Annotated in this window: 60 protein-coding genes, 1 tRNA gene and 1 pseudogene; 15 read left to right on the top strand and 47 right to left on the bottom strand. The window is 35.3% G+C overall.

Annotated features, from left to right (window positions below; genetic code table 11):
- Positions 1-855: 855 nt before the first annotated feature.
- The 3 genes from AC0L3Q_RS05200 to AC0L3Q_RS05190 form a co-directional block, all read right to left on the bottom strand.
- The gene (locus tag AC0L3Q_RS05200; protein ID WP_473285608.1) at positions 856-2,229 is read right to left on the bottom strand and encodes a WD40/YVTN/BNR-like repeat-containing protein; all 1,374 of its coding nucleotides are present in this window, start codon (positions 2,227-2,229) and stop codon (positions 856-858) included.
- 422 nt (positions 2,230-2,651) lie between these two features.
- Complete coding sequence (locus tag AC0L3Q_RS05195; protein WP_473285607.1) at positions 2,652-3,461, bottom strand: alpha/beta hydrolase; 810 nt, start codon at positions 3,459-3,461, stop codon at positions 2,652-2,654.
- Between the two features lie 86 nt (positions 3,462-3,547).
- A complete protein-coding gene (locus tag AC0L3Q_RS05190) occupies positions 3,548-4,066 on the bottom strand; it encodes a DinB family protein (RefSeq protein ID WP_473285606.1) in 519 nt (172 codons plus the stop codon).
- A 549-nt stretch (positions 4,067-4,615) separates the two neighbouring features.
- On the opposite strand from AC0L3Q_RS05190, the gene AC0L3Q_RS05185 reads away from it, so the two are divergent.
- Complete coding sequence (locus tag AC0L3Q_RS05185) at positions 4,616-4,930, top strand: hypothetical protein (RefSeq protein WP_473285605.1); 315 nt, start codon at positions 4,616-4,618, stop codon at positions 4,928-4,930.
- Positions 4,822-6,183, top strand: a complete 1,362-nt coding sequence (locus AC0L3Q_RS05180) for an NADP-dependent isocitrate dehydrogenase (RefSeq protein WP_473286894.1) — start codon at positions 4,822-4,824, stop codon at positions 6,181-6,183. Before AC0L3Q_RS05185 ends, AC0L3Q_RS05180 begins: the two co-directional genes overlap by 109 nt.
- Positions 6,184-6,242: 59 nt before the next feature.
- Here AC0L3Q_RS05180 and AC0L3Q_RS05175 read toward each other — a convergent pair whose 3' ends face one another.
- From AC0L3Q_RS05175 to AC0L3Q_RS05140, 8 genes are all read right to left on the bottom strand, one after another.
- Positions 6,243-7,316: a 3-keto-alpha-glucoside-1,2-lyase-like domain-containing protein gene (locus AC0L3Q_RS05175; protein WP_473285604.1), complete on the bottom strand. Its 1,074-nt coding sequence runs from the start codon at positions 7,314-7,316 to the stop codon at positions 6,243-6,245.
- Positions 7,317-7,373: 57 nt separating this feature from the next.
- Positions 7,374-8,243, bottom strand: coding sequence for an AraC family transcriptional regulator (locus tag AC0L3Q_RS05170; RefSeq protein ID WP_473285603.1), 870 nt, complete (start codon positions 8,241-8,243; stop codon positions 7,374-7,376).
- A gap of 198 nt (positions 8,244-8,441) precedes the next feature.
- Positions 8,442-8,945, bottom strand: coding sequence for a hypothetical protein (locus tag AC0L3Q_RS05165; protein ID WP_473285602.1), 504 nt, complete (start codon positions 8,943-8,945; stop codon positions 8,442-8,444).
- 161 nt (positions 8,946-9,106) lie between these two features.
- Positions 9,107-9,487 (bottom strand): DUF1428 domain-containing protein, encoded by a 381-nt coding sequence (locus AC0L3Q_RS05160; RefSeq protein WP_473285601.1) that lies wholly within the window; start codon positions 9,485-9,487, stop codon positions 9,107-9,109.
- 32 nt (positions 9,488-9,519) lie between these two features.
- Positions 9,520-9,891 (bottom strand): iron chaperone, encoded by a 372-nt coding sequence (locus AC0L3Q_RS05155; protein ID WP_473285600.1) that lies wholly within the window; start codon positions 9,889-9,891, stop codon positions 9,520-9,522.
- A 23-nt stretch (positions 9,892-9,914) separates the two neighbouring features.
- Positions 9,915-10,364 carry a DUF4174 domain-containing protein gene (locus tag AC0L3Q_RS05150; protein ID WP_473285599.1) on the bottom strand — a complete coding sequence of 150 codons (450 nt, stop codon included), beginning with the start codon at positions 10,362-10,364 and terminating at the stop codon, positions 9,915-9,917.
- A gap of 435 nt (positions 10,365-10,799) precedes the next feature.
- On the bottom strand, positions 10,800-11,252 hold the full coding sequence (locus AC0L3Q_RS05145; protein ID WP_473285598.1) for a DoxX family protein: 453 nt from the start codon (positions 11,250-11,252) through the stop codon (positions 10,800-10,802).
- Between the two features lie 63 nt (positions 11,253-11,315).
- A complete protein-coding gene (locus AC0L3Q_RS05140) occupies positions 11,316-11,882 on the bottom strand; it encodes a Crp/Fnr family transcriptional regulator (protein WP_473286893.1) in 567 nt (188 codons plus the stop codon).
- A gap of 344 nt (positions 11,883-12,226) precedes the next feature.
- Here AC0L3Q_RS05140 and AC0L3Q_RS05135 point away from each other — a divergent pair, with 344 nt between their 5' ends.
- The 3 genes from AC0L3Q_RS05135 to AC0L3Q_RS05125 all read left to right on the top strand — a co-directional run bounded on the left by AC0L3Q_RS05135 (position 12,227) and on the right by AC0L3Q_RS05125 (position 15,802).
- Complete coding sequence (locus AC0L3Q_RS05135; RefSeq protein WP_473285597.1) at positions 12,227-13,456, top strand: DUF1214 domain-containing protein; 1,230 nt, start codon at positions 12,227-12,229, stop codon at positions 13,454-13,456.
- Between the two features lie 191 nt (positions 13,457-13,647).
- Positions 13,648-13,875 (top strand): hypothetical protein, encoded by a 228-nt coding sequence (locus tag AC0L3Q_RS05130; protein ID WP_473285596.1) that lies wholly within the window; start codon positions 13,648-13,650, stop codon positions 13,873-13,875.
- Between the two features lie 346 nt (positions 13,876-14,221).
- Positions 14,222-15,802 (top strand): IS1182 family transposase, encoded by a 1,581-nt coding sequence (locus tag AC0L3Q_RS05125; RefSeq protein WP_473286891.1) that lies wholly within the window; start codon positions 14,222-14,224, stop codon positions 15,800-15,802.
- Positions 15,803-16,085: 283 nt separating this feature from the next.
- On the opposite strand, the gene AC0L3Q_RS05120 is transcribed toward AC0L3Q_RS05125, so the two are convergent.
- The 14 genes from AC0L3Q_RS05120 to AC0L3Q_RS05055 all read right to left on the bottom strand — a co-directional run bounded on the left by AC0L3Q_RS05120 (position 16,086) and on the right by AC0L3Q_RS05055 (position 28,900).
- Positions 16,086-16,718, bottom strand: coding sequence for a hypothetical protein (locus AC0L3Q_RS05120; protein WP_473285595.1), 633 nt, complete (start codon positions 16,716-16,718; stop codon positions 16,086-16,088).
- Positions 16,696-17,184 carry an RNA polymerase sigma factor gene (locus AC0L3Q_RS05115; RefSeq protein WP_473285594.1) on the bottom strand — a complete coding sequence of 163 codons (489 nt, stop codon included), beginning with the start codon at positions 17,182-17,184 and terminating at the stop codon, positions 16,696-16,698. Before AC0L3Q_RS05115 ends, AC0L3Q_RS05120 begins: the two co-directional genes overlap by 23 nt.
- Positions 17,185-17,297: 113 nt before the next feature.
- On the bottom strand, positions 17,298-18,158 hold the full coding sequence (locus tag AC0L3Q_RS05110; RefSeq protein WP_473285593.1) for a TraB/GumN family protein: 861 nt from the start codon (positions 18,156-18,158) through the stop codon (positions 17,298-17,300).
- Between the two features lie 246 nt (positions 18,159-18,404).
- Positions 18,405-18,878: a YdeI/OmpD-associated family protein gene (locus AC0L3Q_RS05105; RefSeq protein ID WP_473285592.1), complete on the bottom strand. Its 474-nt coding sequence runs from the start codon at positions 18,876-18,878 to the stop codon at positions 18,405-18,407.
- Positions 18,878-19,411: an SRPBCC domain-containing protein gene (locus AC0L3Q_RS05100; RefSeq protein WP_473285591.1), complete on the bottom strand. Its 534-nt coding sequence runs from the start codon at positions 19,409-19,411 to the stop codon at positions 18,878-18,880. Before AC0L3Q_RS05100 ends, AC0L3Q_RS05105 begins: the two co-directional genes overlap by 1 nt.
- Positions 19,412-19,485: 74 nt before the next feature.
- The gene (locus tag AC0L3Q_RS05095; protein ID WP_473285590.1) at positions 19,486-20,049 is read right to left on the bottom strand and encodes a Crp/Fnr family transcriptional regulator; all 564 of its coding nucleotides are present in this window, start codon (positions 20,047-20,049) and stop codon (positions 19,486-19,488) included.
- A 353-nt stretch (positions 20,050-20,402) separates the two neighbouring features.
- Complete coding sequence (locus tag AC0L3Q_RS05090; protein WP_473286890.1) at positions 20,403-21,617, bottom strand: TolC family protein; 1,215 nt, start codon at positions 21,615-21,617, stop codon at positions 20,403-20,405.
- A gap of 81 nt (positions 21,618-21,698) precedes the next feature.
- The gene (locus AC0L3Q_RS05085) at positions 21,699-23,156 is read right to left on the bottom strand and encodes an efflux RND transporter permease subunit (RefSeq protein ID WP_473286888.1); all 1,458 of its coding nucleotides are present in this window, start codon (positions 23,154-23,156) and stop codon (positions 21,699-21,701) included.
- Positions 23,153-24,844 (bottom strand): efflux RND transporter permease subunit, encoded by a 1,692-nt coding sequence (locus tag AC0L3Q_RS05080; RefSeq protein WP_473285589.1) that lies wholly within the window; start codon positions 24,842-24,844, stop codon positions 23,153-23,155. Before AC0L3Q_RS05080 ends, AC0L3Q_RS05085 begins: the two co-directional genes overlap by 4 nt.
- A gap of 2 nt (positions 24,845-24,846) precedes the next feature.
- A complete protein-coding gene (locus AC0L3Q_RS05075; RefSeq protein WP_473285588.1) occupies positions 24,847-25,857 on the bottom strand; it encodes an efflux RND transporter periplasmic adaptor subunit in 1,011 nt (336 codons plus the stop codon).
- Positions 25,858-25,963: 106 nt separating this feature from the next.
- Complete coding sequence (locus AC0L3Q_RS05070; RefSeq protein WP_473285587.1) at positions 25,964-26,326, bottom strand: hypothetical protein; 363 nt, start codon at positions 26,324-26,326, stop codon at positions 25,964-25,966.
- Positions 26,327-26,338: 12 nt separating this feature from the next.
- The gene (locus AC0L3Q_RS05065; protein ID WP_473285586.1) at positions 26,339-26,782 is read right to left on the bottom strand and encodes a hypothetical protein; all 444 of its coding nucleotides are present in this window, start codon (positions 26,780-26,782) and stop codon (positions 26,339-26,341) included.
- Positions 26,783-27,099: 317 nt separating this feature from the next.
- The gene (locus tag AC0L3Q_RS05060) at positions 27,100-27,540 is read right to left on the bottom strand and encodes a hypothetical protein (RefSeq protein WP_473285585.1); all 441 of its coding nucleotides are present in this window, start codon (positions 27,538-27,540) and stop codon (positions 27,100-27,102) included.
- A gap of 37 nt (positions 27,541-27,577) precedes the next feature.
- A complete protein-coding gene (locus AC0L3Q_RS05055) occupies positions 27,578-28,900 on the bottom strand; it encodes a DUF4270 family protein (protein WP_473285584.1) in 1,323 nt (440 codons plus the stop codon).
- Between the two features lie 223 nt (positions 28,901-29,123).
- Between AC0L3Q_RS05055 and AC0L3Q_RS05050 the strand changes: the two genes are divergently transcribed.
- The 7 genes from AC0L3Q_RS05050 to AC0L3Q_RS05020 all read left to right on the top strand — a co-directional run bounded on the left by AC0L3Q_RS05050 (position 29,124) and on the right by AC0L3Q_RS05020 (position 33,242).
- A complete protein-coding gene (locus tag AC0L3Q_RS05050) occupies positions 29,124-29,696 on the top strand; it encodes a DUF6268 family outer membrane beta-barrel protein (RefSeq protein ID WP_473285583.1) in 573 nt (190 codons plus the stop codon).
- Positions 29,672-30,031, top strand: a complete 360-nt coding sequence (locus AC0L3Q_RS05045; RefSeq protein ID WP_473285582.1) for a hypothetical protein — start codon at positions 29,672-29,674, stop codon at positions 30,029-30,031. Before AC0L3Q_RS05050 ends, AC0L3Q_RS05045 begins: the two co-directional genes overlap by 25 nt.
- Positions 30,015-31,034, top strand: a complete 1,020-nt coding sequence (locus tag AC0L3Q_RS05040; RefSeq protein WP_473285581.1) for a Kelch repeat-containing protein — start codon at positions 30,015-30,017, stop codon at positions 31,032-31,034. Before AC0L3Q_RS05045 ends, AC0L3Q_RS05040 begins: the two co-directional genes overlap by 17 nt.
- A 129-nt stretch (positions 31,035-31,163) precedes the next feature.
- A complete protein-coding gene (locus tag AC0L3Q_RS05035) occupies positions 31,164-31,454 on the top strand; it encodes a DUF4907 domain-containing protein (RefSeq protein WP_473285580.1) in 291 nt (96 codons plus the stop codon).
- Between the two features lie 318 nt (positions 31,455-31,772).
- Complete coding sequence (locus AC0L3Q_RS05030; protein ID WP_473285579.1) at positions 31,773-32,246, top strand: sensor histidine kinase; 474 nt, start codon at positions 31,773-31,775, stop codon at positions 32,244-32,246.
- Positions 32,243-32,512, top strand: a complete 270-nt coding sequence (locus AC0L3Q_RS05025; RefSeq protein ID WP_473285578.1) for a hypothetical protein — start codon at positions 32,243-32,245, stop codon at positions 32,510-32,512. Before AC0L3Q_RS05030 ends, AC0L3Q_RS05025 begins: the two co-directional genes overlap by 4 nt.
- A gap of 1 nt (position 32,513) precedes the next feature.
- Entirely contained in the window at positions 32,514-33,242 is a 729-nt protein-coding gene (locus AC0L3Q_RS05020; protein WP_473285577.1) for a LytR/AlgR family response regulator transcription factor, read from the top strand.
- Positions 33,243-33,678: 436 nt separating this feature from the next.
- Here AC0L3Q_RS05020 and AC0L3Q_RS05015 read toward each other — a convergent pair whose 3' ends face one another.
- From AC0L3Q_RS05015 to mraZ, 19 genes and pseudogenes are all read right to left on the bottom strand, one after another.
- Positions 33,679-34,530 carry an acetolactate decarboxylase gene (locus AC0L3Q_RS05015; protein WP_473285576.1) on the bottom strand — a complete coding sequence of 284 codons (852 nt, stop codon included), beginning with the start codon at positions 34,528-34,530 and terminating at the stop codon, positions 33,679-33,681.
- 208 nt (positions 34,531-34,738) lie between these two features.
- On the bottom strand, positions 34,739-35,170 hold the full coding sequence (locus tag AC0L3Q_RS05010) for a DUF2141 domain-containing protein (RefSeq protein WP_473285575.1): 432 nt from the start codon (positions 35,168-35,170) through the stop codon (positions 34,739-34,741).
- A 59-nt stretch (positions 35,171-35,229) separates the two neighbouring features.
- The gene (locus tag AC0L3Q_RS05005) at positions 35,230-35,739 is read right to left on the bottom strand and encodes a Crp/Fnr family transcriptional regulator (RefSeq protein WP_473285574.1); all 510 of its coding nucleotides are present in this window, start codon (positions 35,737-35,739) and stop codon (positions 35,230-35,232) included.
- Positions 35,740-35,886: 147 nt separating this feature from the next.
- Positions 35,887-36,489: a hypothetical protein gene (locus AC0L3Q_RS05000; protein ID WP_473285573.1), complete on the bottom strand. Its 603-nt coding sequence runs from the start codon at positions 36,487-36,489 to the stop codon at positions 35,887-35,889.
- Positions 36,490-36,890: 401 nt separating this feature from the next.
- Positions 36,891-36,964, bottom strand: a tRNA-Arg gene (locus tag AC0L3Q_RS04995).
- A gap of 16 nt (positions 36,965-36,980) precedes the next feature.
- A complete protein-coding gene (locus AC0L3Q_RS04990) occupies positions 36,981-37,430 on the bottom strand; it encodes a GatB/YqeY domain-containing protein (protein ID WP_073315447.1) in 450 nt (149 codons plus the stop codon).
- A gap of 98 nt (positions 37,431-37,528) precedes the next feature.
- Entirely contained in the window at positions 37,529-39,502 is a 1,974-nt protein-coding gene (gene ftsZ, locus AC0L3Q_RS04985) for a cell division protein FtsZ (RefSeq protein ID WP_473285572.1), read from the bottom strand.
- Positions 39,503-39,577: 75 nt separating this feature from the next.
- A complete protein-coding gene (gene ftsA, locus AC0L3Q_RS04980) occupies positions 39,578-40,936 on the bottom strand; it encodes a cell division protein FtsA (protein ID WP_473285571.1) in 1,359 nt (452 codons plus the stop codon).
- Positions 40,937-40,943: 7 nt separating this feature from the next.
- On the bottom strand, positions 40,944-41,660 hold the full coding sequence (locus AC0L3Q_RS04975; RefSeq protein WP_473285570.1) for a cell division protein FtsQ/DivIB: 717 nt from the start codon (positions 41,658-41,660) through the stop codon (positions 40,944-40,946).
- Positions 41,657-43,003 carry a UDP-N-acetylmuramate--L-alanine ligase gene (gene murC / locus AC0L3Q_RS04970; RefSeq protein WP_473285569.1) on the bottom strand — a complete coding sequence of 449 codons (1,347 nt, stop codon included), beginning with the start codon at positions 43,001-43,003 and terminating at the stop codon, positions 41,657-41,659. Before murC ends, AC0L3Q_RS04975 begins: the two co-directional genes overlap by 4 nt.
- A 24-nt stretch (positions 43,004-43,027) precedes the next feature.
- Positions 43,028-44,122 carry an undecaprenyldiphospho-muramoylpentapeptide beta-N-acetylglucosaminyltransferase gene (gene murG, locus AC0L3Q_RS04965; protein ID WP_473285568.1) on the bottom strand — a complete coding sequence of 365 codons (1,095 nt, stop codon included), beginning with the start codon at positions 44,120-44,122 and terminating at the stop codon, positions 43,028-43,030.
- On the bottom strand, positions 44,119-45,321 hold the full coding sequence (locus AC0L3Q_RS04960) for an FtsW/RodA/SpoVE family cell cycle protein (protein WP_073315452.1): 1,203 nt from the start codon (positions 45,319-45,321) through the stop codon (positions 44,119-44,121). The genes murG and AC0L3Q_RS04960 overlap by 4 nt, the downstream gene beginning before the upstream one ends.
- A 17-nt stretch (positions 45,322-45,338) precedes the next feature.
- Positions 45,339-46,673, bottom strand: a complete 1,335-nt coding sequence (gene murD / locus AC0L3Q_RS04955) for a UDP-N-acetylmuramoyl-L-alanine--D-glutamate ligase (RefSeq protein WP_473285567.1) — start codon at positions 46,671-46,673, stop codon at positions 45,339-45,341.
- Entirely contained in the window at positions 46,674-47,903 is a 1,230-nt protein-coding gene (mraY, locus tag AC0L3Q_RS04950; RefSeq protein WP_473285566.1) for a phospho-N-acetylmuramoyl-pentapeptide-transferase, read from the bottom strand.
- Positions 47,904-47,940: 37 nt separating this feature from the next.
- Complete coding sequence (locus tag AC0L3Q_RS04945) at positions 47,941-49,407, bottom strand: UDP-N-acetylmuramoyl-L-alanyl-D-glutamate--2,6-diaminopimelate ligase (protein ID WP_473285565.1); 1,467 nt, start codon at positions 49,405-49,407, stop codon at positions 47,941-47,943.
- The gene (locus AC0L3Q_RS04940) at positions 49,404-51,398 is read right to left on the bottom strand and encodes a penicillin-binding protein (RefSeq protein ID WP_473285564.1); all 1,995 of its coding nucleotides are present in this window, start codon (positions 51,396-51,398) and stop codon (positions 49,404-49,406) included. The genes AC0L3Q_RS04945 and AC0L3Q_RS04940 overlap by 4 nt, the downstream gene beginning before the upstream one ends.
- 3 nt (positions 51,399-51,401) lie before the next feature.
- Positions 51,402-51,701 carry an FtsL-like putative cell division protein gene (locus AC0L3Q_RS04935; RefSeq protein WP_342039423.1) on the bottom strand — a complete coding sequence of 100 codons (300 nt, stop codon included), beginning with the start codon at positions 51,699-51,701 and terminating at the stop codon, positions 51,402-51,404.
- Between the two features lie 24 nt (positions 51,702-51,725).
- Positions 51,726-52,631, bottom strand: a complete 906-nt coding sequence (rsmH, locus tag AC0L3Q_RS04930; protein WP_473285563.1) for a 16S rRNA (cytosine(1402)-N(4))-methyltransferase RsmH — start codon at positions 52,629-52,631, stop codon at positions 51,726-51,728.
- 56 nt (positions 52,632-52,687) lie between these two features.
- Positions 52,688-53,151 (bottom strand): annotated as a pseudogene (mraZ, locus tag AC0L3Q_RS04925) (division/cell wall cluster transcriptional repressor MraZ).
- A 302-nt stretch (positions 53,152-53,453) separates the two neighbouring features.
- On the opposite strand from mraZ, the gene AC0L3Q_RS04920 reads away from it, so the two are divergent.
- A complete protein-coding gene (locus AC0L3Q_RS04920) occupies positions 53,454-54,224 on the top strand; it encodes an alpha/beta fold hydrolase (RefSeq protein ID WP_073315460.1) in 771 nt (256 codons plus the stop codon).
- Between the two features lie 16 nt (positions 54,225-54,240).
- Positions 54,241-54,849, top strand: a complete 609-nt coding sequence (gene yihA, locus AC0L3Q_RS04915; protein ID WP_473285562.1) for a ribosome biogenesis GTP-binding protein YihA/YsxC — start codon at positions 54,241-54,243, stop codon at positions 54,847-54,849.
- Here yihA and AC0L3Q_RS04910 read toward each other — a convergent pair.
- Genes AC0L3Q_RS04910 through gldB form a run of 3 tightly spaced genes read right to left on the bottom strand, consistent with a single transcriptional unit; the run spans position 54,833 to position 56,558 of the window.
- A complete protein-coding gene (locus AC0L3Q_RS04910; RefSeq protein ID WP_473285561.1) occupies positions 54,833-55,207 on the bottom strand; it encodes a GTPase in 375 nt (124 codons plus the stop codon). The genes yihA and AC0L3Q_RS04910 overlap by 17 nt on opposite strands.
- Before the next feature lie 44 nt (positions 55,208-55,251).
- Positions 55,252-55,590 (bottom strand): gliding motility protein GldC, encoded by a 339-nt coding sequence (gldC, locus tag AC0L3Q_RS04905; RefSeq protein WP_473285560.1) that lies wholly within the window; start codon positions 55,588-55,590, stop codon positions 55,252-55,254.
- Positions 55,590-56,558, bottom strand: coding sequence for a gliding motility lipoprotein GldB (gene gldB / locus AC0L3Q_RS04900; protein ID WP_473285559.1), 969 nt, complete (start codon positions 56,556-56,558; stop codon positions 55,590-55,592). Before gldB ends, gldC begins: the two co-directional genes overlap by 1 nt.
- Positions 56,559-56,757: 199 nt before the next feature.
- On the opposite strand from gldB, the gene nadE reads away from it, so the two are divergent.
- Positions 56,758-57,546, top strand: coding sequence for an NAD(+) synthase (gene nadE / locus AC0L3Q_RS04895; protein WP_473285558.1), 789 nt, complete (start codon positions 56,758-56,760; stop codon positions 57,544-57,546).
- Positions 57,547-57,671 lie beyond the last annotated feature (125 nt).

The raw sequence follows: 57,671 nt of genomic DNA, 5'->3' as shown, positions 1-57,671 counted from the left end.
CACTTTTAGGATTTTGACCTTGGCCTACAGCTTTGGAAACGCCTCCAAAAATGCGATAACTAGCTTTTGGTTGAAATACTTGAACGGCTTTTTGTGCTGTAGTCATATTCTGAAGAACACCCAAGTCGTCTAATATCCAAAAACCACGTCCAGATGTCGCAGCCACCAGATCATTATCCTGAATGATGAGATCATTAATAGCAACTACTGGTAAATTTAATGTAAGGCGTTGCCAATGTGCTCCATCATCGTTGGAAACATACAAGCCAGTCTCTGTACCTGCATATAACAGTCCTTTTCGTTTTTTGTCTGCTCTGACCACTCTGGCAAATCCATTAGGGTCGTCCAACCCATTTACGATTTTTACCCAGGTTTTTCCATAATCACTTGTTTTAAAAATATAAGAATTGAGGTCTAATGATTTGTAGCGCATCACTACTACATAAGCTACCGCAGGATCATGTTCAGAAATGTCTATGCTATTTATAATACCATCAGAAATACCTGTAGGTGTTATATTTTCCCAACTCTCACCTCCATTTTTGGTGATGTGCAATAAACCATCATCACTACCGGCATAGATCACACCTACCTGATGCTGAGACTCTACCAATGCAGTAAGGGTATTGTAGTTTTCTCCACCAGCAGCTTCATTAGTATAAGGTCCTCCACCAGGACCATGTTTCTCTTTTTCGTTTTTTGTCAAATCAGGACTGATTGTGGTCCAACTTAGACCTCCATCTGTTGTTTTAAATACGACATTTCCTGCATGATAAATCGTTTTTCTATTATGAGGAGATGAAATAATTGGCGCATTCCAGTTATAACGATATCTCGAATCTTCTGGGGCTATGCTCAATCCCAATTCTGGATATTCCTTGATCGCTTTCTGTTCTCTTGATGATTTAGTCCATTTACTAATATTACCTTGATACGTTCCGCCATACACCGTCTCTGGATTATCTGGATCAAATGCAATAAAAGCGCTTTCTCCCCCGCTACAGAATACCAATCCTTCCAATCAATTCCTTGGTCATTAGTACGACTCGCAATAGCAATTGCCGAATTATCTTGTTGCCCTCCGTAGACATTATAAGGGACCAAATTATCAGTGATCACTCGATAAAATTGAGATGTAGCCTGATTTTGTTGTGTGCTCCAACTCTTCCCTCCATTGAAAGAAATATTGGCTCCTCCATCATTAGAGTTGATTAGATTCTTGTTATCGTATGGATTGATCCATAGGTGATGATTATCCCCGTGAGGAACCGGGATATTAGAAAAACTCTTACCTCCATCTATTGATTTCATCACTGGAGCATTTAAAACATAGACTACATTTTCATTTTGCGGATCGGCAAAAATCTCCATGTAATACCAGGAGCGTGCTATGTTTACACGGTTTTTGTTTACTTGTTTCCATTTTTTACCAGCATCATCAGAGCGATACACTCCTCCTTTTTCACCTTCTGCTTCTATCACTGCAAAAACCCGCTCTGGATTTGCTCTGGAAACGGAAATCCCAGATTTACCAAATTCTGTTGGCAATCCCTCTTTCATTTTGGTCCAGGTATCACCTCCATCAGTAGATGTATACAAGTCAGAATGTTCCCCTCCAGATTCTATAAGCCAAGGGTAACGACGATGTTGCCACATGGACGCGTACAAAATACGTGGATTTGTCATATCCATTGATAATGAAGATGCTCCAGTATTTGTATTGATGAATAGTATTTGTTCCCAGCTTTTACCCCCGTCTATGCTTCTGTAAATTCCTCTTTCCTTGGTAGGTGCATATTGTGCTCCTTGTGCCGCTACATAAATGACATCTGGATTTGTGGGATGAATAATCACATCTGAGATATGACGAGTTTTCTCTAGTCCTATATGAGTCCATGTTTTTCCTGCATCCATCGATTTGTACACCCCATCACCCATAGAAGTCATCACACCTCGGGCTGCATGTTCTCCCATTCCTACGACTACAATATTGGTATCGCTTTCTGATACGGTGATTGCTCCAACAGATCCTGTTTTAAAAAATTTATCTGAAACATTTTTCCAGGTAATACCATCATCTGTAGTTTTGAAAACGCCACCTCCCGTAGATCCCATGTAATAGGTATGAGGTTTCCCGATAACTCCAGAAGATGCAACACTTCTACCTCCTCTAAACGGACCTATATTTCGCCATTTTAAACCATGAAACAAAGAATCGGTAAGCTTCAAAATAGATTCTTGAGTTTTCTTTTCCTTTTTTGTGCATGATGACTTACCGGTAGTAATAGCATGCAGATAAGAAGAAATTTTAGTGTTTTACTGAAGTTGTGTTTAGTTTGGGATGTAGATGAAAGTGTGAAAAATGTATTCATTGTTTATGGATTCATTATGATGAAGTACGATGTATGTGAGTATGATTAATTACTAAGCTCCAAAGGAAGATTCTGATAAGTGAACTAAGATAGCAAATCTGCAATGAATTCCATTACTTGGTCAGTTAAGGTATCCAGAGGTAATAAATTACATACATAACTATAGTTTTTTTAAATTCATTCTGTAACTATAAACTATAATTAATGAGGTCCGTATTGATTAACAACATTTTGCATAAATCACTGTTTTGATGGTCTTCATTTTTTGCAACTACCTTTTTAAATTTTTTCTATTATAAACTTTACCAAAGGACTGTCTTCTTGTCCCAATTTATGCACTATCTGGTAGTGATTCAGTTCTGGGTATTGGTAGTATTCTATTGGAGCCTCTGATCTATTTTTCGCATATAGATTTTTAGACTCCTCAATGAATAAATCAGTTTCATTTGCCCCCACACCGAGCAAAACAGGACATTTTAACGCAGATAAATCCTTATTTGAGACACTGTACAATACTACATCTTCTTCATTTAATTGTAACATCTGATTGAGATAACTGTTTTTTATTGGCGCTAAATCAAATATTCCACTAAGACTGCAAATTGCCTGGATAGCCGACCTCAGATTCTCATTCATTAAATAGGCCATTAGAGCCAGGTGTCCTCCTGCAGAATGTCCACAGACTATAAGCTTATTTGAATTACCATTGTAATCAGATGCATTTTTTTGAATCCAGCGTATAGAAGTTTCAATATCGTTGAGGGCCATCTTCATATCTACCGTTGGAATAAGACGGTAGTTCACTATACAAGTAGTACAATTATTGTTCACAAAAGGTTCCGCTACAAAGCTGTAACTCCTTTTATCCAATGCACGCCAATAACCTCCGTGTATAAATATTACAATTGGAGAATTAGGAATGTCTGAAGGGAATATGTCTAAGGTTTGTAGCGGAGCTTCTCCATATTTTTCATCCAAAGAACAACTATAACTTTCTCTTATTCTTTTGGATTCATTTTCGTTGATATCCAAAAAATACTGAAAATCAGGGTGCTGCGAACGTAAATCTAGTTGATGATCCGGAGTCATATTACTTTCTTAAAAATTGTTATAGCGCTTGGGCCTAGAATTAGTTCTGAAAAAGTACAAAAGCGCTTACATAAATTCAAATATTATTAATCTAACCTTAGATATCTATCTTCAATTACCCTAAAATGATGGATTTGATGCGCTGTTATGGTCAACCCAATCGTATACAAAGGCATTTCATATTCAAAAAACACACAATTGGTTTCGAGTATTTTCTTACTAAAAGATTCAAACAGCAGTATGGTGGATCGGCGTACAATACGAAGCTCATTTACCAATTGCTCTATGGAAAGTTCATCTGCATTAGAGTTTTTACCCATGATTTCCTGATCGTGCGCATCTGGGATGCTCCCTTCTGAACGAGCAAAAATCACAGCTCTAAAACACCAAATTCTTTCCCAATCAATGAGATGTTGCAGAATTTTATGAATGGTCCATTTCCCTTTTTCATAGGTTTTTAAACCAATTCTGTTGAATTGTTCAATATCAACCTCATTGAGCTCTTTCAAACTACGTTCGAGCGCTTCTATGAGTTCAATATCTCCATTGAGTTTTAAAACATATTCTAAAAATTCTGGATTCTTTTTAACTTTTTGATTTTTCATGAATACTTATATTTTTACTTAATTGATATAGTATTCATATGCAGGAACACCTAGTCTATAAGTGTCGATAACAAACATACGAATACATTGAAAAGAAAATTGGTTCGGAAGATTATCCGAACACAAAAAGATTAGCCTTGTAGTTTACTGGCTAATTATTAAGCTACTATAAGTTTCAGTGTTACCTTCAAAATATAAAATTATGGATGAGACCTAAATATATGGAATTTTATGTAAACGTTTTATAACCCAAATTGTACCCTAATTACAATAATCATATTACTTTAATTTCTTGCAATGCCTGAATAGCAATCGAATTAATTTCCATTGGATTAAAAAGCATCATACTCAATTAGTAATTAGAATTCTACTTTTTTTGCCCAATTTATATCTTGAAGTTCTACGACCAGTTTTTCCCGATTTGAATATCTTAAATATACTCTAATAGAGCAGCTACATTTTCTAAAAAAGGAACATAAGAGTTTATATGCAAAGCCAATATTCATATAAAAAATTTATGTTTTTCATTAAATATATAAATAAAAATAAATGATTAATTGTTCCGATATTTGTACTTATAAATTAAAACTTTATACCTATGAATTTAGATTTTGTAAAAGATATCGAGGAAAAAAACCTATTCGTATTCCATCAAAGACAAAAGTCGCCGTTGCAAAAGGAGATGGTATAGGCCCAGAAATAATGAATGCGACGCTACGCATTCTTGATGCAGCAGAGGCCAAGTTAGATTATGAATATATAGAGTTGGGAGAAAAAAATACCTACAAGGCAACACGGCAGGAATTGATAGCGATGAATGGGAAAAGATTCGGTCAAACAAAATCATTTTCAAGGCTCCTATAACTACTCCTCAAGGAAAAGGTTATAAAAGTTTGAATGTGACTTTACGAAAATCTCTCGGACTCTTTGCTAATGTAAGACCAGTAGAATCTTATACTCCTTATGTAAAAAGTCATTTTCCAGATATGGATGTTGTGATCATTAGAGAGAATGAAGAAGATTTATATGCAGGAATTGAACACAGACAAACACAAGATGTTTATCAATGCTTGAAATTAATTACTCGTCCGGGATCAGAAAGAATAATTCGCTACGCGTTTGAATACGCCCAGGCTAACGGAAGGAAGAAGGTTACCTGTATGGTCAAGGATAATATTATGAAAATTACAGATGGGCTATTTCACCAAATTTTTGAAGAAATTGCAAATGAATATCCCGAGATAAAAAGTGAAACTCAGATTATCGATATCGGGTCAGCACGCTTAGCGGCTGCACCAGAGAACTATGATGTAATTGTAACCGCGAATCTGTATGGGGATATTATTTCGGATATAGCAGCAGAGATTGGAGGTTCTGTAGGTATGTGTGGATCGGCAAATATAGGTAGGGATGTTGCGATGTTTGAAGCTATACATGGCTCTGCTCCAGATATCGCAGGACAAAACATAGCGAATCCTTCGGGTCTAATTAATGCAGCTGTTGCCATGTTAGGTCATATTGGGCAACCAAAAATAGCGAACAAAATCAAGAATGCATGGCTTGTAACCCTTGAGGAAGGTTATCATACGGCAGATATCTACCAAAAGGGTAAAAGCCTCAAAAAGGTTGGTACAAATGAGTTCGCCGAAAAAGTTATTTCCAACCTTGGCAAAAGTCCTAAAAAACTTAATAAAAATCTTTTAAATAGTAAGGGCGGAAAGATCCAAATACCAGAATACGTTCGCAAAGAAGAACACAAAGAACTTGTAGGAATAGATGTGTTTTTAGATTGGTCTGGAGATAACCCAAATATACTAGGTGATGCACTATCATCATTAAATACGAGCAAACTAAAGCTTAAAATGATCACCAACAGAGGTGTAAAAGTTTATCCAAACGGTTTAAAGGAGACTTATTGCACAGATCACTGGCGTTGTAGATTTGTAGGAAAAGATGCCAAAATAAAAAGCGAAGAACCTCAATATTTTCAAATTGAATTTGAACAAATATTAGCCCTCTTATCCACATTAAACACTTCAGGTTTTGATATAATCAAAACAGAGAATCTATATAAGTTTAATGAGAAACGTAGTTTTTCTTTAGGACAAGGAGAATAGAATTAATCTTTAATAAACCTTATCATGAAATTAAAAACCCATACGGATGGTATGGGTTTTTATTCTAATTTACCAATCAATCCCCATCCGTTTGCCTTGTCTATCACTACGCAGTGAATATTGTTTATCCCTTTTTCAAGTTCAAGATACAATTTGTTGGTATTGATATCCACATGTCCCGTATGTTGAATGCCTTTGGCCCTAAAAGCATTATTACCTTTGAAAATAAGTTTACCATTCAGGTATACCATTATTTTGTCACTATAATCAAATGAAAAGAGCCGAGTTTCATTGTTCTCCGATTCGATGGTTTTGGTTGCAACTATATAATCTTCCTTGTTTTGTTCAAAACTACCAGCAGAAGACTTTTTAACATATTTTGATATGGGCAATAAGCCTGACTCTTCTGTAGCTACTGAAGTATATTCCTCTTTGGCAAAAGACGAAAAATTGAGTTTTTCTTCTTCATAGGGAAAGGATGTAGTAATCTTCCAACGGGTGATGATGTTAGGCTCTCCTTTTGTTGCTTTGGCCAGGTCAGGTTTTTGATCGATATTCCTATGTGAGACCTTAAAGTTTGAAAACCGATTTCCAAACAAAGCCCAAAGCCCTACTCCTCCCTGGTATTGTTCTGTTTTCAGCTTGCCTACGGTCATTACCCTTGTATTATTTACAAAGATTTCAGCACTTTGATTACGCACCTCAACTCGCAGGGTATTCCATCCTGTATCCTTAAAAGGTACTTTTGCCTGGTGTTCTCTATACAATTGCCAATTTGACTCATTATTAAACATGGGAGTGTACTGCACGGCGTCTACCTGGTTTGATTTGTGCATTCGCATATACACCTCCTCTAGATGGTTGTTGTGTTCTCTGAAATTGATACCCGCAAAGCTTCTCTTGGGGTTAGCATATATATCTACCTCGATTGTCCCATTTGTAAAACTCAGATTTTTGACCGTAGCCCTCCCTTTTTTCAGGACAAGAGTTTCTCGATTGTCAAAATTTTCAAAAAGCGCATCTTTGGGAACATTCCATTTGGCAGGAATCATATCAATTTTTTGCAATGAACTTTGTCCAAAAGCTATTTGAAGGCTCAACAACAAAATAATAGAAAACAGGATTTTTGTCATGATTTTTTATTTACAAATATCAAGGATACCAGTCTTTGTGGTCATATCATTTCAATCCTAAAAACTATCATTTTGAGCACTTTTTCTGTAGGCAACAGGACTAACGCCTTCCATCTTTCTAAAAAATCTGGTCAAATTGTTGGGCTCACTAAAATTTAAATCATAGGCGATTTCGGCTATCGTTTTGGCAGAATACCGAAGTTCCCGCTTTACTTCTTGCAGTAGCCTGTTATTGATGATTTCTTTTGAAGAGTGCCCTGTATGTTCCTTTACCAACTTATTCAGTTTATGCCGGTTTAATTGCAGCATTTCACAATAGTTGTTCACTGAATGTGTTTTGCGAATATTCAACTCAAGTAGTTCTTTGAATTTGTGAATTCTGGTGTCAGATTGTGTATCTGGAGAAATATTATAAAAGGTGGAATAGAATCGATTAAGTTTTGATAAAGAAAAATACAACAATGAACGTATGATATGAGAACTATCATTATGATAATCGTTGATCTCGGCAATTATCTCTTTCAAAGCAAATCGGATGATATCATATTCTTCATCTTTCAGCAGTAGATATTGAGGTTGTTGGGAGTTATAAAAGTATTGTAATCGATATGCAAACAGTTTGTCGTCAAAAAAATCGGACAAGAAGTTATTTTGAAACACCAAATGAAACCCTTTGATATCCTCGAGAGGGATTTTACAGGACTTTTTTTGAAAGGGACAGATAAAAAATATACTGTTCTCAGCAACCTCTAATAGCTGTCCGTTCAAATCCATCGTTCCCGAAGCTTTTTCGAAAATCATAATCTCAAAAAAATCGCAGGTATGGGGATCCGACTCAAAGAACACATTAGGATTGTTCTCAAAAGTGTGTACATCCATCAACAGCTCAAAGCCGTATTTCCTTTTTTCAAGAAAGAATTTTCGCAAGGATACTTATATTTTGTTTTTAAATGCTTTATTACGTTGAGTCTATAGATCATTAAATCCCATTGAGGAATTTTCTAAGAGTTCCAAGGTAACAAAATTGTAATGAATGCATATGTGCTTAACCCATTATAATCAAGGAAAGTTGGTGGTAACAGAGAATTCAAATGCAAGACACTATAATTATGCTACATGCCTTTCTTACTTCACTCTCTTATAAACCGAATAATCGGCAACAATAACTCCCTCCGGACTTTTTACAAATGATGTTTCAGATTTAGAGTAATCATCATAGATCTTTAGTGTGTTGTTATTATTCGAAAAAGAAAAAGTATTGGTCTTATTAGAGTAATTACTTATATTTTTATCAGAGAACATAACTCTATAATCCATCTGATAAGTTTTGTCATTGACTTTTTTCCACTTTCCAGTCCAAAAATCCTTTGGTCTGTTAATACACTCCTCTAACTTTTCTCCTTCTGTTCTTTTAAAAATAAGACTCCCGTTTGATTTATATTCATATCTTCTATTTTTAAAGCATTCTGATGGATATTCGATCTCAGTATTACCATCTTTATACACATGAACAGTTTTTTCTATTCTCCAAACACCTACAATAGGATCCATCTTATCACTTTTCTTTTCAACAAACGATATGCAGATACTAAAGATTAAAATACCTGTTAGCAATTTTAGATTTTTCATGTTGTAACTGGATTAGATAGATTCATTTTTATAATAGTTCGTATATAATTTCTTAATCGAATTGTCTTTTAGAACGGTTTTTCACTTACTAAATATACAAAGATTGTTGAGAGCGAATGGATTGTTCATCCTGTTATAGGATGCTATTTTTCACTTCCAACTTATTCATTCGATTGCACAAGAGGCCTGAATCCTCCATAAATCATCCTACTGGCATCAAAAATCAATTTCTCTGGATGCATTAATGGCGAAACTAACGAAGCCATTCTTGGGTCGGTAGGTACTTTTTTGTTGGCAGTATCCCGTATTTCTTTTGAAGGAAAAACTACCCAGCCAAATACAATTTCTTCGTCCTCTTTTGCATCTACAGTTTTTACAAAAGATTTTGTGCCTTCTAAAAACAAATCATCTCCAACAAATTCGAAGTACGCTATTGCTCCGAACTCTTTCCAAACTTCAGCTACTTCTTCTGCTACCTTTTTGTATTCTTCCAAATAAATACGAGGTATTGGAAAAACGAAGCCATCTATATATTGTTCCATATTTTATATATGAATTGGTTAGTTTATTATCATTACTTCTGTTTTTTTAGAAGTTCTTCATGTCTAAATTTTACCATTTGACGAATTAGTTCTTCGGGCAGCGGTGTATTGAATGAAAATTTGACTGTTCCTTTCCCTACATCAAAACCCTTCAATTGTTTCGCAAAATGGTTTACTGTCGTTTCTGAGGGATAAAAACTCACGTATTTCGTATATGCCGCTATCATCAATTGCTGTTCGGGTTTTATCCCTTTGATAAGGGTGAAAGAAGGAACTTTATAATCAGTGATTTCTACAACTTCTGGAACAGCTTCTTTGATTAAACTTCTTAGTTCACGTAAAATGAATTGTGCTTCACTTGATTGATTGTCTATATAGTCATCTACCGTCTTGTAACTCGGCATTGCTCCTTTTTTTACCATATCTTTTAGTTTCTCATTTCACTTTTCCGCATTGGCATAGCATCTATAGTTGTAAATAGATCTTCTTTTGTTAACACTTCGGTCTGTTGAAGTTTTATTTGCCCATCCAGGCCAATTAAAATTACTTCAAAATCATCATGTTTATTCAAAACACTATCGGCAAGTTTTTTCGATACTTCTCCATAACTATTCAACGCACTGTTTTTATAATTTGTTAATGTAAAATCTCTCCCGGATATTTTGTAAAGTATCAACTTTCTTTTAATCATCTCGGCAAATACATTTTCAAATTCTTTTAATTGCATCTTATATTCTTTTGATGCAACACTTTGTGTCTTAACGATTAGTATTCTATTACTCCATCTATGCTGTTCTATATTCTGCCCATGACTGCTCCCAAACGCAAAGTTGAAGATCATCGCTACAATTATTTTGACTCTTAAAATCGCACTCATTTTTATGTTTTATATAAATGATTCGAGTATTTACATGACCATTTTGTATATATGTTGTTAACCACTAATAAATTATGGACATTAAATATTACAAACGATAGTGGTTTTCACTACTGCTTTTTTATTTTTCTCAAAAGATGTTACGCTTCAATATTATCATCTTCCATATGTAAAGCTTTTGTCAAATATTGGCTAGCCTTGTTATTTTCTTTTTAATAAGACTTTTAGCTAAAGTAATAACTTCTAGTTCTCTTCCCTGTCTACTTAACATTTTCATTGCATTTTCCAATTTTTGGCATTAAAAGTTTCTGGATTGATCATACCAGCCATTTCTGATGGTTCCGCAAAAAGTAAAACACAGAGAGGTTAGTTTCTCAGAAGAAATTCACCCACGATTAATTGTACACATAGTTACCTCTTGGTTTTTCCTTGAGATCACATTCGGATTGAACAAACATAAATCCAAGCTATAAAAAGTATTTGTAAAGGAATTCTAAACCACAAGTATGCCAGCCCGTTCCCGTCGAATGTCCCTTTTTGATAATTTATATTGTGTACTGCAGCATAAATATTCGCGGGCAACATTAATACTAGAAAGATAAGCAAAGCCCATCCGCTTATCACTTTCAATTTAGGAATAAGTAAGCCAATTGCTAAAAGAATTTCAAATACTCCTGTGAGATGAACAAAACCTTCTTTGTAAGGAATAAAGCTAGGAATCATCATCGACATTCCTTTGGTATATACAAAATGCCCAATAGCTGTAAATACGAGCATTATTGACATCGCAATTCTTGCAGATAAGGCAAAATCATATTCTTTTTTAATGATTTTAATTGCAAAAATAGAGATCGTAAAACTTAATAATAGTACAAGTAGTGGTTTCATGTTTTTCGGAATTATTGAGGTGTAAAGGTCAGGAAACACCCTGGTAAAAACAATGAACCCAGGTTAAGTAATGCGTCTTCTTATTCGGCTTAATGCCTGTGGAGTTACACCAATGTATGATGCAATATATTTTAGTGGAATTTGTTTTAACAATTTTGGTCTGTCTGAGAATAAATCTAAATATCGTTCTTCTGCAGTTTTACTCAATAAGGAAAGTTCTCTCTTTGATTTTATTAAAAACATATTTTCAGCCATTTTTCGTCCGATGATATTTCCACTGCTTGTTCTTTCATAGACTTGTTCTAAGTCTTTGCGCGAAATTTTCCATAAAATGGTATCTGTCAATGTTTCAGTTTGGTATTCTGAAGGGGTTTGAGTTAAAAATGAATCATAACCTGTCACAAATTCATTTTCGAATACAAAACCAAAAGTTAAATCGACTTCTTCTCCCGGAACATAAAATCTTACTATTCCCTTTGCTATAAAGTATAAATGATTCTCAACCTCCCCAAATTTCAATAAAACAGTATGTTTTTTAAGCGCTACTTCTTGCAATTTTGAGGAGAAAAATTGCCAATCAGAATCAGTCATTGGAGTAATATTTTCAATAAACTTTCTGATATCGTTCATTTGAGGATTTTTTGGTTTATGGCTGACGGTTTTGTGTGTTAGTAGTAGCAGATTTAGCGCTACAACTTTCATATTACAATATACTTTAATTTAGCAAACATTTCGGATCGTACATTAGTCTGTATGAACTAGAGCTTGTTTTATTTTTCAAATTTTAAACAAATTCAGAAATGACACACCATCCTTTTATCTGATTAGTGGTTAACGAACTGGTGATTAGCATCCTTAATTACCTGCTCACTACATGTCGGTATTGTTATAGTATTCCCCGGAATTCTTATAGTCAACCATTGTAAAAGCCTTTACTTTTATCCAAAACTATAAGAAATAACACGCATCTCATTATGAATGATTCACAAACAGAATTAACGGGTGCGCTTCAATTCGCACAAGCAATTGAGCAAGCACGAGAAATCATGTTAACAGCACCATGGTATGTTTTTAGTCCAACACCAGAACAAGAGCTTGCTGCGGCAGAAAAGCAACTTAAACACCAGATAGCCGCAGCGCTAGACGAAGGTTTTGTTGTTCATGATCCGCTTCATCCTGAATTTAGGGTTATGAGTCAGCATAATCAATATGGATTATACAATCCCGACAATAAGTATTTTGCTGCTACAATTTCGTCGGATGGCGTATATGTGATTCACGGTAAACGAGGGACAAGTGCATCTCTTGAAATACAAGTTGGTGCGGGTAATCCTGGTTACAATGAAAACTTAACGAGCCCTATCACCGTAGATCAAATTACAGGAGAAAAATTAAATATTAGGACAGACGGCACTTTTGAAATCATTATCAGCGATACAGAACCTGAAGGAGCCGAAAATTGGTTACAGAATTATAAAGGCAATCTTCAGGCAAACAGTATTCTGATCCGTGAAAGTTTTATGGATTGGGAAAAAGAAAAGGGCGGCACCTGGTATATTGAGCGTACCGACACAAGCGGTCAACCTAATTCCAACCCCAGCCCCAAAGTAGTAAATGCTCAATACGCAAGAGCCTCTGAATATTTGATTAACTCTACAAAAGGTTGGGTAAAATTTGTGGATCGCCTAAGAGCAAACCTAGCCAGTGGTAATCTAAGCCAACCGCGCCCCACACAAGATGGAAGTGGTTTACCTGGTCAATGGAATGCCGCTGGATTTTTTACTATAGCATCTGATGATGCTCTTATTATCACAGTATCTAATTCTAAAGCTAAGTATCAATCCATTCAAATAGGTGATTTTTGGTTTAATGCTCTTGATTTTTACCAACGTCAAACAAGTTTAACTGCAGCGCAAGCACAGAGTAATGACAAAGGAGAATATCGATTGGTGATTAGTGCCAAAGACCCTGGTATTGCAAATTGGCTTGACACATCAGGTACACAAAACATATTTGTTTTTATGCGATGGCAAGGGATGCCAGAATGCGAAGAGCCATCTGCTGTTCATACAAAAATGGTCAAGTTCAAAGAACTTCTTAAGTGTCTTTCTGATGAACCGTTTTTTGGTCCAAAGAAAAGACAAGCGCAGCTTGCAGCACGTAAAGTTTCAGCATTAACCAAACCTAGGGGTTTTAGGAAATAACAAAAAGTATACTACATAAGGCAACAAGTCTATTATTCTAAACTTGTTGGCTTAAGTTCTTGAGTTTAGAGTGGTTTGGCATTATGTTTTATCTGTTTTTAATTTATTTCTATATTATCAATTCCATTTTGTTTAACATAATTTAAGGGTGCTTTTCATTAAATTGTTATCCAACTTAAAATCTTAACATTATGAAAAAAATAGTCTTTCTATTAGCTTTAATGGTTTCATTACTAAGCTGTGAAAAAGAAGATATTATGGATGAATCGACAGAAATTGGAATGGACCAAAATAGTGATAGTAAAATACAAAAAGAACCCACTTCAGATCAGTTCTTAAATTCAAAAACCAAGAAACGATCAGATGTAAGAACCAGTTCAAGTGTTGAATCTGGAAAAGGTTTAGCTGCAAAAAGATAACCCATTACAGAACAATAAAAATTAGTTATCTCATTAACTTACAACAAATTGAAATTACTAATTATTCGAAATTCTAAAGAGGTATGCCAACAAAGGTCATACCTCTTTTTACTTATACGTATTCTTTCTAATATAATTATTAAATCATCAGCAATGTTTTGTTTATCAGCAGTAACGGATTTTATGCGACTACTTTTCGGTAAGTAATATACTGAAATAAAAATAATAACGGTTCAAGTTTACACTTAAACCGCTATTGCTTATACACGTTGTGCCTGTTGCACAAGTTAACAAAAATGTAAGATAGATTTGTTATTGATTTTGGATTGGTATGTTATCTTTAGTTATGCAAGGCAAGAAAATATACCAAGAAAAGCTCTTCAATCAATTTCAGCTTAGTGATCGTGTTCCATTACATAATTTTTACAGACGTCTCAAGGATTTTTTGGATCTTCAGTTTTTATACGGATTAACTCAAGAGTATTATGGATCTAGCGGTCAAAAAAGTATTGATCCCGTTGTATTCTTTAAACTATGTTTAGTGGGGTATTTAGAAAATATCATCAGTGATCGTAAACTTATGGATCATTGTAGTATGCGATTGGATATTTTATATTTTATCGGCTATGATATAGATGAAGAGCTTCCTTGGCATTCTACTATTAGCCGAACACGACAACTATTTCCGGAATCAGTTTTTGAACAGGTATTTACTCATATTTTCGAGATGTGTGTTAGTAAAGGTATGGTAAAAGGCAATACTCAAGCCATTGACTCAGCTCCGATAAAGGCAAATGCAAGCATGGATACTTTGGAGTTAAAAGTTCCAGAGCAGGATCTAACAGCTCATCTAGCGGATATTCGTCATATTAGCAACCGTGATAAAGATACTTTTCGCAAAGCCAAAGAAAACAAAGCGAGTAAGGAACAGCGGGGTATTACTGCCAGCGATAAAGAGCTTAAAGAGATAGAGAGCCGCACTGGCAACTGGAGTACGCATCAAAATCATCGGCCTGGAGCTGGTAATAAAGGTAGTCGTTACACCAGTAACAAAACACATTATAGTCCGACCGATCCTGATGCGCGTATAAGCGTAAAACCTGGTAAGGCTAGAAAACTTAATTACTGTAGCCAACTAAGTGTAGATACGGCTAACCATGTGATCACTGACATCAAGGCTTATCATGCCGATGGGAAAGACAATCAATATCTACAGGATATAGTAGATCGTTTACAACAGCGGTTATGGGGGTCTGGTTTTCAATTGGAAAACGTACTTGCCGACACAGGCTATAGTAGTGGAGAGAACTACGCTTATCTAGAACAAAAAGGGATTATAGGTTATATACCAACACACGGGACCTATAAAGGAGGCCCAGACGGGTTTACTTATGTAGAAGCTAAAGATCATTATATCTGTCCTAACGGATCAGTAGTACCCTTCAAGAAAGTATTTTTGGATCATCGTACCAAGACCAAGAAGAAAGAATACCGTATATCTAGCAAGATATGTAGAGAATGTCCATTATCATCAAGCTGTTTGGGTAAAAGTGCTAAAGAGAAGAAATTTAGTGTTACGTATTACAGAGAGGAATATGAGCGTATTAAGGAGCGATTACAAACCAAAAAAGGCAAACGTATGAAATCCAAACGACAGAGTACTGTTGAGCCAGTGTTTGGAACACTTACCCAATTTATGGGCTTACGGAAAATCAATACGATCGGGATTAGGCAGGCTAATAAAGTGATGCACCTATCAGCAACTGCCTACAATTTGAAGAAGTACCTGAAATTTGTAGAAAAACAGTTAAAAAGTGGAGCAGGAGCTGCACGCTGCTTTTTGAGAATCAAAAACATCTTTCCTTGCTTTATAAAACTGTATATAAGCCATTATAATTTTATTCCTTATAAGATAACAACAAAATAAAAACGCTCTTAAAAGAGCGCATTTAGGGTCAATTATTTGAAAAATATTGGCTTGTGCAACGGTTACCGTTGTTGTGTGTAGGTTTTTTTACACTTTAGTGCATTTACCAGAAGCTTTCTTACTATTAAACATATAGTAAACTGGATAAATACCACAGCAAATAAAATTTACAATGAATAGAGCTATAATTTTAGTTTCCATTTCTTTGTAAAATGCCCAAGAAATAATGCAAACCCAAGCTAATAGGATGCCTATAGCAACAGATATTTTACCTTTATTTTGATTATTTATTTTCATCATCTTCGTTATTTAAAAGTTGTAATTGTGTTTTAATAATGTTTTTAGAATTAAAATAGCCTGGATTCAAACTTCTGTTAAATCCTCGAAATCCTTTAGATTTTGATAAGTAGTAAACACCTATCCCACCTAAAACCCAAATAATTAATAACGGCCATTTCTCTATAAGCTGACTAATAGTTCTGCCTTGTATGCCTAATCCTAATAAAAAACCACCAGCGTATGCCATTGTTATTATCCAAGAAAAATACGTGCACTGAAAAGCATTTATAGCTTCATCATATCGTATCAAATCCTGTAGCGCACCTTTTATATCTTGATTAAGATTAGGTGTTTTTAAGGTACTGCGCCCATAAATTAGTGAACCTATCATTAAGACATAACAAACACTAATTAAACCTACAGCTAATAGCGTAACTTCATTTGATGCAATAAAATACACCGCTATAAATCCAATTAAGATAATACTGTTAAGTACAATAGCACGTTTAGAGTTATTTAAAACTCGGCGCATCGGGCCTTCGGTCTTTTTTCTGATGTCGGCTTTTAATGTCGCCTCAGTATAACTCAAATCAGAGCTATCCCAATCGGCATCATTAAGTAATGTTTTTAAATCCATATCGCTCTAATTTTTTTCGTAATCGACCAACCTTTACTCGTGTATTAACAGCAGAAAGTCCTATAAATTCTGAAATTTCTTTTTGATTGTACCCTTCAACCAATAGTAGTACAATCGATTTTTCTACGGGTTGCAATAATTTTAATATAGCATCTAACAGTTCTTTCCCTTGTAGTTTTGAAATTGCACTCTCATTGTAAATGGAAGCATCTAAAGAAACATAGGTTTGCTTTTTCTTCTTGCGCAATCCTGCAAAGGCTACATTTAAACCTATACGATACAACCACGTTGAAAACTGAGAACGCCCTTCAAAAGTCAAATAAGACTTCCAAGCCTCAGCAAGGATATCCTGTTTTAAATCTTTCTTAGACTCAGCATCATCGCCATAGAGATAAAGGATTTTATTAATAATACTCTGATGCTCTTGAACGAGTTGAATATAATTTTGTTCTTGGGTTCTATCCATTAATTGAATATTGACACCTAGTAGGTTGTAAAAAATAGCCATAGTGTTACACTAACTATAAAATTAATATTTAATGGGAATATCACATCCCACTAAATTCGTCCTTTTATTTATTAGTCTTGGACTGCTTTAACAGTATAACCTTCGGCACGTAAGAGATTAATAACCCCATTTTCACCACCTAAATGTCCTGCACCTACACCTATAAAATTGGTTCCTACTTTTAAATATTCTTTTATTGTTGGAATCCACTTAATATTACGTTCATCCAGCATTATTTTAATAGTAGTAACATCACCATCATAATATTTAAAGAAGGATTTATAAAGGGCATCTACATCTTCTTCAAGATATAAATCTACCAACTCATCAAAGACTTTTTTAGTAGCATCCATATCTTCTAAGGCATCTATCATTCTGTCTGCTTGGTCTTGATACGGTATTTTATCAAAAACACCTATCTGTTCAGCTACGGTTTCTAATCCTTTGATATCTTTCCCTTGAGATTTTCCCCATTGTACAAAAGTACCCTCATAACTTGCAGGACGCTCACCAAAGAAACTCGCTACTAACATAGAGTTAACCATGAAAGGCTTCATAGAGTTAAAATTCTGGATACCTACCCCTACAGTCTTGGTTAAGGCACTATCTAATAATTTTAGTTCGTTTGCTTCAAAGAATTTATCTAACGTATTACCATCAGTAAATACAATGTTTTTCATAAACTCTGCCTGCATATTTGGGTCATCCATATCTAATTCTAAGATAATTTTGTCACTCCTATCAAATGCAGTTTTGATGGATTGCTTAATTTCAAATTTTGATGGTGGCATAAGGTGAATGGTTCCATACAAGTAGGAATTTTCGATACCATTTCCCGATATTTTATAAAGTAGTCCTTTGTCCTGTGCAAAACTTAAAGTTGTGCTTATAGCAATTGCTAAGACGGATAATAATTGTTTTAAATTTTTCATTGTTCACAAGATTTATAATTTCTATTTAGGTTGAAAAAAATCTTGGAAGTGTTACAACGAAAACATTTTTTTATGCTAGGGAAAGTTCATGAGTCAAACTTACACACAACGGTCTCGTATAAGAATAGTAGCGGATTTTAAACGACTACTTTTCGGATTACAATATACTTTTTTTATATGAAAAAACGGTTCGGGTTAGAATCCAAACCGCTATTGCTTATACATGTTGTTAGGTGCAGTATTTTTTCACGATTTTATTTTCCGTCTCTCTATTTCTATGAAGTCTTGAATGTTTTTTACTTGACTATCGATGTCTTTGACTTTTAAAATCCCATAAATCAAACTACGTTTTTTTCCATCTGTGAGCTGGTCAAAGATTCGTTTGGATTCAGGCTTCTGTTCCAAAAAGGCGGTTAATACTTCTGGCATATCAACTCCCAATTGGTCTGGGTCTTTCTCGATTTTGTATTCAACTGTGTCGCCAAGTTCTTTTTCTAATTGGTCAAGGTATTTACTTGCAAGAATTATAAAGTAGTTGCCATCGCCCAAATGGTTTAGACCGCAACGATAGGTAACATTTTCGTCAATCGTACAAATCAATCGTGTTGCTCTTTTACGACTAAACTGTTCAATAATTTTTGAATCAATTTTCAAGTAGAAATACCCACCTTTTCGTTTTTCAAGTTGTTTGATTGACTGTATGCCTTGATAAAAATCCATTATTGTTCTTTTTCTACGTATTCCTTTAGTCCTGCCAAATCTTTTAAGTGCATTTTGTGTGTCCAATTTATAATTCCAAAAATGTGCGGAAAGACGTGGCTTAGTCGCTTTAATGTATTGTCAAAATACAAAGAAACATTGGTTTGATTTTCATTGATTGGTCTTAAACAGAAATGCATTCTTGTATCTTGCTCGAAAGGTGCTTTACTTGTAAGGTAAAAGCTGACTTTTTCATTTTCAATAAGTTCAGTTACTTCTTGATAGCCGAATTGTTTTCCTTTTTGCAAATATACGGTTTGAGCTCCAATTTGTCCGTCTATATTTTTAACGGCACATTGCGAATTGGTTTCTGAAGGCCACGCAGACCAATCCATTAATTGTTCCTGAAATCTTATTGCATCGTAAACTTTTTTAACTTTTGCATTTACTTGGATTTCCTCAACGTACTGGATTTTGGTAGGAAGTTTGAATACTAAGATTAGTAAAGCAACTAAAATTCCGACACCTGTTGCTATTAAGATTGTTGTTATCATTCTTTATGTTTTTTGTTATACGGTTACAAAACTAAAAATGATAATTCCAGCAATTTTTGCCCTATGGCAAAAAATCAATCTTTTTTCGCTCTAACTCTGCTCAACGAACTTTGAGTAATACCAATAAAACTTGACACATATTTCAAAGGATATTTTTCGAGCCAATTTTTTTCTTTTTCTACTCTTCGATAACGTTCCTTGGCGTCTTCACTTTGGAAGGATATAATATTTCTTGACATACTTGCAAAAGCCTCCTCAACTGTTCTTCTCAAAAGTGTGTTGTATGCAATGGATTTTAGAGCAAGCTTGTCACTTTTTTCCTTTGCAATTCGATAGACCAAACTATTTTCCATACTCTCAATTGACACAAGTGCAGGACTTTGATTGAGGTAGCTATCCAACTCCGTGAATATCTGTCCCTCTTGACCAAGCCAAACGGTAAATTCTTTATCCTCCTTCCAATAATAAAGTCGAACTGCTCCACTTTCGACAAAGAAATATTGATTGCAAATGTGTCCTTGTTTCAATAAAAAGTCGCCTTTGTCAAGTATGGTCAAAGTCAAATTATCGTAAATCTCGTTTATCTCGGATTCCGTTCCGTTCGATAGTCGTTTTATTTCAGATTTTAATTTGTTCACGGATGTTTTTCAATATTGCAGCTAACGTATGTATATAGTTACTAAAGGTAATTATATTTCCCAAATACAAGATATATACACACCTATTGAATCAGAAAAGTAAGGGTTAACCTCTGCTGATTCATAAATTAACTGCCGTAAGCCTTCTGAATAACAGTCAAAATCAATACAGCTAACAATTTTTGTTATTGATATGACCTTGGCAGAACAAACACAGAACTTTTTTAATCAAAAGAGGCCGCTTTTTTAGGCAGCCTCTTCTTATATTTATAGTGATTGATCTGAAAAACTAGTGAGCATAAATTAGTTATACAAAACACACTATAAATCTACTGAAACAAACAAATCATCTATTATTCTAACAAAATCCCTCCTAATTGAAGTAAAATAACCTCTGCAATCTTTACGTCATATTTTGCTTTTGCACAATTATTTAAGGCATTAAAAAGATTAATTTGTGCTTGCCTAAATTCTACAGCAGATACCTGACCAAGACTAAATTGTTTTTGTGTTCGATCAAAGTTCAATTGATTGGTTACTATATTGTGATTTTCAGCCTTAAGGGTAAATTTCTTATTCATATAGTCTTCGTAAGCATTATAGACTTCTGTTTTTAATTCTTCGGCAGCTTTATGCATTTCTATTTCCCGAGTTTGTTTTTTTATCTTGGATGTGCTAACCCTTGTTTTGTTTTTCCCTCCGTCGAATAAATTCCAAGATAAACTTAACCCTAAATTCACTCCGTAAGCTTCGTTGTTCAATGCAAATGAGGTTACGGGGTTTATACTCTCATTCCAATTGTAACTTGCATTGCCATTAATTTTGGGAAGAAATTTTGCTTTGTTTATTTTAATATCCAACTCACTTAATAGTATGTTTTGTTTAAGCAATAAAGAAGTGACATTATTAGCAATGGCACTTTGCAAAATGACGTCTTCACTAATTGTATTTAGAAAAACTACAGTCGTATCTACCGTATAGTCAATGGTAACATCTCTACCTAAAAAGAGGTTTAGATTACGTTTCAGGTTTTTAAAATCTTTATAAGCCGAAGCGTATGAGATGCTATCATTATTAAGATCTACTTGTGCGTTTAGTTCGTTTAATTTCGAATCTTGCCCATATTTTAATCTTCTTTTGGTCCGTTCTAAACGATCTTTAGAGTTTTTAATATTTAAAAGGAGATTCTCGGTAATCTGTTTTTGATACGCTACATTGTAATACGTTTCATACAATGAAATAATGGTATTTTCTATGGACTGTCGCTCTTCTATTTTTTTAAGATTAAAATTTTCATTATTCTTTTGAGTATTGAATTTTCGTTCAAATCCATCAAAAATCGTATACTCGGCCGTAACAGAAGCATTATAGGATTCTGTTATCGCATTCGACACATTAGCATTAGTTCCGTCTGAAAAAGTAACGTTTTGATTTTCATCAGAGTAGTTGACTCCACCAGAAACTTTAACGGTGGGGAGATAACCACTATTTAATAGTCTTTTTTCAATACTGGAAATTTCGGTATTGTTTTTTGCAATACGAACATCGTAGTTTTTTTCTACAGCTATTTGTATAGCTTCCTCTACGGAAAGTATGTTTTGTGAAATTACCGGAGAAGTAATAAAAAAACTAATACTATTGCTAACGTTCTAAAATTCTTCATTTGCTACTGCTTGTTCTATGATTGCACGTTCTACTTCTTCTCTGGTTGGTTTTTTTCCTGTTCGTATATATTTTATATATACTTTGATCGTATTGGAAAACGAAAGAAACACTGGCAGAATAAATAATGTCAATATCGTTGCGATGGCTATTCCATACGAAATAGCAATGGCCATTGGTATTAAAAACTGCGCTTGAAGGCTTCTTTCTAACATCAACGGAGCAAGACCAGCTATTGTAGTAATCGAGGTCAGGGTAATAGCTCTAAAACGTGCTCTACCTGTTTCGTAAAGAGCATCTTCAAATTTTAATCCCTCTTTTAAATATGAGTTAAACTTGTTAGTGAATACCAAGCCATCGTTTACAACAATACCTATTAAACCAACAATCCCTAAATATGATAAAATACTCATAGGAAAACCATGCAAATAATGCCCCCAAGCCACCCCGATAATGCTGAAAGGTATAAGAGACAATAATATAAATGGCTGACTAAATGATCTAAAAGTGAATACTATTACTACATATATCAGAAAAATAATAGCTGGTAAAACTGAAATCGCAGAGTCTGCAATTTTATTCACTTCTCTATTTTGGCCTTCTGCAGAAACCGTAATTTCAGGATACTTCTCTGTTATCAATTTGGCAACTCTTGTTTTCAGATCTATCATGACATCTGCTGCGCTGGCATTGGCATTATCAATATCTGCTTCTATGGTTACTTCTCGAATTCCGTCTAAATGATTAATAGCTACTTCACCTCTTTCAATAGTATACTCAGCTACTTCTGATAGGGGAACCCGCCCATTTGATGTACTGATTTCAATGGTATTAATGTTACTGATTGTTGATCTGTTTTCCTTGTCGTATCGTACCCAGATTTTTACTTCATTTTGACCTCGTTGAACTCGCTGTACTTCATTTCCATAGAAAGCATTCCTGACTTGGGTCATTAAATTATTATAGCTTAAGCCTAAGAGTTGTGCGTTATCTTTCAGTTTCAAATTAATTTCCTTGATCCCCTTTGGGCTTGAATCCACAATATCCTTAACATTTGGGTTTTTCCTTAGTTCGGCATATACGATCTCCTTTGCCCTATTAATCTGTTCCATATTTTTACCTTGTAAGGATAGTGAAATAGGTGCTCCACCAACATTAGCCCCAGAGTTAAAAGATAATTTTTCAAGAATTGGAATATTACCTACAGAAGCACGAATTTTATCTGTAATCTCTATTGAAGAGACAGAACGAGTTTCGCTAGGTGATAAGTTGATCGTAATACTACTAGACGAACTACTTGGACCAATATGCTTTACGGTGCCAACAATATGAGATTTATTAACCTCATTAGGCCCTAATTCTTTGTTGACCTTCCAAACGTTATTTTCTATGTAAGTGGCAATAGAATCTGTAATGCGTTCGCTCGTTCCTTGTGGTGTATTTATGGTTGCGACAATTTGATCGCTTGCGTTGGTCGGAAAAAAGTTAGTTTTATGATCCCACTTGTAAAAGCCCCCATTGTAATTACGAATAAGAAAAAGACAATAGCAAACGACAAAAACTTATTCTGTAGACATTTTTTATAAATAGGACTATATATCTTATCCCGTAAATAGTCCATACATTTTTCGCCTAGTTTATTGAACTTACTTACCTTATTGATATTCTTGATATCCTTAGAATGTGCTAAATGTGCAGGTAGAATCAACAACGCTTCGATCAAAGACACTAATAATGTTAAGGTGACGACTACAGCAATATCTCCAAAAAAATCACCTATTTGGCCATCTAAAAAAAAGAACACTGAAAATGCCAATATGGTTGTTGCAATAGCTGATAGAATAGGCTTTAACACTTCTAATGTACCATTTACTGCTGCTTGTATTGGTGATTCTCCCTTTTCTCGTCGGCTATAAATATTTTCGGCAATTACAATACCATCATCCACGAGTATACCAATAACCAGAATCATCCCAAACATAGAGAGCATATTTAGGGTAACTCCGTAGTTGGGTAAAAGAATAAACATTCCGAAGAAAGATATTGGCAATCCAAAAGCTACCCAAAAAGCTACGCTAGGTCTTAAAAAGAAAGACAGGAGTATTAAAACTAGTACCATCCCGACAATTGCATTTTCCAGTAAAAGAGAAATTCTGTCTTCGATAAGATCGGCAGTATTAAAAATTGATTTTAACTCAATATTTGAGTTCTTTGCATTAAATTCTTTGATGTAATTTTTTACACTTTCTACACTAGTGATTAAATCTTCAGAATTCGTGTTTTTTAAATCGATTTGAATCGCTTGTTCCCCATTGTAGAATAGTTTATCTGGATTGTCACTGAAGGTGTCATCCAATGTAGCAATATCTCTAAGGTATACTTTTGATCCATCGATAGATGATTTTATCACTATGCCATTAAGATTATCTGCATAATATCCTTTATTATCTGCTCTAATTAAAAACTCTTCATCTTTGGTTTTTATAGAACCTCCAGAAATATTAATGTTGGCTTCTGCAATAGACCTGGCAACCTCTTCAAAAGTTAGATTGTAATTTCTAAGTTTAGCTTCCGAAACCGAAATTTCTATTTCTTCATCAGGGAAACCAGTTAACTCAATTTGCGAAATTCCATCAATCCTAAGCAAGTCATTTTCTATATCTTGAGCATATTCTTTTAAAATTCGTAAAGGAATATCTGCACCAGTAATGATAAATGAGATCGCTGGCCTTGCTGGTTTAATTGTCTCTATAACCGGTGGTTCAATATCTTTTGGAAATGAAGGAATTCTATCAACTGCGTTTTTTACTTCATCTAATACCAAATTGATGTCAAAATCTGACAGAATTTCAATGGTTACAGTAGCGTTGTTTTCTTGAGAAATAGAACTTACTCTGTCAATACCCTCAATGCCCTTAAGGTTACGTTCAATTTTTTCTACAATACCTTCTTCTACTTCTTCAGGAGAGGCTCCAGGATAGGTAACCGCAACTTGTATAGTTTTAGCATCGGACAGAGGAAAAAATGAGGAATTCATTTTTTGATATCCTAGAAAACCGAAAATCAAAAAGCCTACTATAAAAATGTTTACAGCAACTGGATATTTTATAAAGTAACCGAGAAAGTTTTTCATAATCATTCTAGAATTTTGACAGGCATACCAGGGTAGGCATTAGCAATGCTTTGATTTACAATAAGATTTCCTGATTCAAGACCAGTAACAATAGAAGTGTCATCTTGATAATTAAGAATTTTTACAGGTTTCAATGCTAACAGATTATCCTTTACCACATAGACCATATTTTTTTCGAGTATGAGCGCGTTATCTATTTTGAAAGCGTCTGTTAAATATCCTCCATCTATTTTGGCCTTTAGGTATTGACCATCTTTTAGATCCTTGTTACTAACTTCTACTATGACATTGACACTTTGTGTTTCTGGGTTTATTTTCCCATTTATCCGTGTTATTTTTCCGGTAAATGATTCAAGATCATCCATTGTTGTAAGATGGACAGCAATTCCGTTTTTGAGATATTTATTATCAGATGCAGGTATAGAAAGGTGGAGTTCAAAATTGGTATCATCTGTAAACTCGCCTATTTTTTGACCATTCCTTATCAAGGTTCCAACATTCACGTTCGACTCTGTCACAATTCCTTGAAAAGGGGCGTTGATATAATATTTGCTTAAACGCTCTTCTAAGTTGATAATGTTGTAATATGCACTATAGATATTCTTCCCTGATACGAAAAGTTTCTCTTCATTAGAATTGAATTTTGGTAGCTCGGGCGTTTTAGTATGAACAGTTAGGTTTTCTAAATATATTTCCCATTTTTTGGAGATCTCCGGATAATCAATCTCCATATCTGGTAACATAGCAGCGATTTGGTTCATTAAATCGCTGCGAGCAGATTTAATTTGAGCCGTATGCTCTTTACTATCCATTACAATTAAGGCTTGTCCTTTTCTAAAACGATTACCAATTTTAAAAGCTGTACTTGTTCTTTGAATTATCCCTTGCACTTCACTATACAATTCTATTTTTTCCTTAGCGTGCAGTATGCCAGTAGCCTCTACGGCATAGGGTATATTGGTTAATTTTACTTGGGTTACTTCAATTGCTTTTACTGGTGCTTCGATGATCACCTCCTCCTTTTTTTCCGGCCTTCTTCATTCAATAGTTTAAAAGCCAATATGCCTAAAATCACAATTGAAACTCCTATGATAATACTAACATGTTTTTTCATTTTTCTTACTGTTTCATATTCTTTCTTAGATGCTTCCTAATATTTGGAGCCACCTCGTCTTCATACTTTTCCATTTGTTCTTTAGACAGCACTTTTTCTAGTTCAGCGGATTTACTTTTTTTTATTTTATTCATATCTCCAACTTTACCGAACATACTTCCTTCTGATTCCATCAAAACAACCATTTTCTCTGTATACTTCAGATTGATCAATTCTACTTTTTCGGTTTGTTCGCTGTTCATATTCAACTCCTTAACCATTTGCAGTGTTTGATATTCGGCCATTTCGGTTGCCTTCATTTTTTGCTGAGCTGAAACACTAATACTGCACATTACAGTTATTACAATTGCTAAAAATCCATTTCTCATTTTCACTTATTTTTAATTGTACTTAAGTTTTTTAAACCATATATCTTTAAGGCTTATATTTACATTAATTGTATTGAACCTTTCAGATACCAAAATACCCGAAACAGTTCCGCGTTGTCCGGTCGCATAGGATATATTGAGCATAGAACCTCCTCTCATGCTCAAAGGAAAACCTATTCCTGCAGTCACACTATAATTATTGATTGTCTGATTATTTACTTTTAAGTATCCTGAATCGTAATTAAGTCCAGCTCTGAACTCTATATTTTCCCAATATTTTAAGCCTATTTCTTTTGCTCTATACTGAGCTCCGACACTGATAATACTCTGATCCACATAATCTCCGATATCATCACTTTGATTGGTAAACCCCCATAAGTTTCCTTTATAATCGATATTGACAATTAGTGAATTAAAAAATGTAGCTCTGGCTCCAAAACCTAACTCTAGTGGCAAATCAAAACTGTCGATTTCTAAATCATTTTCATCTTCTACTTCGGTAGGTATAAAATCCAGGCTTTTAAAAATTGTTCTATCCTGAGCACCTTGAAGTGAAGTGGGAAAATCTGTTGTGAACCCGATTCCATATTTTTCATTGATATCATACTGAAGTCCAAATCCAAACCTAAAACCGTTATAAAAACTTTCTTCTGTGATATTGAGAAAAGTATCATCAAAAAAGATATTTTCTGTTTGATTAATAGCGCCAAATAAAAAGGAAGACTTAATTCCTAAATTCAGATTATCAAACAGCTTGTATCCATAATGCAGACTTAAGTCATTGAGCCCCCCGAACCGGTAATATTACTTATAAATTCATCCTGAGAACCTTCAATATTCGTCTCAATACCAATCAAGGCATACCCGACATCTGTAAACGGAACCATGGATAATCCCATGCCCGATTTCTCGTTAATGCTGAATCCCAGAGCTAGATTAGAAAAATTAGAAGAAAATCTGTTCTCATCTTTATCATTGGCAGAAATTTTATTAAGCTCTCCTAAAAACCCAACATCCAGCAAAAAACTCTTATCCGCGATACCGGTAAAAGACGCAGGATTTAATGTATTCAGTAAATTGTCACTTTCTAAAGCAATCCCTCCTTTTCCCAAGGCACTATTTCTTCCAATATTAGAATTGGTTTGTACACCTAACCCAAACAAGGAATATGGTGATCCCGTCAAAGAATTTGTTTGCGCTCTTGATATAGACATTCCAAAAATTAATATTCCTAGTATTTGTAAGTAATTATTATTCATCATAAATAGCATACGTCAATATTAACCGTGCTCTATAGTCTGTACTGCTTTCACCTTCTAGTACAAAGCGATCTACAGTTTGATTAAAGTTTTGTGAAAAAAGTACCAAGGCGTTGTCTATTATTGGAGCTTCTTGGAGTTCTTGTTCCAAATAAAACCCAATAGGTATTTCGTATATCACCTCATTAAATTCTACGTTTTCTTCATTAATGATGGCAAAAACATTTCCTTGTCCGTTAAACAATCGATCTACCAGATCATTGTTTTGATCTGCTATATCAACAAAAAGAGAATCCCTAATTGGCGCTATATCGCTAAAAGCTTGCGGAGGGATTTTAATTTGTAGCGTAGCATTAAGAATAGTTCCGGTACCGGGAATATCATAAATTTTACGAATGGTAGGAAACTGTATTCGGGTTACATACCCCGTTCCTGCCTGAATATAGCTTCGGTTGTCACTATCTTTTGACAACAAGTTAATTTCTTGATCAATCAAAGGCTCTAGAAAAGTTCCTGCTACATTACTATCAATATTATTAAACGATTTTGGGGTAATTGCAGTAGGATTAATAAACAAGTCAAACGTTTCTTCATTTTCGCCAAACTCTCCGGGAACGGTATAAAAAAACCGGAGATAAGTATTTTCACTATTCTTTGAAAACCCTAAAACGGCAGCATCGTCATTATCTCCCGGCTGTAATGTAAATCCTTTAAAATTCCTTATTAACTCCTGATCGTCATTAATATCTCCTTCACTGATCAAATCAAACAAGGTTTGACCAAAAGCAAGAGGCAAGGAAATGTGTAAAGAATCTTCATCAAAGGGTTCGGGAATATAGTTTCTTGTAGCGATAGGAATAGTTTCATAAGGAAGCACACTGGTATTATAGAAAAAGTCATTTTCTGGAAGAACTTCATCGGTAAGGACATGAATATTCACTTGTGCAACCTTAGTAGTATCATTATAGAAATACCGATCATACCCCAAAATCAAGGCGATACTATCTAGCTCAGCATCATCTGGCAAGTTGTAGTTAAATGAAGTTAATTCAAAATAATTAGAAGCACGTACGGTACCAAAGAATTCATCTCTGTACTGCCCTAATAATAATCTACTGCTACTGGAGCTATTAATGCTATCAAACTTAAATGTAGATAATTCAACCCCAAAAGTATCAATGGACACTATACGAACATTAGAATCCGTAAAATCTTGTCCTACTTCTAACGTAGGAATATCTTCTTCACGATCCGAACAGGACATCCAAGATATCACACATAGTGCTATTAGTAATAAGCCTGATTGTTTCCTCATGTTTTATTAATTGAATAACAAAAGAAAGAGACCGTTCAGAATTAAAAAATTAGAATCTACGGATCATAAATACCTATATACCAGTTCCTGATTTCACTCTACAAATCTATTCAACGAGGTTTCATCGAGGTGAATCTCGTTTTGGTATATAAAATAAGTGTACTGGTATATCCTTTTTTTGATGTTTTGGTGCCAACTTATTTTTACTTAAAACTAGTATAGAATGAAGTTTCATTTTACATTAATCATAATGATTTCAGGAATCACCAATGTGATATGGAGTCAGAATCCGCAAGGTGAAATAGGAGGTTTTGAGTACTCTATTATTCCCGATGTGGGTGATACCCAAATAGAAAAGTATACTGCGAATTTAAACTTTGGAACTAAGCTAAGAAATGGCGTATTAGGCTTTGGTATTGCATATACTTTTTATGACTTCTTGTATAAGGAGGATTCTTTTGTTGATTTTGGTTTAGCACCCTATGAAAACATTCATAATATACAATTTCGAATGTTTTATAGACATATAATTAATGAATCCTGGTCAGGGAACATTCTCTTTTCTCCGGTTATATCCTCTAACTTAGAAGGAACTTTAAGCACTAATGACCTGCTTATCAACGCTATAATTTCGGTATCCAAAAAATGGGGTAATGAAGATGCCTTTTCAATATTTACATTTGGATTAGGTTTCGGGACTCCATTTGGCGAACCTCAGTTTTTTCCTGCTATTTCTTTTAGAAAAAAACACCATCAAATTGGAGTTACATATTGGGGATTCCCGAAACGAGCATAAGCTATACCTATAAAGAACGACATACCTTTTCAGGGAAAGCCAATTTTGATGGCCTTTTCGGAAATGCATCATCATCGGTTACTTTACCTGATCGCAGCGTACAAACGAATACAAAACTACAGTACAATTCGCTGAATACCGAAATTCAATATAATTATAGAATCCAACCCAATTGGACTACCACCATAAGCCTGGGCTATTCGCCTTGGAATCAATTAAAAATACTAGACAACAACAATGATGAACTGTATGATATCGCATCAGATAGTTCTTTTTATATATCAATGGGATTAAAGTTTAACTTAAATAATAAGATGAATGAGAACAAAGAATAATCCATTTATAGAACATCCATTTCAACTACAAAAATTAGTGTTGATATCACTAATGATCATTGCCATTACTAGTTGTTCTAATGATGATGATGATGAGCTACTAGGGAATTGGGTAGAAAAATCCGTATTTGACGGAACTCCAAGAAGCAGCGCGGTAGCATTTACTATCAACAATACCGGATATATGGGCACCGGATTTGACGGTGATGATTATCTGAAGGATTTTTGGAAATATGACCTGGAGGGAAATTTCTGGAGTCAATTGGCAGATTTTCCGGGAGTGGCACGCAGCGCCGCAGTAGGATTTACAACTAACGGCAATGGTTATATAGGAACCGGATTTGATGGCGACAATGAATTAAGTGATTTTTATCAATATGACCCCTCAACCAATATGTGGTCTCCAATTGCCGATTTTGTAGGAGGAAAAAGAAGAGGAGCTATTGCATTTAATTCCAATTCTTCTGGGTATGTAGGTACTGGTTTTGATGGAGATAATGATAAAAAAGATTTCTGGAAATATAATCCTAACGCAGACGAATGGACCGAATTAGTAGGTTTTGGCGGAGATAAGAGAAGAGATGCAATGACCTTTTCTATAGGAGACAAAGTGTATTTGGGAACAGGTATTTCTAACGGTCTAAATCAAGAGGATTTTTGGGAATTCGATACTGCTACAGAAATTTGGACAGCATTAACTGATCTGGATGACAATGACGATTATGCCATTGTAAGAAACAATGCTGTAGGTTTTAGTTTGGGAAACAAAGGATACGTTGCTTGTGGAAATCTTGGAGTAGGCCCTTCGACATCTATATGGGAGTATGACCCTGTGACGGATCTCTGGACCGAAAAAACAGAATATGAAGGTGTTTCCAGAGAGGATGCAATTGCCTTTTACAATGGATCAAGAGCTTTTGTCGCATTAGGCAGAAGTGGAAATTTATATCTGGATGATAATAGAGAATTTTTCCCCTTACAAGTAGAAGACGAAGATGATTAATCAAAATTAGTTAGGATCAGGCAGTATTTTTTTACCTACCCCCTCGTCCATAAATACTGTCTGATTTATTTCAAATCACTATGAAAGAGTTTCTTAAATATACAGTTGTATTCATAATCATAATTACTGGTGTTTTGGTATTGTTTTTTTATCCAAAAAGCCACACTAAAAAATGATAATCCATATAGACTGAAGATCAATAAGCATGCTGAAAAAGAATGGTACTACGAAGTATATTTGGATGGGAAGTTAATGATTAAACAAGAAACTATTCCCGGGGTTTCAGGTAAACAACGTTTTAAAACCAAAGAAGAGGCCAGAAAAATTGGCACATTAGTAATCACCAAATTAAAAACCGGTAATATGCCCATGATATCATTAAAAGAACTAAAGAAGTATGATATCACTTTCAAAAAATAACTATCTTAATCCATACAAAAAATTGATTGCTTTGAAAAAAGCTTTAGAATTAAAGAAGTCTGGATTCATGTAATTATATGGGTATGTTTTTTTACGTTACCTATCATAATTGCTATCCCAGAATTAGATGAAATACGATTAGATTTTATTTATAGAGGGCTCAGCAGTGCCATATTATTCTATGTTAATTATTTATTTTTAGTCCCCAGACTGCTCCTAAAGAAAAAAATCCTTTTATACATTATTCTTTCTATTAGCGTTTTGGTTTTGTTTAACTACCTTCTTAGAAATTTTTATCCAATTTCGCCTTTAGACCAATTGGATAAGTATTTTGAATTGGAAAATGAATTTCGTCCTATTCAAAATTTAAAATATATCATCCCTGCAATTTTCTCTTTTGTTTTTTTCCTTTTGGGGGGTATTTTTAGCCTTATTGTAGAATTTTATAAAAGAGAGCAAATTGCTAAAGAAATAGAGGCCAAAAGAACAGAAACAGAACTTCGATTTCTAAAAACTCAACTGAATCCACATTTTTTATTCAACTCATTGAACAGTGTATATTCATTGGTACGCAATAAATCTAATGAAGCTCCAGAAGCAGTAATCACATTATCCGAATTAATGAGATATATGCTATACGAGGCGAATCAAGAAATAGTGTTTCTTCAAAAAGAAATTGATTATATTAAAAACTACGTGTCACTACAACGGCTTAGGCTGGCCAATAGTGAACAAGTGAAATTACTAATAAAAGGAAACTATGAAGGAAAAAAATCTATCCTCTTTTATTGATTTCTTTTATAGAGAATGCTTTTAAATATGGTACAGATTTTAAAGGAAACACCATTATAGACATAAAAATTGAAGTTTCTGAAAACAAGCTTACGATGAGCATAAACAATATCATCGGAACCTATAAAAAAAATGAAGACTCTTCTGGTATTGGTCTTGATAATATAAAGAATCGTCTCAACCTTTTATATAAAGATGCGCATACGCTTACTATAAAAGAAGAAAAAGAGTATTATAAAGTGGATTTAACATTAACATTAGGATAGAATGAGGTGTATTATTATTGATGATGAGCCGCTGGCACTTAATATCATAAAATCCTACTGCGAGGATTTGGGTACTTTAGAGGTTATTGGAACTTTTACCAATGCATTAGAAGCATTGGACATCATAAACAATGCTAACGTTGACCTTGTATTTTCTGATATTGAAATGCCACAAATCAATGGAATCGACTTTATTAAGGCTTTAGATCATAAACCCCTTTTTATTTTTACTACTGCGTATTCTCAATACGCCATAGAAGGTTTTGAATTAAATGCAGTAGATTATTTGGTAAAACCCATACCATTCCCGAGGTTTATACAAGCTGTTAATAGGGCAAAAGAAATTTTTGAATTAAAAAAAGATAATTTTAAAACACCAAATACAACAATCAAAAATGCAGAACCCACTATTGCTCCGGATCAGTTTATTTTTGTAAAGTCAGAATATGACAACATAAAAATAGAGTTAGGGTTAATACAATATATCGAGGGCCTTAAGGATTATTTAAAAATCCACCTTACCAAAGGAAAACCTATATTAACCTTGATGAGTTTTAAGGATATGGAGACTAAATTACCATTGGATAGTTTTTTGAGAGTTCATAGATCATTTATTATCAACATACATTATATTGATTCAGTTCAAAGAAATAGAATAATAATTGGCGTCGTAAGAGTTCCAATTGGAGAAAGTTATAAAAAGGCGTTTTTAAAACGCTTGGGTATATAGTTACCAAGAAGACTATACCTTCTAATCATAAGGTATACTTGGATCTTTGTAACCATGAAAAACAAAGTAGAACCAGCAATATAACTTTCATTTAAATTGTGTACTCAATTTATTTTCCGCACCATTTGCATTTTTGCCAAATCAGTTAAGCCATTACCTCGTAGAGTTTCTTTTATTGACTTTCTTAATTTTCCTGAAATTATCCTTTGTAACTTTTTCAAAAGTAAAAAAGTTACGCTATGAAGAGTAGTGAATTTAGTTCATAATAAATGTTGATTTGGTTCGGGTCAAAATGTTGTATAAAGGTCTTGTATATGAAATGTAGCGTGTAAAAAAACGCTAACCTATCCGACTAGTACGGAATCGAATTTTTATATTTTGTCTCATTCAAGGGACTAAGCCTCTTTTTTTATATACGTGTTTTTGACGGTAGTTTTTATTTTTTCGGTAGATATAATTTCATTTCTCCGATTTCTAATTCGTCCAAATGTCCCATTTTACTCTCGTCTTTTGTTATCAAGTGCATATGTAAAAATGAGTCGTGATGAGTAAAAATTCCTTTATGTTCAGTTGAGAAGAATCCAACAATTTCAACATTTTCATTTCTCAACCCATAATTTGTTTGACCATAATGTGCTTCTTGAGGTGAGGACACTTTTGTTCCTTTAGGTAAATTTTGAATATGAATTATTGCACTTGAAATTTCTCCGATTAGTTTAAAGGCAAAAGGTCTTTTAAAATCAATTGTTTTATCGTCAATAAATTTCTCTAAATTTTGAATTGTCCTAATGTTCAATGGCAAGTCGATTTCATTCCATTCGGTTATGTTCCCATAAACAAGGAATGGTGCTGATGTTTTAAAGGTTTCTTCAACGATCATTGTAGAATCTGAAGTCACTTTTGAAACATAGCTTTTTCCATTATTAATAAGTAATTCGCCTGTCAAATAGCTCATAGGTCCAAGTCCGTAAAGTCCTTTTTTGTTTGACATAGTATCTAGATAAATACTACTCCCTAATTCGCCTTTCCACATTACGTTTTTCATTGCGCCTACAATTTTAATATCAGGATATGTTTTCGCAAGTGTATTGTTTTTATTATTGGTACAACCAAATAGGACCGCAAAAACTATCGATAAGAAAATTTTCCTAAAAATAATTTTACCATTTTCAATAATTATATACAAAGTAACACCATGAAATAATGCTATAAATATATTACTTATTATAATTGGGTTTCTAATAGTTTTAGCAATAATTGGACTTATAAGCTTATACACCACTTGCATAAATAATAAGGTAAAAACAAAGTAATATTGAGTGTAAAAAAGCAGGATAACAGAAGTAAATAATATTGTGCTATAAAGAGCAAGTAAAATACCCCTACCAATGGTAAATTCTCCAGCTGTTTTTTTACTCTATCAGAATCAATTATTAATTCTATACATACAGGTATTAAGACTATTATATTCAATATAAGTGAAACCGTTATCATTTTTAGTTTATTAGTGTTATAGGAATTATTTTTAAAGAATTAGCAAGGTCAAATTTACATTTGTCAAAGCTTGGCTTTCCGAAGGGACGTATATTTTGACTAAAACCATAAGGTTCTTTTGGTTTTCCGTAAAATCGTCTATCTAATTGACCGTTATTATTTAGATCTTGATACGTTGAAACTGCATATTCACCTGGTGGAAGGTTAAATTCTACGATTAATTTATCTCCAGCAACACGTATAGGTTTCGTTTCAATAGAGCGCTCTAAAAAATCTTTTTTATTAAATACACTAACAAATACTTTAGTAGAATTTAGTTTTTCAAAGCCTGTTATTTCGACTCGCAAATTATCGTTTTGCCCATAAACCGATACATTAACAAAAGTTAAGATAGTAACCAATTTAATAGTTAATAAATTCAATGTTGTTTTCATGATTATTTTTTTCAAAACTACATTGACAAATCATTATTAAACTTTACATATGATAAGTTTTAATTTTTGAAACGTTCTTTTCTAATTCTACTAAGTGATACATCAGTTATTCCTATAAAAGATGCAATATCCTTTAATGAAAAATATTGGAAGACTTCAGGATTATTTCGTTCAAGATATTCATACCTTTGGATGGCATTACAGTTAAGAAGTAGCTTTCGCAATTGAAACTCTTGAACATATACATTTTCAGCTATTTTTCTTCCAATTGTATCGAAAATGTGATGCTCTTCACATAGATTCATCAACTTTTTTTGATTTATAACAATTAATTCACAATCCTGGACAGCTTGAAAAGAAATATCTGAGGTATGTGGTGTAACCCAGCAATAATAATTGGTAAAAAAGTTGTTTTTTAAAAAGAAGTGTATGACCCTTTTTGCCCCGTCAATAGATTCAAATGCTTTTACCGCACCCCTATTGATAAACCATAAATGATTACAATATTTTCCTTGTTCCAATATATATTCATTCTTCTCATATAACTTAACAGCAGAAATTTTGTCCAATAATTTCCTATACGACTCGGGGAAATGTTCTACTACATATTCTATTATATTGTAAATCATGGTTTAATTAGTGCTGACGTTGCGTGTATATTGCGTCTGCCTGCCGATAGGCTGCTATGATTTGTTATACATTGTTAGCCTTATTTATTATTCAATAAATACTTTCTCATTTAAGTTATTACATTCTTTTAATTCTGAAGAGATGTTCCGCTCGAGATTATTTTTAAACCCTTTTCGATTTATTTGCCAATAATCACCATAAACAGATTTATAGCAGATTGTGATATTAATTCTATGAGACTCCTTATAAACTTCTTTCATCAAATCTGGATTGTAAGTCCAATCTATCAATTGAAAATCTTCGTTTGGTTTTATCACTCTATTTAGAAGAATATCATTTGAATGACCTTTAATGCTGTCAGGAACTTCAAGTATGTCATATAGCTCGGACCAATCCGATATAAACTTATCATCGACAGAAATGTAGGTTTGTTCGACAATTGCTGGGCCTGTACCTCTATTGGATATGTAAAATGCATACCCTTTAAGCCCATCAGCTTGAACGTTCCTGCTCATTCCTAAACTCAAACTTGGCCACAAACCTGATTTAGTCTGTTCAAGAAGTATTTTGGTCTGTTCGTTCATAATATTTGCCTGCCTTGTAGATATAATTAATGCAGCGATACTTGCCAACAAAACTCCAATAGCGATTATTAAGTTGATATCTATCTTTCTTTTCTTTTTAGTCATGTTTTTATTAATTAAGGCTAACGTATATATAGTTACTAAAGGTAACTATATTTCCCAAATACAAGATATATACACACCTATTGAATCAGAAAAGTAAGGGTTAACCTCTGTTAATCAAGAGATCGGATTACCTTAGGTGATCCTAAAAAACTCACTACTGCAAATAGAAAACCCCGAGCTAACGCTCTGATTTTTTATTTTATTCCTAAACCTTAAAGCCAACTTCTGTTGATCAACAGATCGGATTACCTTCGGTGATCCTAAAAAACTCACTACTGCAAATAGAAAACCCCGAGCTAACGCTCTGATTTTTTATTTTATTCCTAAACCTTAAAGCCCATGGCTTTGGGTTTTTCCATAAAATAAAAAACCACGTCAATGACGTGGTTTTCTGCTTGATGTGACCGCGGAAGGATTCGAACCCTCAACCCTCAGAGCCGAAATCTGATATTCTATCCAGTTGAACTACGCGGCCTTTATGATCTTTACTATTAAGACAATTTACTTTTTACAATTGCAGAAATGGTTTTACCATCGGCTTGTCCTGCCAATTCTTTGGATACGATACCCATTACCTTACCCATATCTTTCATCCCTGATGCTCCAATATCATCAATAGTCATTACCACAACCTTCTCGATTTCTTCTTCGGTAAGTTGTTCTGGTAAAAACTGCTCGATCACTTTGGCTTGATCCAATTCTGGTTGTGCCAAATCATCTCTTCCTTGCTCTGTAAAAATAGCAGCACTATCCTTACGTTGCTTTACCAATTTTTGCAAGATTTTAAGCTCCTCATCTTCAGTCAATTCTTCTTTAGCTCCACTTTCAGTTTGTGCTAACAAAATAGCTGATTTGATAGCTCGCAACGACGTTAGCGCATTTGTATCTTTGGCTTTCATCGCTTCTTTCATAGCGGTCATTACTTGCTTCTGTAAACTCATTTTTACCGTTTTTAAACTATTGGATTGCGAAGATAAAAAATAAACCGATAATCCATGATCGGATTACCGGTTATCTGTGTATTTAACTCAAAAATTTACTAGTCTACATTATCATGCAGAAACGAATTGTTTTTTCGTAACTGGATATCGTCATTATCATCGGTTCCTAGTGATGTTCTGGACAACCCAGAATCTTCTGGCTTGGCATCTACATCAATCCCAGCTCTTTTGTATGCTGGCTCTTTTTCGATATCATCGATATTCGAAGAGCTATTTCTGAACTTATAATTAAATTCTTTCATTTTTGCTCTTCGCTCTGCAGCTCTTGCTTTCAAAGTTTCTGAAATAGGCTGATTTACTGGATCTACCTCTCCCTGTTCTTCAGCTTCTGGAGCCGGAGCTACAACTTTCTTTTCAAAAACCACTTCTTCATCTTCTTCCTCCATCACTTCTACAGGTTGTGCTTCGGTCAATCGTTTTTCTTCTTCCATATAGTCCTCAAGACTATACTTACGAACTCCTCCTGAAATCGTCTCACTAGGAGGAACAACTTCAATAGGTTCATTTACTTCCATATCCAAGATATCATCGCTAAGATCAAAGATAATTGGTTGCTCATCCTCTACAATCTGATTGTTCTGAACAGGAACCTCTCTCACCTCTTCTTCTTTCTTGATTTCTCCAGCTGGCATATCAAAAGATAATGAGAATTGATCTGCAGCAGGTTCTTTTTGCTCTTCTACTTCTTCTGCATCTTTTACCTCAATCTCTTTGATAATGTCTTGAGCATTGATAATCACAAAATCATTTTCCGAAGAAAATGGACTTACTACTTCATATTCTACATCGATATTCTTAAGCAAATCGGTAGTTTTAATCAGATCAGAAGCCTCTTCTTCTGTATCATCTATCAATTCGTGCTTGATAACCTTTGGTTCTTCTACTTTATCATTCTTTGGCAACGAAGATGTAATTGGCGTCACCGGCCCGGTAGACTTTGGTGTTAAATCCTGTACCGTTGCCTTTTGCTCATCTTCTAAGGTATGGATGATCTTTTTGGTTTCAGTATTTACGATTTCATCTTGTTGCTCTACATCAAAACCAGTAGCAATTACCGTTACCGAGATAGCATCTTCTAGCGATTCATCTTCACCAACCCCCATAATGATATTGGCACCATGACCAGCTTCTTGCTGAATATGATCATTAATTTCTCCAATTTCATCTATTGTAATTTCTTCTCTACCAGAAACAATCAATAACAATACGTTCTTAGCCCCTGTAATTTTGTTATCGTTCAGTAGTGGAGAATCCAACGCTTTTACAATGGCATCATGTGCACGTTTATTACCAGAAGCATGAGCAGAACCCATTATTGCTGTACCACTATTACTTAATACGGTCTTAGCATCTCGCAAGTCAATATTTTGTGTATAGTGATGCGTAATTACTTCGGCTATACCACGAGAAGCGGTAGCAAGTACTTCGTCGGCCTTAGAGAAACCAGCTTTAAATCCGAGATTACCATATACTTCTCTTAACTTATTATTATTGATCACGATCAATGAATCCACATGAGCACGCAATCGCTCTACTCCCAGCTGCGCCTGTTCGTTTCGCATACGTCCTTCAAACTGGAATGGAATCGTAACGATACCCACAGTAAGGATATCTAATTCTTTTGCCATTTTTGCGATAATAGGAGCCGCACCTGTACCGGTACCACCGCCCATTCCGGCAGTGATAAAGATCATTTTGGTGTTAGTATCCAACATGGTTTTGATCTCTTCATAACTCTCTACAGCCGCTTGTTCTCCCACTTCCGGATTTGCACCCGCACCTAGTCCTTCTGTCAATGAAACTCCTAATTGTATTTTATTAGGAATTGAACTGTTCTCCAACGCTTGCGAATCTGTATTACAGATCACAAAGTCCACTCCCTTGATCCCCTGCTGGAACATGTGGTTGATCGCATTGCTACCACCTCCTCCAACACCAATCACCTTAATCACATTTGATTGGTTTTTAGGTAAATCAAAAGAAATATTCTCAAACTCTTCGTTATTACTCATAATGGCTAATTTTCTGGTTCTCCTACTTTTTCTATTTTTTTATATATCGTATTGAATTCTTACTACTGCCAAGCACTACTCAGCATTATCCAAGAATTCTTTAAATTTCTCTGTCCACTTCTCCAAGATGTTTTTTCTTGGTTTAAGGTCTACTTTTGGTTGCTCTTCTTCATTAATCATCTCTTCTGTATCTGTATCCGCTTCTATATGAACTGTTGTTTCGGTTTTGGCTGCAGCTTTGTTTTGAACAACTTTTCGTTGCCTTTGCATATGTACCAAACCATCCATCACTAGTCCCACAGCGGTAGCATACATTGGACTCGTGGTTTCTGAATCACTGTTCCCCGCCAGGTGTTCATTAGGATATCCAATACGAGTATCCATACCTGTGATATATTCTACCAACTGTTTTAAATGCTTCAGTTGTGAACCTCCTCCAGTAAGTACGATCCCTGCAATCAATTTCTTCTTTGGGGATTCGTGTCCATAATTTTTAATCTCCAAAAACACCTGCTCGATGATTTCTACTACTCGCGCATGAATGATCTTCGATAGATTTTTTAAAGTAATTTCTTTAGGCTCTCTTCCTCTTAATCCAGGGATAGAGACAATCTCGTTGTCTTTATTTTCTCCTGGCCAGGCGGATCCAAATTTTATCTTCAACAATTCGGCCTGCTTCTCTATAATCGAACATCCTTCTTTGATATCCTCTGTGATCACATTACCTCCAAAAGGAATCACCGCTGTATGACGAATAATTCCATCTTTGAAAATGGCTAGATCCGTAGTTCCACCCCCTATATCAATCAAAGCTACACCTGCTTCTTTTTCTTCCTGACTCAAAACTGCATTCGCAGACGCCAAAGGTTCTAGCGTAACATCAGACAATTCTAACCCAGAACTTTTTACACATCTACCGATATTACGAATCGAAGTTACTTGACCTACCACCACGTGGAAATTGGCTTCCAATCGACCTCCATACATCCCCACAGGCTCTTTTATTTCTGCTTGACCATCTACTTTGTATTCTTGAGGTAGTACATGCAGAATCTCTTCTCCTGGTAACATCACCAACTTATGCACTTGATTACATAGTGTGTCTATATCATCATCATCGATCACCTCGTCTGCATTGGGTCTGGTGATATAATCGCTATGTTGTAAACTTCTGATATGCTGTCCTGCAATCCCTACTGTAACATCATTTATCTTTACTCCTGCTACACTTTCTGCTTCGTGAACAGCTTGTTGTATGGATTGGATGGTTTGTGTAATATTATTCACTACACCGCGATGTACACCCAAGCTTTTGGATTTACCAACTCCAAGGACTTCCATCTTACCATATTCATTGTATTTCCCTACCATTGCAACAATCTTGGTTGTTCCAATATCCAGTCCTACCGCTATTTCATTTGTTGCTTTTTCCATATTGGTATTATTTTATAGTACACACCACCTGATTACTAAATTGTAAACTGACTTTTTTATACTTATCAAGGCTCTTGTCTTTGAGTGCCTTTTGATAAAAAGCCTTAAAGTTTTTAACCTTACTATTTAAATTTTCTATTTTCCCTATCACGGTTCTAAATGAGTAGACCCTTACCTCTAGCTCATAATTACCCTTATGATTTCTAAAGACTCCAACTACGTGTTTCTTTAAGAAATCATCTTTCTGTATCATTTTTAACAATGGAAAAACTTCTTTGACTTCTCTTTCGGATACATTATGCACCAAAGGCACATGCGCCGAATAACTATTAGACAAAGGCATCGTATTTCCAGTAGCATCTACATAAAAAGGAGTCACCGCATTAACCCTAGCAATCGGGGTGCGTTGCTTTATTTGCGCCCTAAGTTCTCCATTTACAGTAAGATATACATCAGAGTGTTCGATCATTTTGTGTGAATCCAACTCCTGCTCTACAGTATTCAAAACTAAAATTTCTTTACCGACGTTCGTAACTCTTTCCTGATTTTGTATTAACAATTTATTAACCGACAGTTCACTCACGTATGGATCCTGCTCTTCAATGAATTCTATTTGCACTCGATTGATTTTTCGCTGCTTATTTCGCTCACTTGTGAACGCAAAAAGGACAACGATTAGCACAATCAATCCCACAAATCGTATATATGAAATCATTTTTTTCATCCTAACAACTCATTTTTAACACGTTCTACTTCTTCTCCTATATCTCCTGCACCTATGGTTAAAATCACCTGGGCATCGCTTTTTAAAATTTCAGTTGTCAAATCGCTCTTTGCCACTAACTTTTTATTTTCATTTGCGATCAAACTCAGTAACCAATCTGAGGTTACTCCTGCGATGGGTAATTCTCTTGCCGGATAAATATCTAACAGCATGATCTCATCGAATTGAGTAAGACTGGATGCAAAATCCACAGCAAAATCTTGAGTTCGACTAAATAAATGTGGTTGAAAGATCGCTAATACCTTTTTGCCAGGATGCATTTCTCTTACAGCCTGATGCAAAGCATTGATCTCTGTTGGATGATGTGCATAGTCATCTATATACACCAAATTCTCTGTCTTAATTTTATAACTAAACCTACGCTGAACACCCTTAAAAGAAAATAAAGCCTTTGCCAGCGAGGCGGTCGGGGAGCCGTATAGCAACGCGATGGCAAAGGCTGTTATAGCATTTAACAAGTTATGTCTACCTGGCAGGTTTAAATGCAAATCTTTTATATACTGTGTTGGTGTTTTTAAATCGAAAATATACGTGCCATTATCAACTTTTACGTTTTGCGCACAATAGTCAGAATCATCTTCTATACCAAATGTCATCCCATCAATAGGCAATCCATTACAAATCAAAAGATGATCTTTTACCTTAGCAGAAAAGTCTCTAAAAGATACTTCTAACTCATCAGCCTTTCCATAAATATCCAAGTGATCCGCATCCATTGAAGTGACAGCTGCAATATCAGGATGCAACTGTAAAAATGAGCGATCAAATTCGTCCGCTTCTACCACAACTACCTCATTGCCTTCTAATACAAGGTTAGAATTATAGTTCTCACTAATTCCGCCCAAAAACGCCGTTACTTTTGCTCCACTTTCCTTTAATAAATGTGCCAAAATTGCTGTAGTGGTGGTTTTACCATGAGTTCCAGCTACGGCAAGTGTATATACCTCTTTGGTAATAATCCCCAAAACCTCTGCTCTCTTCTTGATCTGAAAGCCATTGTCTTGCACATAGTTCAACTCCTTATGATCTTTAGGAATTGCAGGGGTATATACCACCAATGTATCCTCTTTATCCAAAAACGATTCTGGTATCGCATTTACACTATCATCAAAATGAATATCGATACCAAGAGCAATCAAATCATTGGTAATCTGGGTAGATGTTCTATCGTACCCTGCTACTTCTTTTCCAAGAAACTTAAAATAGCGAGCCAGGGCACTCATACCTATACCTCCTATACCTATGAAGTAAATGTTTTTTATGTGCGCTAAGGTGCTATTCATATATACTTTAGTTTCTACCAACTCTTATTGTATTAATTTTTCAATTTCGTCTGCAATCTCTGATGTCGCATTGGGTAATGCCATTTTTTTAATAGCATTTCCTAATTTCTCCTGTTCTTCTTTTGCTGCCATCAAATCTGCTATTGTATTTTCAAATTCTGCATCCAATTCACTTTCTCTCAACATCTTTGCCCCTCCTTTATCAACTATAGCCAAAGCATTCTTGGTTTGATGATCTTCGGCCACATTAGGAGATGGGATAAACAATACCGGTTTCCCCACGATACACAACTCTGAAACCGATCCTGCTCCTGCACGAGAGATAATGATTTCTGCTGCTGCATATGCCAGATCCATAGTGTCCAAAAACTCATGTACCTGTACATTATCCATATCATTATACTTCTTATAATCCGCATAGTATAGCTTCCCACATTGCCATAACAACTGTACATTTTGGGTTGCAAAAAAATCCAGTTCTTTTTCTATGAGCTGATTTATTCTGCGAGCACCAAGGCTACCTCCTATAATCAAAATCGTTTTCTTATCTGATGCCAGTTGATACTTTGCTATAGCTTGCTCTCTTTTTCCATTAATGCTTAACAAATCCTGACGAACAGGATTTCCTGTTTTAATGATCTTATCCTTCGGAAAAAATCGATCCATATTATCGTAGGCCACACAAATTTTGTTGGCTTCTTTGGCCAACCATTTGTTGGTGATTCCCGGAAACGAATTTTGCTCCTGGAGCACTGTAGGGATTTTCTTAGCATTTGCCATTTTCAACAATGGTCCGCTTGCAAAGCCTCCTGTTCCAATCACCACATCTGGCTTGAAATTCTTGATAATGGCTCTTGATTTCCAAAGACTACTTATTAGCTTCAATGGAAACAATAGGTTACTCAATGTTAATCTCCTCTGTATCCCACTAATCCAAAGCCCAATAATTTTATATCCAGCCTGTGGCACTTTTTGCATTTCCATTCGATCCTTTGCACCCACAAACAACACCTCTGCATTTGGAAATCTATTCTGCAGCTCCTTTGCAATAGCAATTGCAGGATAGATATGTCCTCCTGTTCCACCACCAGATAATATGACTTTGAGAGTCTTACTCATACTATTTCTTGTAACACCTCTAAAGGGTTTTCTTCTTTTTCTTTTTCTACTTCTTCTTCTACAATTGCTTCCCTTCTACTACTTACACTAAGTACTATACCTATAGCTAGACAGGTCATCCAAATCGATGTCCCTCCACTACTAATCAAAGGAAGGGTTTGACCCGTTACCGGAAACAATTCTACCGCTACTGCCATATTAATCAATGCCTGAAACACTATGGGCAGGCCCACACCTATCACCAGTAGTTTACCAAAAACATCACCACATTTATGTGCTGCTATTACTAATCTAAACAATAATAACAGGTAGAGCAGCATCAAAAACACACCTCCTACAAATCCCCATTCTTCAACAATAATTGCATAAATAAAATCTGAAGAAGACTGTGGCAAAAAGTTTCTTTGTACACTTTTTCCTGGTCCTGTACCAATAACTCCACCTCTGGCAATTGCTATTTTAGCGCGTTCTATCTGATAATCTTCTTGTGTTTCCTTATTGTCGGCAAAATTCTCTATCCTACTCACCCAGGTATCTACACGGTTTGGAAACATCCCTGGAAACGCCTTGGCGAATAATATAAAGAACGTAAGCACCAAAAGTCCGGTTCCTAAAACCACAGCAATATGCCGCAAAGGATATCCACCCAAGAACACCAACATCATCACCATCGAAAATATAATCGCTGCCGTAGAAAAGTTAGCAGGTAAAATCAACATCAACACCAAAAACACGGGCAACCACAACGGTAATAACGTTTCTTTGAAGGAAACCGTTTGATCCTTTATTTTAGATAGATATCTTGCAACATAGGCCATTAGCACCACTGCCGCTAGTGTAGAAGTTTGAAAAGTTACTCCAACAAAAGGAATCCGGATCCATCGACTTGCATTTGCTCCTTCTATCGTATTGTTTTGAGCCATGGTTACCAACAACAACACCAAAACCACAGGGATCATAATAATAGACAATCCTTTGAAATAATGATACGGGATCTTATGCACCACATAAATAATCAAAAACCCTAGTACCAAGTGCGCAAAATGCTTCACTAAAAAACTAAAGGTATCTCCATCTCCATACAAATACGCCAAATTACTACTAGCACTATAAACTGGTAAAAAAGAAAATAACGCCAACAGGGCAGCCACTGCCCATATCACTCTATCACCTTTTATATTTGCCAATACTTTAGTCATCTTTTAATCCTATACTCTTATAATTCTCTAACTGCTTCTTTAAACTGCCTTCCTCTCTCTTCATAATTTTTAAACAGGTCGAAACTTGCACAAGCTGGCGACAACAATACGTTATCATTTCTCTCAGCGATTTTGTATGCAAGATTCACTGCTTCTTTCATAGATTGTGTTTCTGTAATATTATCTACGCAATTTCCAAATGCATTGATGATTTTGGAATTATCTACTCCCAAGCAAATGATTGCTTTTACTTTTTCATTAACCAATGGATACAACTCTGAGTAATCATTTCCTTTGTCTACTCCACCAACTATCCATATCGTAGACGATTTCATAGCATCTAAAGCATAAAAGGTCGCATTTACATTAGTAGCCTTCGAATCATTGATGTACTGAACATTATTGATCTTTAGTACATTTTCTAACCGATGTTCTACCCCATGAAAATTCTCTAAACACTCTCTAATTGTAGTTTTTCTGATCTTCAATAACTGCGCTACTGTAGCGGCCGCCATTGCGTTTTTTACGTTGTGATTACCTTTTAATGCTAAATCTGATGTTGGCATGATTACTTTGTTGTTATCTATGATTATGTTAATGTTTTCGTTTTCTAAATATGCTCCGTTCTCCACCTTTCTGGTTAAAGAGAAAGGCAATAATTTTGATCGAACTGGGTGTTGCTTCAAATAGGTGGTGATCACTTCATCATCAGCATCATATATGAAATAATCTTCCTTAGTTTGATTCATCGCAATTCTAAATTTTGAGGCGATGTAATTCTCAAACTTATTGTCATATCGATCCAAATGATCAGGAGTGATATTGGTCAAAATCGCAATATGTGGTGCAAAATTGATGATCCCATCTAATTGAAAGCTGCTTATCTCTAACACATAAAATGGTTTATCCATTTCTGCTACTTGCTTGGCAAAACTATCTCCAATGTTACCTCCCATATTTATTGCCAACCCCCCATGTTTTAGCACATGATGAGTAAGCATGGTTGTCGTTGTTTTACCATTACTCCCGGTGATCCCAATCATTTGAGCATCCGTATATCTAGATGCAAATTCGATTTCAGAAATCACCTCAACTCCTTTCTCATGTAGTTTTTGAATTAAAGGAACACTATCTGGTATTCCCGGACTCTTCATCACTACATCAGCATTCAGGATTTTATCCTCGCTATGCTGTTGCTCTTCCCATTCGATTTCAAAATTCCTAAGAACGTCTTTATACGTATCGGCGATTGTTCCTCTATCAGAAACAAATACCTCAAATCCTTCTTTCTTCCCTAAGATTGCAGTTCCAACTCCACTTTCTCCAGCTCCTAATACCACCAATCGTTTCATCTATCTTACTTTTAAAGTGATCACAGCTATAATTGCCAGTACAATACCTACAATCCAAAACCTAGCTACGATCTTACTCTCATGTATTCCTTTCTTTTGATAATGATGATGTAATGGAGACATCAAGAAAATCCTTCTCCCTTCACCATATTTTTTTCTGGTATATTTAAACCAACTCACCTGCATCATAACCGACAGGGTTTCGATAAAAAATATTCCACACAAAATCGGTATCAAAAACTCTTTACGAATAGCAATTGCAATCACTGCAATTACACCTCCGATAGTCAAACTTCCTGTATCCCCCATAAACACTTGTGCTGGATAGGTATTATACCATAAAAATCCAACCAAAGCTCCTGCAAAAGCGGTGATATAAATTGTCATTTCTCCTGAATTGGGGATGTACATCACATTGAGGTAATCTGAAAAAATGATATTACCAGACACCCAGGCAAATAAGGCTAGTGTGAGTACAATAATCGCCGAGGAACCTGCTGCCAATCCATCAATACCATCTGTTAGGTTTGCTCCATTTGATACTGCTGTTACAATAAAAATCACGATAGGGATGAAGATCAACCAAGCATATTTGGTTAAATCAGGACTAATCCAAGTGATCAAATCCGAATAATCGAATTCGTTATTTTTGAAAAAAGGAATTGTAGTTTTAGTCGATTTTACCGCAGGCTTGAAATCAGATTGCTCTCCATCAACAACCACCTGTTCTGTATCTGCATTTACCTTTTCTTGTCGTACGGTTATATCATTATGAAAATACATCGTACACCCAACAATAAGTCCAAGACCAACCTGACCAATCACCTTAAACTTACCCGCCAATCCTTCTTTGTCTTTTCTTTTTATTTTCAAAAAATCATCTGTAAACCCAATAATACCCATCCATATGGTAGTAACGATAAGCAGAAGCACATAAATGTTATCTAATCGAGCAAAAAGCAATACCGGAACCAAAGTAGACAGTATGATAATCACACCTCCCATAGTTGGAGTCCCTGCCTTTTGAGCCTGTCCTTCTAACCCTAACTCTCGGATAGTTTCTCCCATTTGCTTCTTTTGCAAGAATGCAATTATTCGCTTACCATAGATGGTAGAAATCAGCAGTGACAATATAATTGCCATGGCTGCCCTAAACGTAATAAACTGAAATAAGGAAGCCCCCGGGAACTGATATTGGTTTTCTAAATATTCGAATAAATAGTATAACATAAGTTTCTATCTCTTATGCATCTCGATGCATCTGGGTTTATTTATTTAGTTTGGTTAATTCTTCTTTTACAATTTTAAAATCATCAAAATCAAATCGTTTTCCATCAACTTCCTGATAGGTTTCATGTCCTTTTCCTGCTATGAGAATAATATCATCTCTTTCTGCTAACTGGCAAGCGGTTTTGATTGCCTGTTTTCTATCGGTTATCGATAAGGTCTTTTTATAATCCTGAGGCTCTACTCCCTTTTCTATATCTTCTATGATTTGATCCGGATTTTCAGTTCTTGGATTATCGCTAGTAAAAATTGCTTTGTTACTTAATTTGGCAGCGATATTTCCCATTACTGGCCTTTTCATTTTATCACGGTCACCTCCACATCCCACGACCGTAATCAATGTTTCATTTTTGGTACGTATATCATTGATCGTTTCCAAAACATTCTTCAAAGCATCAGGCGTATGCGCATAATCTACAATAGCGGTGATTTTCATGTCTTCAGAAATTAAATACTGAAATCTGCCGCTCACGCTCTTCAGATCACTAATCAATCGCAAGGTCTCTAAGGTCTCTAACCCTAATAATTCTGCTGTAGCAAAAATTGCCAGGAGGTTATAGGCATTGAAACTTCCGATTAGCTTTGCCCAAACTTCGTGGTCATTAAATTTCAGCAACAATCCTTCTAAGCTACTTTCTAAAATTTGTCCTCTGAAATCTGCATACGAACGCAAAGCATAACTATATGTTTTTGCTTTGGTATTCTGAAGCATATACCCACCATTCTTATCATCCTTGTTCGTCAAAGCAAAAGCTGTAGACGATAAACCATCGAAAAATGCTTTTTTCACATCACGATATTCTTTGAAGGTATCATGATAATCCAAATGGTCATGAGATAGATTTGTAAAAATCCCTCCCGCAAACGACAAGCCTTCGGTACGCTTTTGATGGATACCATGCGAGCTCACCTCCATAAAGCAAAACTCAACACCAGCATCGTTCATCTGCTTGAGGTATTTGTTGATCGTCAATGAATCCGGAGTGGTATGTGTTGCTGCAAACTCTTCCTCATCTACCAACACCTTCACGGTAGACAGTAAACCTACCTTATACCCGGCATTTTTAAAAAGTTGAAACAATAGGGTAGCAATTGTAGTTTTACCATTAGTACCAGTTACTCCCACCAATTTTAAATTCGCCGACGGAGAACCATAGTAATTGGCCGCCATAATAGCCAAGGCGGATTGGGCGTCCTCTACTTTTATATAAGTAACACCATCTGCTTTCTGCTCTGGAAGTTCCTGACAAATAACAGCAACTGCTCCTTTTTGGATGGCAGTATCAATAAATTTATGACCATCTACCGTTACTCCTTTGATCGCCACAAACAAATCACCCTTCTCGATCTGACGAGAATCGAACTCAATCTTCTCAACACCTACAGAAGTATCCCCTACTACGGTATCGATTGCCACTTTATATAAAATGTCTTTTAGTTCTATCACGATAATTCGAGCTTAACAGTTTGATTTATTTGCACTTTGGTTCCCGGAGCTATAGACTGTGTCCTTACTTTTCCTGATCCTTTTATTTCGACCTTAAGTCCCATATTTTCCAAAAGTGAAATCACATCCATTGCTGGCATGTTTTTCACGTTCGGCATTATAGTTTTATATTTTTGAGCCTTTTCGTAGTACGCATCATAACTCTTGGTTACTGTACTGCTTTCTTCCACCAGATAAGGCACTTCATCAATCACGGGAATATCATTGTATATTTTGGTAGCAATCGTTTTAAAAACGGGAGCCGCTACTTCACTACCATAATATCCTTTTTCTTTATTCGGTTTATGTATTACTACAATGCAAGAATAAATAGGCTTGTCCGCAGGAAAATATCCTGCAAACGAAGAGATGTACTCTCTCTCTTTGTCCTTACCATAATTTCCCCAGCAGGTTCCTGTTTTTCCTGCAATCATGAAATTATCTGTCTTGATATTGTCTGCAGTACCCCTTATCACCACATTTTTCATCATCTCGCGGACGATTCTGGCAGTTTTCTTTGAACAAATCGTTGGATTCAACACTTCTTTATCAAATCGTTCTCTGGTTTTATCCCAAGTTTTGACTTCTTTGATAAATCTTGGTTTTACCATTTCACCATCATTGGCCACCGCATTGTAAAAAGCTAAAGTTTGCAATGGAGTAATCGCCACACCATAACCATGTGCCATCCAAGGCAATGTGGTACCATACCAATCATCATCACCAGGGTATGGTATTTTTGGCACCCCTTCTCCTTTGATCGAAACTCCTAGTGTTTCGGAAAGCCCCATATTGATCAATCGATCTACAAATTTTCTAGGGTTATCCTTATAATTCTCATTGATCATTTTTGCAAAAGCTGTATTCGAAGACACTTCAAAAGCTTTTGCCATAGAAATTTTTCCGTAACCACCCCATCTCGAATCTTTTACCACTCGGTCATAAAATTTAACACGTCCTTTTTCGGTATCCACCACATAGCTAGAATCAATCTTACCATCTTCTAGCGCCGCTACAATTGTCATTAATTTGAATGTTGAACCTGGCTCATGAGATTCTCCTACCGCATAGTTTAATTTTTCGTAATACTTCCCCGCCTTGGTTCTTCCTAAATTCGAAATGGCTTTGATCTCTCCTGTTTTGGTTTCCATCACCACTACAGTACCGTGTTCTGCTTCAAAATCTTCTAACTGTGCTAATAATGCATGATGGGCGATATCCTGGATATTTACATCAATAGTAGACACCACATCATATCCATCTTGTGGCTCCACTTCATTAGCATCACCAATCGGTTTCCATTGGTTTTTTGCTATTTTCTGTTTTTTACGCTTTCCTTCTTTTCCTCGTAAAAACGGACCGTAAGCACCTTCTAATCCAACTCTGGTGTAATATCCTTGATCATCTCTTCTTTCGTACCCAACTGTACGTTCGGCTATTTTACCAATAGGATGTTCTCTTACCGTACGTTGCTCTACGATCAATCCTCCCCTATTAGCTCCAAATCGAAACAGAGGAAACTTTTTCACCCTCATATATTCTGAATACCCAAGCCCTCTTCGAATCAGCAAGTACCTATTCTTATTTGCTCTTGCCGTTCTAATCAACTTATCGTAGTAAGAAACTGGTTTATTGAATTCTTTGGAAAGTGCTTCGCACAAAGGCTTAATGTTCGCTCTGAAATCTTTATCAGTAACCGTTAAGGCATCAAATCGTATGTCATACTTAGGAACAGAAGTTGCTAGCAGGTTTCCTTTACTATCATATAAATTCCCTCTATTTGCAGGAATATCGAAAGTCCTAAACACTCGATCCTGCGCTTTTTGGCGATATACATCTCCTTCTACAAACTGGATATTGACTAACTTCACCAAAACAGCCAAGGCAAAGAAGAACATACATGCCGCAATGAAATACAACCGATTTAATATGTTTTTTTCTTTAATCGCCAAATTCTAGTTTTTTACAATTATCTTCCTTGGTGGACTTGTTGGTCTTTTCAACCCTTTTCGTGTCATTTTCTTTATGATTGAAGACTCCATCTTCAACCGCATCAATTCTGTTTTACCATCGACAAATTGTGTTCTCAATTCTCTTACTTCATTATTCAATTTTGCAATTTCATGCACTTTACTTTCTGCATTGTGCGAGCTTGCGATCATTACAATAGCCAACAAGGAAAGAAATAGCAGCATACGCCAATTCTTCATCGCATCGTCTGCGATCAAAAACTTTCCTTTTAATATGTCATACATGGTTTGTCTCACAATCCTACTCGCTTAAATTCTTTCTGCTATCCTTAGCTTAGCACTTCGTGCTCTATTGTTTTCTTTAATTTCTTCTTCTGAAGGTATGATCAGCCCTCCTACTTTCTTAAAAGGAACTGACACATTACCGTATAAATCCTTTTCTGGCTCTCCCTCAAACATTCCGTTTCGGATAAATCGTTTTACCAGTCTATCTTCTAGTGAGTGATAAGAAATCAAACTGATTCTTCCGCCTTCATCCAAAAGCTCTTCCGTTTGCTGCAAAAACTCCTTTAACACCTCGATCTCCTCATTCACTTCTATACGGATCGCCTGATAAATCTGAGCTAATATTTTGTTCTCTTTATGTCTCGGTAAAAGCGGTTTCAAAACCTCTTTTAGCATCAAACTTGTTTTTATCTTTTCATCAGACCTGGCACCTACTATTACCCTGGCTAGTTTTGGCGCATTTCTTAACTCTCCGTATTCTAAGAAGACTCTTTTCAAATCTGCCTCCTCATACTCATTAATCACATGATAGGCCGACACCTCTTTCTTCTGATTCATCCTCATATCCAAATCCCCTTCAAATCGTGTCGAAAAACCTCTTTCTGCGACATCAAACTGATGAGAAGAAACTCCAAAATCTCCCAAAATCCCATCTACCTTTCTCACTCCATAGAACCTCAAGAATCGCTTGATAAATCGAAAGTTTTCATTGATCAGCGTAAATCTTTCATCCTTAATATCATTCTCTAAGGCATCCGGATCTTGATCAAATGCAAACAACTTTCCGTTTTCCCCAAGCCTTTTCAAAATCTCTTTGGAGTGCCCTCCTCCACCAAAAGTAACATCTACATATATCCCATCTGGCTTGATATCGAGACCATCGACAGTTTCTTTCAGTAAAACAGGGTTATGATATTCAGTTTGTTCCATTTCTTCCTCAACTATTCTTAAAGCACCTAATCCTTTAAAGTTCTTTCACTCGACCTTTAGTCTTCCATATCATCATCAAACCCCATCACCTCTTCTGCCAAGTCTGCAAAATCATCTGCACTATCATCGATTGCCTGTTCATATTTCTCTTTGTCCCAAACTTCAATGATATTAACTGCTGAAGACAACACCAGCTCTTTGGTAATCCCAGCAAAATTGATCAGATCTTTGGGTATCAGCAATCGACCAGCACTATCGATTTCGACTACTTTTACTCCTGCAGTAAACCTCCTGATAAAGTCATTATTTTTTTCTTGAAGCGATTTAGCTTATTGATTTTTTGCATTAAAAGATCCCATTCCTCCATAGGATACAACTCCAAACACGGCTGAAACACAGACCTTTTCAAAACAAAACCCTCTTGCAACACAGGCGAAAGCTGCTTCTTGAAAGCAACAGGCATCATAAGACGTCCCTTAGCGTCTGCCTTACATTCGTATGTGCCGATTAGGTTTACCACTTCAATCCCCTTAAACGTTTAATTATTCAAATATATTGAAAAATTTACCACTTTTTACCACAATTTACCACATTGTTAATAAGTTATTGCCAAAAACAGGGAATTCGGAAAGCTCAAAACTTTAATTTTTTGTTTATCAGCCCACTAACAAAAAGTCAAGTAAATCTTGGATTCCTCATGCATAAGACCCAAATAATGCATGAAAAAAAGAATTGTAAAAATTCATTCTGTAGTATTGATAAAAAATCTCCAAACTAATTATGAAAATGCTATATTTGCTTTAATTCTTGTAAGAAGTATTAATGAAGAACGAATTAAAAAAAGACGGAAAATTTAGTTATCTGGATTTAGGAGAAGGCACGCCAATAATCATTTTGCACGGCTTGATGGGAGGGCTAAGCAACTTTGAAGGTGTTGGTTCTTATTTCCCAAAAGAAGGATACAAAGTCTTAATTCCGGAACTTCCTGTTTACACTTTGTCGTTGATAAAAACTAAGGTGAGCACCTATGCGAAATACCTGAAAGATTTTATTGACCACCTGGGATATGGCAACAAAGAAGTTATTCTTTTAGGTAATTCTCTTGGCGGTCATATAGCACTTCTATGCACCAAAATGTATCCTGAAAAGGTTAAGGCATTGGTTATTACCGGAAGCTCTGGTCTTTATGAAAGTGCGATGGGTGAAAGCTACCCAAAACGAGGTGATTATGAATACATCAAAGCTAAAGCAGAAAATGTATTTTATGACCCTGCCATAGCCACCAAGGAAATTGTTGACGAGGTGTATGCCACAGTTAACGATCGAAATAAATTGATCCGAACTTTGGCAATTGCCAAAAGTGCAATACGCCATAATATGGCAAAAGATTTACCCAACATGCACACTCCCACCTGCATTATTTGGGGTAAAAATGACAATGTAACCCCTCCAGAAGTTGCCGATGATTTTAATCGTTTACTACCAGACTCTGATCTATATTGGATAGACAAATGTGGACATGCAGCAATGATGGAGCATCCAGATGAATTTAACCGATTACTTCACGATTGGTTAAAAGAACGAAAATTCTAATTCTAACCCTACAACCATGAAGATTAGCAGCGCTGAATTTGTGATAAGTAACAGCGATGTCGCTAAATGCCCAAAAGAAAAACTCCCTGAGTACGCATTTATCGGCAGATCGAACGTTGGAAAATCTTCGTTGATTAATATGCTTACTAACCGAAAAAGTTTAGCAAAAACTTCGGGAAGACCTGGCAAAACACAGTTGATCAATCATTTTATCATTAACAAAACTTGGTTTTTGGTAGATTTACCTGGTTATGGATATGCGCGCGTGTCCAAATCGGCAAAAAAAGTCTTTCAGAAATTCATTACTGCCTATTTCTCAAAAAGGACTCAATTAGTCAGCGCGTTTGTGTTAGTAGATTGCCGTCATGAACCCCAAAAAATAGATTTGGAATTCATGCAGTGGTTAGGAGAAAATCAGATACCGTTTTCTATCATCTTTACTAAGGCCGATAAACTATCAAAAAACAAGCTGCCTGTACAGATCAACAACTATGTCCAGACCATGCTGCAATACTGGGAAGAAATGCCCAATTACTTCATTACTTCATCATCTTCAGGAATGGGTAAAGATGAAGTACTAAATTATATTGATGACATCAACAATCAACTTAAGAATTCGCAATAGCCATATACCCTTCCAGTACTTCAATAAGCTCTTCTACCGAATTCAGTTGCTTTAAACGTATTGCATCCAAAACTACTTCTAGCTGTTCTTTATAACCACTATCCAGTATTATAGGGAACTCAAATCCTAAACCTTCACCATATTGTTTCAAAAACTCATCCCTATACATAAAAACAAACTGAAAATCAGTGCTGTTTTTGAAGGTTGCCCAAACTTTTCTTTCCGAAAAATTACCATGCGTGAGTGTGCAGAGATCACAATTATAAGTAGCTGGGCTGATGATCTTATGCGCAATATCGAGAGATTTGCTCCACAAATCAGACTGAGCATTATAAACAAAAAGTAATGTCTTATTCAATGTTTTTATCGTATTAGTCTGACTAACCAGAAAAACATTTCGAACTACTGTTGTTTCAACTCTAATTTTTCTGCAAAATAATCACAAAAGTCTTTCATGGTTGCTGCCATTTTCTCGTCTTGTGTAGCTCTGAAAAAAGTATCACTCATAGACACTAGAGTTTGATGAAAAAACACCTTCATCTCGTCTACCGGCATATCTTTGGTCCATAAATCTATTCTAAGGCTTTCTTGGTTTGCACTATCCCAAACCGACAGCAATACCGCCTTTGTTTCTTCATTTTCTACTCCTCCATCCTTAGCTGTCCAATGCAACTTTTCTGGAATACGATTCTCATCTAATTCTACATCTATCTTTATTTCTGAAGTATGTGCGCTCGCCATTATCGTGCTGGTTTATATTTTGAATTGTTAAAAATTGTTTCGGCATCTGCCAATAATAATTGGCGCAAAGATACATTGTTATTTTTCATATAGGAAGTAACAATTTGCCATCCTATAAATTGACCTACCTTATCTGGTGCTTCTTTATCGATTTCTTCTAAATAAAACTTGGAAAAAGGCCCTGGATACAAAAATCGAGGCATCAAACTACTATCTGTACTATACAACAATTGTTTATCTATAAAAAATCGCCAAATCGGCTCTTCGTTATCCCGAACCCAATTGAACTGTTCTTCGGTATACCCTAATTTTACCGCATCATCGGTTTCTGGAAGGAAAAGATTTTTGAGATACAATTCTTTCCCAAAAGAAATCATATTGGCCAAAAATGTTCTTTCACGAATGGGGCCCACTTGATTTTTGGCATATGCTCCCGCAACATCAGGTATAATTTGTTCGCGAATGAAATTTCTTTTCAGATATTTTTGGATCGCCTCATAGAAATGATGATCAGCTCCAAGATAAGTATCTAACGAAATAATCAATAAATCTTTGGAGATGACTACTTTGTTTCTATAATCCACATCAGAGGTTATAGTAACAATTCTAGGCACATTAATCTCTGGAAAATAAAATTTGATGTGTTGGAATAACGAATGAAGTTCATCTATTTCTTCGGTAAGATCAGGAAAAGCTTTTTCTACTTCTCTATTCACTTCTTGCTGAATCGTATCTTTTGACTTTTTTAACCAAATACTATCGGCATACTTTGCTGAAAATAAGAATGGGAAATCTCTTTTCAGGTCTGATAAATTTTCCTCATTTACATCTGCAAACAAACGATCAAATCGTTCTATCGTAATTTTAACTGGTACTTTTTCGATTTCTTTTTCGATCTTACTTTCTTTATCACAAGAGAATAAAACACAAAATACGAGGGCACATTTTAAAAATTTTAAACTTTTCATAACCGAATTCAGAGAACTTTTCAAATAATTTCCATTCCTGTAGAACACCATCTTTTTTTATTAATTTTATGACCGCAAAGGTAATATATCGATTTACAATCTATGCATTATAGTTTATCCCTATTTTTAACCTTTTCGAACTCTAATTTATTAACACGAATTTTCTTTATTAATTACATTTCAAATAAAAGACTAAGATATGCAAACAGAAAAAGTAATTGATCACATTACAAACTGGCTAAAAGAATATGCTAACAATGCTAATATTACAGGATTCGTTGTTGGTGTTAGTGGAGGTATTGATAGTGCCGTTACTTCTTCTCTATGTGCAAGAACTGGTTTGAAAACTCTATGCGTCGAAATGCCAATACACCAAGCGCAAAGTCAGGTAACCAGAGCTCAGGAACATATTGCTCAATTAAAGGAAAGATTTCCTAATGTATCCGATGCAAGAGTTGATCTAACTCCAGTATTTGAAGAACTAAAATCTGTAGTCCCTGAGGTTGAGCCCAGTGCACAGCTTGATTTGTCTCTTGCCAACACCAGAGCACGTCTACGAATGACCACACTGTATTATTTTGCAGGTTTGCACAAATACCTGGTAGCGGGAACCGGTAATAAAGTAGAAGATTTTGGGGTTGGTTTTTACACAAAGTATGGGGATGGAGGCGTTGACCTTGGTCCAATTGCCGATTTGTTAAAGAGTGAAGTATATCAAATAGGAAAGGCTCTTGGCGTACCTGAATCTATACAGGTTGCAGCACCTACTGATGGGTTATTTGGTGACAGTCGCAGTGACGAAGATCAAATTGGAGCCTCTTATGATGAATTGGAATGGGCGATGAAAATGAAAGATGAAGGAAAGAAAATGGAAGATTTTGACGGAAGAGAACAAGAAGTATTTAAGATTTTTACTCGATTAAATACCGTAAATCAGCATAAAATGAATCCCATACCTGTCTGTAAAATACCCGTTAATCTATTATAATCAACACTTTGTCGATAAATGAATAAAAAAAGTTTACGAGGGCTAGTTCTTAGTAATTTTGCAGTAAGATTAAGAATATTACCCCTAGCCTGAGAATGTTAAACTCTTAAAATTAAAATAACATT

The sequence above is a fragment of the Aquimarina sp. KJ22-3 genome, from assembly GCF_055808215.1.
This window is presented reverse-complemented; position numbering and strand designations above follow the sequence as displayed.

Bases quoted from the DNA above. Each gene is read 5' to 3' on its own strand.
- AC0L3Q_RS05195 (WP_473285607.1), bottom strand. From the start codon at position 3,461: ATGACTCCGGATCATCAACTAGATTTACGTTCGCAGCACCCTGATTTT.
- AC0L3Q_RS05190 (WP_473285606.1), bottom strand. From the start codon at position 4,066: ATGAAAAATCAAAAAGTTAAAAAGAATCCAGAATTTTTAGAATATGTT.
- AC0L3Q_RS05185 (WP_473285605.1), top strand. From the start codon at position 4,616: ATGATTAATTGTTCCGATATTTGTACTTATAAATTAAAACTTTATACC.
- AC0L3Q_RS05175 (WP_473285604.1), bottom strand. From the start codon at position 7,316: ATGACAAAAATCCTGTTTTCTATTATTTTGTTGTTGAGCCTTCAAATA.
- AC0L3Q_RS05165 (WP_473285602.1), bottom strand. From the start codon at position 8,945: ATGAAAAATCTAAAATTGCTAACAGGTATTTTAATCTTTAGTATCTGC.
- AC0L3Q_RS05160 (WP_473285601.1), bottom strand. From the start codon at position 9,487: ATGGAACAATATATAGATGGCTTCGTTTTTCCAATACCTCGTATTTAT.
- AC0L3Q_RS05155 (WP_473285600.1), bottom strand. From the start codon at position 9,891: ATGCCGAGTTACAAGACGGTAGATGACTATATAGACAATCAATCAAGT.
- AC0L3Q_RS05150 (WP_473285599.1), bottom strand. From the start codon at position 10,364: ATGAGTGCGATTTTAAGAGTCAAAATAATTGTAGCGATGATCTTCAAC.
- AC0L3Q_RS05145 (WP_473285598.1), bottom strand. From the start codon at position 11,252: ATGAAACCACTACTTGTACTATTATTAAGTTTTACGATCTCTATTTTT.
- AC0L3Q_RS05140 (WP_473286893.1), bottom strand. From the start codon at position 11,882: ATGAACGATATCAGAAAGTTTATTGAAAATATTACTCCAATGACTGAT.
- AC0L3Q_RS05135 (WP_473285597.1), top strand. From the start codon at position 12,227: ATGAATGATTCACAAACAGAATTAACGGGTGCGCTTCAATTCGCACAA.
- AC0L3Q_RS05130 (WP_473285596.1), top strand. From the start codon at position 13,648: ATGAAAAAAATAGTCTTTCTATTAGCTTTAATGGTTTCATTACTAAGC.
- AC0L3Q_RS05125 (WP_473286891.1), top strand. From the start codon at position 14,222: ATGCAAGGCAAGAAAATATACCAAGAAAAGCTCTTCAATCAATTTCAG.
- AC0L3Q_RS05120 (WP_473285595.1), bottom strand. From the start codon at position 16,718: ATGGATTTAAAAACATTACTTAATGATGCCGATTGGGATAGCTCTGAT.
- AC0L3Q_RS05115 (WP_473285594.1), bottom strand. From the start codon at position 17,184: ATGGATAGAACCCAAGAACAAAATTATATTCAACTCGTTCAAGAGCAT.
- AC0L3Q_RS05110 (WP_473285593.1), bottom strand. From the start codon at position 18,158: ATGAAAAATTTAAAACAATTATTATCCGTCTTAGCAATTGCTATAAGC.
- AC0L3Q_RS05105 (WP_473285592.1), bottom strand. From the start codon at position 18,878: ATGGATTTTTATCAAGGCATACAGTCAATCAAACAACTTGAAAAACGA.
- AC0L3Q_RS05100 (WP_473285591.1), bottom strand. From the start codon at position 19,411: ATGATAACAACAATCTTAATAGCAACAGGTGTCGGAATTTTAGTTGCT.
- AC0L3Q_RS05080 (WP_473285589.1), bottom strand. From the start codon at position 24,844: ATGAAAAACTTTCTCGGTTACTTTATAAAATATCCAGTTGCTGTAAAC.
- AC0L3Q_RS05070 (WP_473285587.1), bottom strand. From the start codon at position 26,326: ATGAGAAATGGATTTTTAGCAATTGTAATAACTGTAATGTGCAGTATT.
- AC0L3Q_RS05060 (WP_473285585.1), bottom strand. From the start codon at position 27,540: ATGTCTATATCAAGAGCGCAAACAAATTCTTTGACGGGATCACCATAT.
- AC0L3Q_RS05055 (WP_473285584.1), bottom strand. From the start codon at position 28,900: ATGAGGAAACAATCAGGCTTATTACTAATAGCACTATGTGTGATATCT.
- AC0L3Q_RS05050 (WP_473285583.1), top strand. From the start codon at position 29,124: ATGAAGTTTCATTTTACATTAATCATAATGATTTCAGGAATCACCAAT.
- AC0L3Q_RS05040 (WP_473285581.1), top strand. From the start codon at position 30,015: ATGAGAACAAAGAATAATCCATTTATAGAACATCCATTTCAACTACAA.
- AC0L3Q_RS05020 (WP_473285577.1), top strand. From the start codon at position 32,514: ATGAGGTGTATTATTATTGATGATGAGCCGCTGGCACTTAATATCATA.
- AC0L3Q_RS05015 (WP_473285576.1), bottom strand. From the start codon at position 34,530: ATGCAAGTGGTGTATAAGCTTATAAGTCCAATTATTGCTAAAACTATT.
- AC0L3Q_RS05010 (WP_473285575.1), bottom strand. From the start codon at position 35,170: ATGAAAACAACATTGAATTTATTAACTATTAAATTGGTTACTATCTTA.
- AC0L3Q_RS05000 (WP_473285573.1), bottom strand. From the start codon at position 36,489: ATGACTAAAAAGAAAAGAAAGATAGATATCAACTTAATAATCGCTATT.
- AC0L3Q_RS04990 (WP_073315447.1), bottom strand. From the start codon at position 37,430: ATGAGTTTACAGAAGCAAGTAATGACCGCTATGAAAGAAGCGATGAAA.
- ftsZ (WP_473285572.1), bottom strand. From the start codon at position 39,502: ATGAGTAATAACGAAGAGTTTGAGAATATTTCTTTTGATTTACCTAAA.
- ftsA (WP_473285571.1), bottom strand. From the start codon at position 40,936: ATGGAAAAAGCAACAAATGAAATAGCGGTAGGACTGGATATTGGAACA.
- AC0L3Q_RS04975 (WP_473285570.1), bottom strand. From the start codon at position 41,660: ATGAAAAAAATGATTTCATATATACGATTTGTGGGATTGATTGTGCTA.
- murC (WP_473285569.1), bottom strand. From the start codon at position 43,003: ATGAATAGCACCTTAGCGCACATAAAAAACATTTACTTCATAGGTATA.
- murG (WP_473285568.1), bottom strand. From the start codon at position 44,122: ATGAGTAAGACTCTCAAAGTCATATTATCTGGTGGTGGAACAGGAGGA.
- AC0L3Q_RS04960 (WP_073315452.1), bottom strand. From the start codon at position 45,321: ATGACTAAAGTATTGGCAAATATAAAAGGTGATAGAGTGATATGGGCA.
- murD (WP_473285567.1), bottom strand. From the start codon at position 46,673: ATGAAACGATTGGTGGTATTAGGAGCTGGAGAAAGTGGAGTTGGAACT.
- mraY (WP_473285566.1), bottom strand. From the start codon at position 47,903: ATGTTATACTATTTATTCGAATATTTAGAAAACCAATATCAGTTCCCG.
- AC0L3Q_RS04935 (WP_342039423.1), bottom strand. From the start codon at position 51,701: ATGTATGACATATTAAAAGGAAAGTTTTTGATCGCAGACGATGCGATG.
- rsmH (WP_473285563.1), bottom strand. From the start codon at position 52,631: ATGGAACAAACTGAATATCATAACCCTGTTTTACTGAAAGAAACTGTC.
- AC0L3Q_RS04920 (WP_073315460.1), top strand. From the start codon at position 53,454: ATGAAGAACGAATTAAAAAAAGACGGAAAATTTAGTTATCTGGATTTA.
- yihA (WP_473285562.1), top strand. From the start codon at position 54,241: ATGAAGATTAGCAGCGCTGAATTTGTGATAAGTAACAGCGATGTCGCT.
- gldC (WP_473285560.1), bottom strand. From the start codon at position 55,590: ATGGCGAGCGCACATACTTCAGAAATAAAGATAGATGTAGAATTAGAT.
- gldB (WP_473285559.1), bottom strand. From the start codon at position 56,558: ATGAAAAGTTTAAAATTTTTAAAATGTGCCCTCGTATTTTGTGTTTTA.
- nadE (WP_473285558.1), top strand. From the start codon at position 56,758: ATGCAAACAGAAAAAGTAATTGATCACATTACAAACTGGCTAAAAGAA.